Source organism: Streptomyces sp. NPDC059851 (assembly GCF_042732005.1).
Classification (GTDB): Bacteria; Actinomycetota; Actinomycetes; order Streptomycetales; family Streptomycetaceae; genus Streptomyces.
On record NZ_JBHWJJ010000060.1, the window covers coordinates 1 to 42,741 of the forward strand.

A 42,741-nucleotide genomic window follows, 5' to 3' on the forward strand; every position below is an offset into this window, starting at 1 on the left:
TGTGGGAGAGTAGGACGCCGCCGAACAATCATTGCGGGAAGCCCCGCACCAGCCCCTTCTGGGGGTTCGGTGCGGGGCTTTTCTGCGTTCACGGGACGTACGTGTAGACGCCGCTGTAGACGCGGGCCGTGTCCGATGCCGTGATCCGCGTGCCGGCTGAGGGGCGCGATCGCCTTGCGGTCATTGCCGAGTCCCGCGGTACGTCCATTCGAGCCCTGGTTCAGGAGTTCGCCGAAAGCATGCTGACCGACGAGGAGAGGCGGGAACGGGCGGAGCAGACCCGCGCCTACCTTGCGAAGCACTTTGGGTTCGAGGTGACCGACGAGGAGAGCGCTGCCATGGGGCGCAAGCTGCGGGAGGCATTTGCACAGCTGCGGGCCGATGCCGCGTGATCGACCACCATCTCGTCCTCGACACCGGGGCGCTGCTTGCCCTGGCTGGCAATCGCCAGGTGTCGGTACTGATCCACCGGGCCCGCTTTGAGCCGGCGGCCCGTTTATGGGTGCCTGTCCTGTCGCTCCTGGAGGCGGAGAAGGAGATGTCAGGGCTCACCGAGCACGCCGGCCAGCTCGACGTCCTCCACACCGTCGACTTTGACCATCCCGCTGCGCTGACCGTGGCGCGGCTCGGGCAGGAGGGGGTATCGGCAGGGATCGCCGCCGCGATCCACGCGGCACGGAAACTGCCGGAATGGGGTGCGGACTCACTCGTTGCCACCTTCGAGCCCAAGGCATACCAAGACCGCGGTGTGGTGGTGTTCGACCTCAACCGCTGATGCCGGCCGTCGGCAGTCAGAGGCGGCCTGCGGCCTTGAGGGACAGGTACGCGTCGGCCAAGGACGGGGCCAAGGCGTCCGGAGCGGCGTCGACCACGTGGACGCCGTGGCGGGCCAGCTGGTCAGCGGTGCGCCGGCGCTGGGCCTGGGTCTGGGCGGCGGCAGCCGCCCCGTAGACCGCGTCCAGCGTGCCGCGGGACCGGGTCATCTCCGCGATGTGCGGGTCGGCGACCGAGGCCAGCAGGACCGTGTGGCGCTGCGTGAGCCGGGGCAGGAGCGGCAGCAGGCCCTCTTCGACCGGGGCGGCGTCCAAGCTCGTCAGGAGGACCACCAGGGAGCGGCGGGGGGCGTTGCGCAGGACGGTCGAGACGAGGGTGCGGGCGTCGGTCTCGACGAGCTCCGGTTCCAGGGTGGCCATGGCGTTGACGAAGGCCGGGAGGACGTCTCCGGCCGACCGGCCCTGGACCTGGGCGCGGGGACGGCGGTCGTGGGCCAGCAGGTCCACGCGGTCCCCGGCCCGGGAGGCCAGGGCCGCGAGCAGCAGGGCCGCGTCCAGGGCCGCGTCCAGGCGGGGGGCGTCCCCGACACGGCCCGCGGAGGTCCGGCCGGTGTCCAGGCAAATCAGGATGTGCCGGTCGCGTTCCGGGCGCCAGGTCCGGACGGCGACCTTGTCCTGGCGGGCGGTGGCCCGCCAGTCGATGGAGCGGGTGTCGTCGCCGGGGACGTAGTCGCGGAGGCTGTCGAACTCGGTGCCCTCACCGCGGGTCAGCAGGCTCGTGCGGCCGTCCATCTCCCGCAGGCGGGCCAGCCGCGAGGGGAGGTGCTTGCGGCTGGTGAACGGCGGCAGGACGCGGACCGTCCACGGGACCGTGTGGGTGCCCTGGCGGGCGAGCAGACCGAGCGGGCCGTAGGAGCGGATCGTGACGCGGTCGGCCCGGCGGTCGCCGCGGCGGGTCGGCAGCAGGCGGGTGGTCAGGCGGCGGCGTTCCCCGGGAGGGATGCGCACGGTGTGCCGGGACGCCTGCTGTTCCGTGCCCGGGAGCCAACTGCTGGGGGGCCAGGCGTCGCGGATGCGGGCGCGCAGGAGGCGCGAGCCGGGGTTGGTGACGGTCAGGTGGACCTCCGCCGGATCGCCGAGGCGCACCGTGGTGTCGCCGGAGCGGGCGAGGGCCAGGCGGCGGACCGGGGCCGCGAGGGCGTAGTCGACCGCGCAGGCGACGGCGAGGGGGGCGTTGACCGCGAGGATTCCCGTCCAGCTCGGTTCGAGGATGCCGACGGGGATGCTGCCGAGGGCCGCCAGCAGGGCGGCGCGTCCGGTGGGGGCGGCCATCAGCGGGGAACGGGGACGTGGGACAGGATCGCGGTGAGGACGGCGTCGGCGGTGACGCCCTCCATCTCGGCCTCGGGGCGCAACTGGACGCGGTGACGCAACGTCGGCAGGGCCAGGGCCTTGACGTCGTCGGGGGTGACGTAGTCGCGGCCGGTCAGCCAGGCCCAGGCGCGGGAGGCGGCCAGCAGGGCGGTCGCGCCGCGCGGGGATACGCCGAGGGTGAGGGAGGGCGACTCGCGGGTGGCGCGGCAGACGTCGACGACGTACCCGGCGATCTCGGGGGAGACGGCGACGGCGGCGACCGCGTCCCGGGCGGCCTCCAGCTCGGCCGCTCCGGCGACCGGACGGATGCCGGCGGCACGCAGGTCGCGCGGGTTGAAGCCGGCGGCGTGGCGGGTCAGGACGCCGATCTCGTCCTCGCGGGAGGGGAGCGGGACGTTCAGTTTGAGGAGGAAGCGGTCCAACTGGGCTTCCGGCAGGGGGTAGGTGCCCTCGTACTCGACCGGGTTCATGGTGGCGGCGACGAGGAAGGGGTCGGGCAGGCGGCGGGGGGTGCCGTCGACGGTGACCTGGCGCTCCTCCATGGCCTCCAGGAGGGCCGCCTGGGTCTTGGGCGGGGTGCGGTTGATCTCGTCGGCGAGGAGGAGGTTGGTGAAGACCGGGCCGTTCTGGAACGAGAACTCGGAAGTGCGGGCGTCGTAGACGAGCGAGCCGGTGACGTCGCTGGGCATCAGGTCCGGGGTGAACTGGACGCGCTTCGTGTCCAGGTCGAGGGAGGCGGCCAGAGCCCGTACCAGGAGGGTCTTGGCGACGCCGGGGACGCCTTCGAGGAGGACGTGGCCGCGGCACAGCAGGGCCACCACGAGACCGGTGACGGCCGGGTCCTGGCCGACGACGGCCTTCCCGATCTCGGTGCGGATCGCCTCCAGCGAGGAGCGGGCGCTGTCCGTGGTGGCCGTCATGAGGTGCGGACCTCTCTTTCGAGATCGTCGAGGTGGTCGGCGAGCGCGACGAGTGCGGCGTCGCCGGCTGGGGTGGTGCCGAAGAGGAGGGCGGTCAGGTCCCGGCCGGCGGGGTCCGCGAGGCGGGCGGCGACGGCGGGGACGAGGGTCGCGGGGTCGTGGGTGTGGGCGGACGGCACGCCGACCAGCGCGGCGAGGCGTTCGCGGGAGGCGGCGCGCAGCACGGTGGCGGCGCGGTCGCGGGCGCCGGTCCTGCGGTAGAGGCGGGCGCGGCCCTCGGTGGCCTCGGATGCGCGGACGGCGACGGGCAGCCGCTCGGTGACGAGGGGGCCGAGGCGGCGGGCGCGCCAGAGGGCGGCGAGGGCGGCGGCGACGAACAGCTGGAGGAGGGCCCAGTGCCAGCCGGCCGGGATCAGTTCGAGGAAGGACTTCTCCTCGGCTTCGCCGTCCTGGAGCTCTGCGAGGGAGGGCAGGTACCAGACCAGGTCGGGGCGGCTGCCCAGGAGCTGGAGGGCGAGGGAGGCGTTGCCCTCGCGGGCGAGGTCCTCGTTGAGCAGGACGTGCTCGGAGCCGAGGAGGACGGTGTCGCCGCCGGTGGTGGAGGGCAGGACGAGGACCGTCGGGTGGCCGCCGCTGGGGTAGCAGGCGGTGGCCCCGGCCGTGGTGGTGCCGTAGCGGAGGCCGTCGCCGGTGTCGGCCGGGCCGGCGGTGGTCGCGGCGCTCAGGGAGCAGCTGGGAGCGAGGGTGCGCTCGTGGGCCCTTCCGGCGGTGCGGACCGCGGGGGCCAGGTCGTCCAGGGCGGCGGTGCCGGGGGCGAGGAGGACGGTGCGGCCGCCGGAGAGGTCGATGGCGGAGCGGATGCTGCGCAGCTGCCGGTCGCCGAGCAGGTTCGGGTCGGTGACCAGGAGGGTGGTGCGGGGGCCGGCGGCTGCCGCGGCGTCCTCGGCGGTGGTGACGACGCGGGTGGCCACGCCGCGGGCGCGCAGCAGCTCGGCCACGGCGCGGCTGCCCTCGGGGCCGGGAGAGCGGGGATCGAGGCGGCCCTGGTGGGTGCCCGAGGAGAGGGCGGCGAGGATGATCCCGGCGGTGAGGAGGACGGCCAGGGCGAGGAGGAAGCCGCGGGCGCGGCGCCACACGGCCGCGGGAGTGGCTCCGGTGGCTCCGGTGGGCATGCCGGGCCGGGCCGTGGGGGTGTCGGGGGTGTCCGTGGCGCCGCTGCCGGCCGGCGCCGCTGCCGGGTTCGGGGTGGGGGCGGTCATGCCGGGGGTCCCGTCAGGAGCGGCTTCGTACGGGCCAGGGTGAGGTCGAGGGTGCGCAGGCGGGCGTAGGTGTCGGCGTCGGCGGTGCGGCCGCCGTAGGTGACGTCGTCGAAGGTGCGGGCCGCGGCGTGCAGGTCCGCGGCGTGGCCGGGCAGGGCGCGGGCCGCCTCGGCGGCGGCCTCGTCGGCGGTGCGGCCGGGGCGGGGGTCGAGGAGGGTGCGTTCTTCGAGGGAGCGGACGATGGCGCGCATGCGCTCCTGGACGGCGTCCTTCCAGCGGCCTGCGGCGGCGTGGGCGTCGGCGGTGGTGCGGTGGTCATCGGCGCTCGCCGGGCCGTCGTCGAAGAGGGCGGCCCGGTCGGTGGCGGTCCGGCGGGGGGTGCCGAGCCGCCACCACAGGGCGGCGAGGGCGAGCGCGGCCAGGACGGCGACGGCGACCAGGCCGAAGGTTCCGCCCGGGGAGGTGCTCCCGGCCCGGTCGAAGAGGTCGCCGAGCCACTCCCAGAAGCGGTCCAGGGCGCGCTGGAGCAGTCCGGGGTCGTCCTGGTGGTAGATCTGCTTCGACAGCTCGCGTTCGGCCGCCTCGCGGGCGGGCTCGCGCGGTGTCGTCACCGGCGGTGTCGGCTCTCCCCGGAGGAGCGCCGCGGTGCGTGTGATGAGGTCCCCCCTCCCCGTCATCGCCGGGTCAGCCGCCCGTGGGCGGTGCCGTCGGGTCCGTGCCGTAGTCCTCCAGGCCGGCGGCGCGGGCGAGCTCCAGGTCGAGGGCCTCGCGGCGGATGCGCTGGTCGACGTAGAGCAGGACGGTGACGCCGGACTGCATGGGCAGGGTGATGGTCTGGGCGAGGACCGAGGCGACGGCGAGGACGACCAGGAAGGTCCAGTCGTCCATGATCGAGCCGTCCTCGAAGCCGCTGAGCCCGGTGCCGGAGAGGACGATGCCGAGGGCGCCCAGCGGGTAGATGATCACCATGGAGACGACGGTGGTGATGATCGTGGTGAGGGCGGTGATGCCGAAGATGCGCCACCAGGAGCCGTGGACGAGCTTGGAGGAGCGCCGCAGGGCGGTGGTGATGCTGCTCTTTTCCAGCATCAGGGCGGGCGAGGCCAGGCTGAACTTGATCGCCAGCCAGATCAGCAGCGGGAAGACGACCAGGGCGCTGAGCAGGGCGAGGCCGGTGCTGCGGGCGAGGAAGGCGGGCAGCAGCAGCACGACGACCAGGACGGCCGCGCCGAGGCCGAGCAGCAGGGTCAGGCCGACCAGGTGCAGCAGCCGGGGGCGGGCGTCGCGCCAGGCTTCGGCGATGGTGGAGCCGCGGCCCAACACCGCCCGACTGAAGATCATCGTGAGGAGGGCGGTGGCCAGGATGCCGCCGACGAACTGCACGAACAGGGTGGCGCTGCTGCTCAGCAGGCTGGTGCCCATGGCGTCGAGGAACCCGGCGGCGCCCGGTTCGGCGGCGGGGTCCGGGGCGGGCAGGTCGGCCAGCGCGTACTTCTTCAGCAGCAGGTCGACGACCTGCACGAGCGTGGCGACGACGAGGGAGATCGACAGGACCGAGCGCCACTGGCGGCGCATGGTGGCGACGGCGCCGTCGAGGATCTCGCCCATGTCGAGGGGCCGCAGCGGGATGACGCCCGGCTTGGCGGCCGGGGGCTTGCCCCAGTAGCCGGGACCGCCGGGGGAGCCGTACTGGCTGCCGTACGGGGGCTGCCCGGTGGCGGGGCCCGCCGACGAGGCCCAGCTGCGCGGGGCGGGCTGCTGCGGGGCCGGGGCGGGCCGGGGCGGCTCGGATGCGCCGGGGCTCTGCCAGGCGCCGGGCGGAGGCTGCTCGGCGGCCCACTTCTGACCCCCGGCGGGAGGCCGCGCGGTGTCGCCCTGCTGCGGGTCCTGGCCCGGCTGCCGGCCCTCGCCCTGCTGCTGACCGTCGGGGGCGCCAGGCCGCTCACCGTCGGACGGGGAGGGTCCGGGCACGGCCCGGCCCGGAGAGTCGTTCATCGTCGCTCCTTCACGTGCACCTGGTGGGGCGGGGGCGCTGGTCGGCTGCCATCGTGCCACGTGGGAACGGTGTGCGGGCCGGCCGTCCCCCCGATCTGCGCCGGTCCGCCTTCAATTGTCGCCCGAGTTCGGGGCAGACTGGTCGGTGTGCTCCCCACGCAGGTTCGAGGGTCGATTTCCAGCCTTTTTGGCTGTGGGACAGCTCACCGCCGGGTAACGATTGGCTAATGGGATGATGTCAAGCATGAAGGGACGCGTCCTTGTCGTCGACGACGACACCGCACTGGCCGAGATGCTCGGCATCGTGCTGCGTGGAGAAGGTTTTGAGCCGTCGTTCGTAGCGGACGGTGACAAGGCACTGGCTGCCTTCCGGGAGGCGAAGCCGGACCTGGTGCTGCTGGACCTCATGCTGCCCGGCCGGGACGGCATAGAGGTGTGCCGGCTGATCCGGGCCGAGTCCGGCGTGCCGATCGTGATGCTCACCGCCAAGAGCGACACCGTGGACGTCGTCGTGGGCCTGGAGTCCGGGGCCGACGACTACATCGTCAAGCCGTTCAAGCCGAAGGAGCTGGTGGCCCGCATCCGGGCCCGCCTGCGCCGGTCGGAGGAGCCCGCGCCCGAGCAGCTCACCATCGGTGACCTGGTCATCGACGTGGCCGGGCACTCGGTCAAGCGGGACGGCACTTCCATCGCGCTGACCCCGCTGGAGTTCGACCTGCTGGTCGCGCTCGCGCGCAAGCCCTGGCAGGTCTTCACCCGTGAGGTGCTGCTGGAACAGGTGTGGGGCTACCGGCACGCCGCCGACACCCGCCTGGTCAACGTGCACGTGCAGCGGCTGCGCTCCAAGGTCGAGAAGGACCCGGAGCGCCCCGAGATCGTCGTGACGGTGCGTGGTGTCGGCTACAAGGCAGGACCGAGCTGACGTGAAGCCCGGCAGGTCGCGCGGCGGCTCCCGGTGGGGGGCCCTGCGGGCCGGCCGGCTGCTCCAGGACGGAGCGCCCGGCGGGCCCGTGCTGCGGCTGTTCGTACGACTGGTGCGCCGGCCGTTGCTTCCGGCTGTCCGGCTGTGGCGGCGCAACATCCAGCTGAGGGTGGTCGCCGCGACGATGCTGATGTCGCTGGCCGTGGTGCTGGCGCTCGGCTTCGTCGTCATCGCGCAGGTCAGCAAGGGCCTCCTCGACGCCAAGGAGGAGGCCGCGCAGAGCCAGGCCGCGGGCGGTTTCGCGGTCGCGCAGGAGAAGGCCAACACGCCCGCGACCGTGGACGGGCCCGACGTCACCGACAACAAGGTGGGCCGGGACGCCAGCACCTGGATGAACTCGCTGGTCAAGCAGCTCGCCAGTGGCGGTCAGACCGCGTTCGAGGTGGTCGCCCTCGGAGTCGGCAACGGCTCCGGTGCCGCGACGACGGGTGCGGCCCCGGGCACCGGCACGCAGCCGGGCGGGGCCGGCGCGTCCGGCGTCAAGGGGGCCCGCGCCTCCGGCAACGTCGACCCGACCGCGAGCATCCCGCCGCAGCTGCGCAAGGCCGTCAACCACGCCACCGGCACGTTCAAGACGTTCTCGCAGATCAAGTACACGGACGGGGCCGGCGACAAGTCGCCCGAGCCCGCGCTGGTCGTGGGCAAGCGGCTCACCGACATCAACGGTGACCCGTACGACCTGTACTACCTCTTCCCGCTGACGCAGGAGGAGGAGTCACTCAACCTGGTCAAGTCGACGATCGCCACCGCCGGGTTGTTCGTCGTGGTGCTGCTCAGCGCCATCGCCTGGCTCGTCGTGCGGCAGATCGTGACCCCGGTGCGGATGGCCGCGGGCATCGCCGAGCGGCTGTCGGCCGGGCGGCTCCAGGAGCGGATGAAGGTCACCGGCGAGGACGACATCGCGCGCCTGGGCGAGGCCTTCAACAAGATGGCGCAGAACCTCCAGGTCAAGATCCAGCAGCTGGAGGACCTGTCGCGGATGCAGCGCCGCTTCGTCTCCGACGTGTCGCACGAGCTGCGCACGCCGCTGACGACCGTCCGCATGGCCGCCGACGTCATCCACGACGCCCGGGTCGACTTCGACCCGGTGACCGCCCGCTCCGCCGAGCTGCTCGCCGGTCAGCTGGACCGCTTCGAGTCGCTGCTGGCCGACCTGCTGGAGATCAGCCGGTTCGACGCGGGCGCCGCTGCGCTGGAGGCCGAACCCATCGACCTGCGCGACGTGGTCCACCGGGTCGTCGAGGGCGCCGAACCGCTCGCCGAGCACAAGGGCACCCGGATCCGGGTCCTCGGCGACACCCAGCCGGTGATCGCCGAGGCCGACGCCCGGCGCGTGGAGCGGGTGCTGCGCAACCTCGTCGTCAATGCCGTGGAGCACGGCGAGGGCCGTGACGTGGTGGTCCGGCTCGCGTCCGCGGGCGGGGCCGTCGCCATCGCCGTGCGCGACTACGGCGTCGGCCTCAAGCCCGGCGAGGCCACCCGGGTCTTCAACCGCTTCTGGCGGGCGGACCCGGCGCGGGCCCGCACCACCGGCGGCACCGGCCTCGGCCTGTCCATCGCCGTCGAGGACGCCCGGCTGCACGGCGGCTGGCTCCAGGCCTGGGGCGAGCCGGGCGGCGGCTCCCAGTTCCGCCTGACCCTGCCGCGTACCGCCGACGAGCCGCTGCGGGGCTCCCCGATCCCGCTGGAGCCCGAGGACTCGCGGGCCAACCGGGCCAGGGCCGCGGCCGACGCGGCCGCCTCCGGTTCCGGCTCCGCCGCGGGCGGGCCGCGGGACGGCTCCGGTACGGGTCCGGCCGGCTCCGGGCCGCAGGGCGCCGGGGCCAACCGGGCCCAGGCCCCGGCCCGGCCCGACATCGCGGCGATACCGCCGCGGTCCGCCGTCGCCGGCGCGGTACCGGTGCCCGCCGACCCGACCGCCCTGCCGGGGAACGGGGCCCGTGTCGTGGCCCGGCCGGCCGACCAGGCAGCACAGGAGGATGGAGCAGGTGGACGCTGAGTCCGTACGCGCAGCCAGGGACGGCCGCGGGGCGGCGGCACGGGTGGGTGCCCGGGCGCGGGCCCGGGCGGCCGCGGGCTGTGCAGCCGGCGCGGGCGCGCTGCTGCTCGCCGGCTGCGCGTCGATGCCCGACAGCGGGGAGATCCGGGAGGTCCGGGCCTCGCAGGGCGTCGACTCGCAGGTGCGGGTGTTCGGCGTGCCGCCGGCCGACAAGGCGAGCCCGACGGACATCGTCGACGGCTTCCTGGAGGCCATGACCAGCGATGATCCGCAGCTGCAGACCGCCCGGAAGTACCTCACCGAGGACGCGGCGAAGAACTGGAAGCCCGGCGCGGCCGTCACCGTCCTCTCGGCGGGCATCGACCGGTTCTCCGTGCAGGGCGAGAAGGACCCGGCAGGTCCCCGCTTCAAGATGACCGGCAAGATGCTCGCGACGGTGGACGAGCGCAGCGCGTACCAGCCGGACACGACCGGCGGCCGCTACGAGGAGTTCCTGCAACTGGTGCAGGAGAACAAGCAGTGGCGGATCGCGACGCCGCCGAAGAGCCTGGTCCTCAGCGAGTCCGACTTCCAGCGCATCTACATGCCCGTCAACAAGTACTACTTCGCGGGCGGCACGCTCGTGGCGGACCCGGTGTACGTGCGCCAGCGCAGCGACCCCGACTCGCGGATGGACCCCACGACGCAGACGGTGCAGTCGCTGCTGGCCGGCCCGTCCAAGTGGCTGGGGCCGGTGGTCAGTTCGAGCTTCCCGGCCGGTACGGAGCTGCGGGAGGGCACCAAGTCCCTCGCGTACGACGGGCAGAACACGTTGCGGGTGCCGCTGAACAAGGCGGCCGACGACGTGGCGCAGCCGCAGTGCCAGAAGATGGCCACTCAACTGATGTTCACCGTCAAGGACCTGACGGCGTCCCGGCTGGACCGGGTCGAGGTGCTGCGCGAGGACCGCTCCTCGCTGTGCTCGGTGACCGAGGCGGGCGCCGCGGGCATCGCGCACCGGGTCCCGAGCCCCGACCACCAGTACTACGTCGACGCCGACCACCGGCTCGTGCGGATGAAGCTCGACGTGAACAGCGAGGACCAGCAGTACCGGCCGGAGCCGGTGCCGGGGCCGCTGAACCCGCCCGGCGCCGCCGGAGCCCCCGCCTTCAAGGTCGGTTCCGCGGCTGTGAGCTACGACGAGAAGCGCGCGGCGGTGGTGTCGGAGGACGGGCACGCGCTGCACCTGGTGAGTCTGACGACGGCGGGGCCGATGCCGCAGCCGGTGCTGACCGGCAAGGGCGCCAAGCCGAACGGGCTGACGACGCCGAGCTGGGACGCGGCGGGCGACCTGTGGGTCGCGGACCAGGACCCGCAGAACGCGGCGCTGTACCGGGTGCCCGCGGGTGCCGCGGCCGCGCAGAAGATCGACGTGGCCGGGCTGGACGGCGGGCGGATCACCGCGCTCAAGGCCTCCCCGGACGGGGTGCGGATCGCGCTGCTGGTGCAGAAGGACAACCGCAAGCGCCTGTACATCGGGCGGATCGAGCGGCCCGGGGGCGGCAAGACCGACCAGCCGGGTGCGGTGTCGGTGCGCGAGCTGCGCCCGGCCGCGCCGCAGATGGCGGACGTGACGGCGCTGAGCTGGGCGCCGCGGGGCCGGCTGCTGGTCGTGGGCCGGGAGAGCGGCGGGGTCGTGCAGGCCCGCTACATGCTGGCGGACGGGTCGATGGTCGCGGCGAGCCTGCCCGGGGCGGCCGGGCTGGTCGCGGTCGCGGCGACGGAGGACGAGCGGAAGCCGGTCGTGGCCGCTTCGCAGGACGACGGGATCGTGTGGCTGCCGCCGGGGGCGCAGTGGCGCACGGTGGCGGCGGGCGGCAAGGCCCCCGTGTACCCGGGCTGACCCGTGTCCCCGGGTGGCGGACCCCGGCTGGGCCCCGGCCCGGTCGGGGTTCTTCCGTTGTCCACAGGTGTGGCGGGACCTCGGGGCGGCCGGGCACATTGAGGGGATGTGGGGGTGGTGGCAGGAGCTCGCCGGGCTGGTGCTGCCGGCGGCCTGTGCCGGCTGCGGGGCGGCCCGCGCGGTGCTGTGCGCTGCCTGCGGGCGGGCGCTGGACGGCGGTGCGGCGGCCCCGGTACGGCCCTCCGGGCGGCCGCGGGGGCTGCCCCCGGTGTACGGGGCCGCGGTGTACGAGGGCGCCGTACGGGCCGTCGTCCTCGCGCACAAGGAGCGCGGGGCGCTGGCGCTGGCGGGGCCGCTCGGGTCGGCTCTGGCGGCGGCCGTCGCCGCGGGCGACGCGGCCGCGGGCGCGGCCGGTGGCGGTGCGGTCGGCGGCGGTGCGGTCCGGTCCTGGGCGGAGGGGCCCGCGGGGGTGGTGTTGGTGCCGGTCCCCTCGGCGCGCCGGCAGGTACGGGCGCGGGGGCACGACCCGGTGCGCAGGATCGCGCTGGCGGCCGCGGGGCGGCTGCGGCGGGCCGGTGCCCCCGCACGGGTGGCGTCCGTGTTGCACCAGGTGCGGCCGGTGGCCGACCAGGCGGGGCTCGGGGCGCGGGAGCGGTGGGAGAACCTGGCCGGGGCGCTGGGGGTGCGCAGGGGCGGTGCGCTGTCCGTGGCCGGGGCCCGGATCGTTCTGGTGGACGACGTGATCACGACGGGGGCCACGCTCGCTGAGGCGTCGCGGGCGCTGCGGGCGGCCGGGCTCGGGCCGGTGGCCGGGGCGGCCGTGGTGGCCGCACCGCCCCGGTCTTTTCGTACGAATCCGGTCGTCTACCCGGACAGAGCAACACTCTTGTGAATAGATTTGGAACTGATGGGGAAGGCGCATCGTTGCAGGTAACGAGAGGGACTGAACACCTGAACGGAGGTACGTTCCGGTAGCGGGTGCCGACAACCGGCATGGAGAGATATGTTCGGTTGTGAGGAACTGGCGACCCTGGGAACTCGCATCGGATCGCACGTTTCACAGTTGCTTGAAACTTCGTGTCAGAGACTGTCTCTCGACTCCGAAGTCGGTGGGGTGTAGATCTTGCCGATGGGGGAGGAGGAGGTGAAAGTCGCCAAGTCCGAGGCTCCGGCGAACACCGGAGCCTGGTGCGAAAGGGAGACGCTTCGCCTTTCGGAGGCGGGGCTATCCGGGAACGGAGTTCTGCGTGGACATCGTCGTCAAGGGCCGCAAGACCGAGGTGCCCGAGCGGTTCCGCAAGCACGTTGCGGAGAAGCTCAACGTGGACAAGATCCAGAAGTATGACGGCAAGGTCATCAGCATGGATGTCGAGGTGTCCAAGGAGCACAACCCGCGACAGGCCGACCGTTCCGACCGTGTCGAGATCACGCTGCGTTCGCGCGGGCCGGTGATCCGTGCCGAGGCCGCAGCGGCCGACCCGTACGCGGCGCTGGATCTGGCGCACGAGAAGCTCGAGGCCCGGCTGCGCAGGCAGCACGACAAGCGCGCCACCCGCCGCGGTAGCGGCAGGCTTTCGGCGGCCGAGGTCGCCGACGCGGTACCGGACGCCGCGACCCTCAACGGGCACGGCATGCCGGTGTCCGACGAGGAGGCGGACGCGATTCCCACGACCCGGATCGGGTCGCTGGAGGTACAGGGCGAAGGACCGCTCATCGTCCGCGAGAAGACGCACTCGGCGTCCCCCATGTCGCTCGACCAGGCTCTGTACGAGATGGAGCTGGTCGGCCACGACTTCTATCTGTTCGTCGATTCCGAGACGAAGATGCCGAGCGTCGTCTACCGGCGTCACGGCTACGACTACGGCGTGATCCACCTCAACTCCGACCAGGCCTCCAGCACGGATGAGCCCGGTCCGGGAGGTGCGGGCGGAGCGCTGGGCGGCTGACGCCCGTCGGGTTTCCGTGCGGTGCCCCTGCCGGACGCGCGTGTCCGGCAGGGGCATCCCTGTGACCGGATATGCGCCAGGCGTCCGCCCGGAGACACCCGGAGACCACCGGCGGGCGGCGCGGGCATGGAATCATGGCGGGCAGTCAACCGGCGGGTGCGTCCGCAGGGTTGGCCGGCAGCTCGGCACATGCAGGGGGAGGAACGATGGCGGACGGTTTCGAGCCGGTGCGCGAGGACGAGGGCGGCGGCGAGCCGATCCGGGTGCTCGTCGTCGACGACCACGCCCTGTTCCGGCGCGGGCTGGAGATCGTCCTCGCCCAGGAGGAGGACATCCAGGTCGTCGGGGAGGCCGGGGACGGCGCGGAGGCCGTGGACAAGGCGGCGGACCTGCTGCCGGACATCGTGTTGATGGACGTGCGGATGCCCCGGCGGGGCGGGATCGAGGCGTGCACGTCGATCAAGGAGGTCGCCCCCTCCGCGAAGATCATCATGCTGACGATCAGCGACGAAGAGGCGGACCTCTACGACGCGATCAAGGCGGGTGCCACCGGCTACCTGCTGAAGGAGATCTCCACGGACGAGGTGGCCACGGCGATCCGCGCGGTGGCCGACGGCCAGTCGCAGATCAGCCCGTCGATGGCGTCGAAACTCCTCACCGAGTTCAAGTCCATGATCCAGCGGACGGACGAGCGCCGGCTGCTGCCCGCGCCCCGGCTCACCGACCGCGAGGTGGAGGTGCTCAAGCTCGTCGCGACCGGGATGAACAACCGGGACATCGCCAAGGAGCTGTTCATCTCCGAGAACACGGTGAAGAACCACGTCCGCAACATCCTGGAGAAGCTGCAGCTGCACTCCAGGATGGAGGCCGTCGTGTACGCGATGCGCGAGAAGATCCTCGAAATCCGCTAGCCGGCCGCACCCGCGCCGAGCGCGGCCAGCTCCGCGGTCACGGCGGCGGCCTCCGCCGCGCTGCTCGCGCGCTCGACGCGGACCGTGTCGCAGCCGACCCAGGAGGCCGCCTCGCGCAGGGCCTCGGCCATGGGACGGGCGGCCTTCGGGGTGGTCAGGGAGAGCTGCCGGGCCACCAGCGTGCTGCCCTCGCGGGCCGGGTCGACCCGGCCCTGGAGCCGGCCGCCGGTGAGCAGCGGCATCGCGAAGTAGCCGTGTATCCGCTGCGGCTTGGGGACGTACGCCTCCAGCTTGTGGCTGAAGCCGAAGATCCGCTCGGTGCGCGGGCGGTCCCAGACCAGGGAGTCGAAGGGGGAGAGCAGGGTCGTCCGGTGCCGGCCGCGCGGGACCGCGGCCAGGGCCTCCGGGTCGGCCCAGGCCGGCTTGCCCCAGCCCTCGACCTCCACCGGTACCAGCCCGGAGTCGGCGACCACAGCGTCGAACTGCTCGCCCTTGATCCGGTGGTAGTCCGCGATGTCCGCGCGGGTGCCCACGCCGAGCGACCTGCCGGCCAGCGAGACCAGGCGTCGCAGGCACTCGCCGTCGTCCAGGTCGTCGTGGAGCAGCTCGTCCGGCACCGCCCGCTCGGCCAGGTCGTAGACCCGCTTCCAGCTCCTGCGCTCGGTGCACACGACGTCGCCCGTGTCCAGCAGCCACTCCACCGCGATCTTGGTCTCGGACCAGTCCCACCACGGGCCGCCGTTCTTCGCGCCGCCGAGTTCGGTGGAGGTGAGCGGACCCTCGGCCTTCAGCCGGTCCAGGACCAGCCGGCAGGAGGCCTCCCGGTCCTTCATCTCGTGCCAGCGGTAGCCGTGCTCGCGCCGGGCCCGCCGCCGGAAGGCGAAATGCGGCCATTCTTCGATCGGCAGGATGCAGGCCGCGTGCGACCAGTACTCGAAGGCGTGCTGCTCCGTCCAGTACGCCCGCTCGACCGCCCCGCGGCCCACTGCGCCCAGGCGCGCGTACGGGATCAGCTCGTGCGAGCGGGCCAGGACGGAGATGGTGTCCAACTGGACGGCGCCCAGGTGGCGCAGCACCCCGCGCACCCCGCCGCGCCGGTCGGGCGCCCCGAGGAACCCCTGTGCGCGCAGGGCGATTCGGCGTGCTTCGTCGGCGGAGAGCCGGACCGTGGTCGTCATGTCCGCACCCTAGAGGACGCCACTGACAACGGAACCGGCGATCGGGGGTGCGTACGCGGCGGCCACGGGGCGCGCCCCGGGCGCAGGCCCGCCCGCCTGCCCGCCCGTGTCGGCCTGCCCGCCCGTGTCCGCCTCAGGCTCCCGCGGCCGGCGCGGGCAGGTACGGCAACTGCGACTCCAAACCGAGGTCGGCGGGGAGCAGCCCGCCCACCCAGCAGTCACGCCAGGTGCCCCGGACCGGCAGGGCGGCCCGCAGGACGCCCTCCACCCGGAACCCGGTCTTCTCCGCGACCGCCCGGGAGCCGTCGTTGCCGACCTCGGCCCGCCACTCCACCCGCCCGGCGCCGAGCCTGGTGAAGGCCCAGCGGGAGACCGCCGTCACCGCCTCCGTGGCATAGCCGCGGCCGCGGTGCTCCTTCGCCGTCCAGTAGCCCACCTCGTACGCGGCGGGCCCGCGCACGTGCAGCCCGACCGCCCCGAGGAGGCTCCCGGAGCCGGCGGGGCGGACCGCGAAGGAATATTCGGTGTCCTGCCGCCAGCCGGCCGGGGAGATCTCGGAGGTCCAGCCGCGCGCGTGCTCCGGCTCGTACGGCACGGGGACGGCGGTCCAGCGCTGGATGTCGGGGTCCTGGCAGGCCAGGTGGACGGCGTCGGCGTCCGCGGGGGCCCAGGGGCGCAGTACCAGCCGTTCGGTGGCCAGCGAGGTGGGTTCCATGACCGCATTCTGGTGGTGGGGCCCTGGTCGGGCGAGCAGTTTTCGCGCAGGGCGGCACTTTCACCGCCCCCCGTACGTTCTCATTCCGGGCGCATGCCGCCCCGCGGCCATGGCGGACCTCCCGACGCGACCGTGTCCTCGCTTACGATGGCCGGTGCGGTGGGGCCCACCCTCCGTGCCCGCGTACGAACCAGTGCCAGGCCCGACCGGCAAGGAGACAAACCTCGGTGTCCGTCTTCAACAAGCTCATGCGTGCAGGCGAAGGCAAGATCCTGCGCAAACTGCACCGCATTGCGGACCAGGTCAACTCCATCGAAGAGGACTTCGTCAACCTCTCCGACGCCGAGTTGCGGGCGCTCACGGACGAGTACAAGCAGCGCTACCAGGACGGCGAGAGCCTCGACGACCTCCTGCCGGAGGCCTTCGCGACCGTCCGCGAGGCCGCCAAGCGCGTCCTGGGCCAGCGACACTACGACGTCCAGCTGATGGGCGGCGCCGCGCTGCACCTGGGCTACGTCGCGGAGATGAAGACCGGTGAGGGCAAGACCCTCGTCGGCACGCTCCCGGCGTACCTGAACGCGCTGTCCGGCAAGGGCGTGCACCTGATCACGGTGAACGACTACCTGGCCGAGCGCGACTCCGAGATGATGGGCCGCGTCCACAAGTTCCTGGGCCTGTCCGTGGGCTGCATCCTGGCCAACATGACGCCGGCGCAGCGCCGCGAGCAGTACGGCTGCGACATCACCTACGGCACGAACAACGAGTTCGGCTTCGACTACCTGCGCGACAACATGGCGTGGTCGCAGGAGGAGCTGGTGCAGCGCGGGCACAACTTCGCCGTGGTCGACGAGGTCGACTCCATCCTGATCGACGAGGCGCGTACCCCGCTGATCATCTCCGGTCCCGCCGACCAGGCCACGAAGTGGTACGGCGACTTCGCCAAGCTGGTCACCCGCCTCACCAAGGGCGAGCCGGGCAACCCGCTGAAGGGCATCGAGGAGACCGGCGACTACGAGGTCGACGAGAAGAAGCGCACCGTCGGCATCCACGAAGCCGGTGTCTCCAAGGTCGAGGACTGGCTCGGCATCGACAACCTCTACGAGTCGGTCAACACGCCGCTCGTCGGCTACCTGAACAACGCCATCAAGGCGAAGGAACTGTTCAAGAAGGACAAGGACTACGTCGTCATCGACGGCGAGGTCATGATCGTCGACGAGCACACCGGCCGTATCCTCGCCGGCCGCCGCTACAACGAGGGCATGCACCAGGCGATCGAGGCGAAGGAAGGGGTGGACATCAAGGACGAGAACCAGACCCTCGCCACGATCACCCTGCAGAACTTCTTCCGCCTCTACACCAAGCTCTCCGGCATGACCGGTACGGCCATGACCGAGGCCGCGGAGTTCCACCAGATCTACAAGCTGGGCGTCGTGCCGATCCCGACGAACCGGCCCATGCAGCGCAAGGACCAGGCGGACCTGATCTACCGCACCGAGGTCGCCAAGTTCGCGGCCGTGGTCGACGACATCGCGGAGAAGCACGAGAAGGGCCAGCCGATCCTCGTCGGCACCACCTCGGTCGAGAAGTCGGAGTACCTCTCGCGGCAGCTGTCCAAGCGCGGCATCCCGCACGAGGTCCTCAACGCCAAGCACCACGAGCGCGAGGCCGTGATCGTCGCCCAGGCGGGCCGTCGCGGCGCCGTGACGGTCGCCACGAACATGGCCGGCCGCGGTACCGACATCAAGCTCGGCGGCAACCCGGACGACCTCGCCGAGGCCGAGCTGCGCCAGCAGGGCCTGGACCCCGAGGAGCACATCGAGGAGTGGGCGCACGCCCTGCCCGCCGCGCTCCAGCGCGCCGAGGCGGCCGTGAAGGCCGAGTTCGAGGAGGTCAAGGCGCTCGGCGGGCTGTACGTGCTGGGCACCGAGCGGCACGAGTCGCGCCGCATCGACAACCAGCTGCGCGGCCGCTCCGGCCGTCAGGGCGACCCGGGCGAGTCCCGCTTCTACCTGTCGCTGGGCGACGACCTGATGCGCCTGTTCAAGGCGCAGATGGTCGAGCGCGTGATGTCGATGGCGAACGTGCCGGACGACGTGCCGATCGAGAACAAGATGGTGACGCGCGCGATCGCGTCGGCCCAGTCGCAGGTCGAGACCCAGAACTTCGAGACCCGCAAGAACGTCCTGAAGTACGACGAGGTCCTCAACAGCCAGCGCGAGGTCATCTACGGCGAGCGCCGCCGGGTCCTGGAGGGCGAGGACCTGCACGAGCAGGTGCGGTACTTCATGGACGACACGATCGACGCGTACATCGCGGCGGAGACGGTCGAGGGCTTCGCCGAGGAGTGGGACCTGGACCGGCTGTGGGGCGCGTTCAAGCAGCTCTACCCCCTCAAGGTCACCATCGAGGAGCTGGAGGACGCCGCGGGCGACCGCGCCGGCATCACCGCCGAGTTCATCGCGGAGTCCGTCAAGGACGACATCCACGAGCAGTACCAGGCCCGCGAGAAGGCGCTCGGTTCGGACATCATGCGCGAGCTGGAGCGGCGCGTGGTGCTGTCCGTCCTGGACCGCAAGTGGCGCGAGCACCTCTACGAGATGGACTACCTCCAGGAGGGCATCGGTCTGCGCGCGATGGCCCAGAAGGACCCGCTGGTCGAGTACCAGCGCGAGGGCTTCGACATGTTCAACGCCATGATGGAGGGCATCAAGGAGGAGTCGGTCGGCTACCTGTTCAACCTGGAGGTCCAGGTCGAGCAGCAGGTCGAGGAGGTCCCGGTGCAGGAGGCCGCCCCGGCGGTGGCCCCCGGCCCGCGCCCGGAGATCCGCGCCAAGGGCCTGGACACCCCGCAGCGCCCGGACCGGCTGCACTTCTCCGCCCCGACGGTGGACGGCGAGGGCGGCGTGGTCGAGGGCGACTTCGAGGCCGAGGAGGGCGACGGCATGACCCGGGCCGAGCGCCGCAAGGCGCAGAAGGCCGCCGGCGGTCGCCGCCGCAAGAAGTAGCCGCTGCTTCAGCAGGGGCATCCCGTCGGGGGCCGGACACCGAGTGCGTGTCCGGCCCCCGGCGGCGTTTCCGGCGCCGGAGTGCTCGACTTTCTTCATGGGCAGGCGAGTTGAGCGACGCCGGGGGCGGCCCCGGTTCGCGCTGCGCTGCGGCGGGCTGCACCTCGTGGTCGAGCGCGTTCCCGTCCGGCTGGTCGCGCTGGGGGCCACGGCCACCGGTACCCGGAGAGGGGTCAGGGCAGCGGGCCGCGGATTTCCACGGCTGCGCAGCGCCAGCGCAGGTCGGGACCCTGCTCCAGGCGGAAGGCCATCGCCGAGATCCGGTCGCCGGTGGCGATGCGGGCGAAGGCCTCGATCACGCCCGGCCCCGGGTGGAAGCGCCCGCAGCGGCGCAGCACCGGGCGCAGGCGGCTGCGCAGGGGGCCCGCCGGGGCCAGGCCCACCAGCTGGTCGTAGGCGGGGCCGACGGTCAGGCCGAGCAGCGAGTGGACGGGGCGCTGGCCGCTGATCACCGCCAGCAGGCGTTCGGCGAACCAGTCGTGGGGCCCGCCCGGGGCCGGTGGGCGGGCCTCCCGCGGGCCGGGCCGGCGCTGGTCGCGGCGCCCCGGGGGCCGGGAGCCGGTCGCGGCCCCCGGCCCGGTCGCCCGCCCCGGCCCGGTCGGCCCGGCCGGCCCCGTGGTCCTGGTCTTCTTGGTCGTCATCGTCGTCCTGGTGCTCATGGCGGTCGTCCCCCATGCGTACGGGCCCTGGCGGTACCGGTCGGTAACTTCGCTGGGGATCTTCTACGGCCGGCCGACACCCTCCGCAACGGACGTGCAGCCGCCCGGCCGGTGCCGTGCCGCTTCACCTATCCGGGTGGCCCCGGGCCGTGGGGGCGGGCGCGCGGGAGCCGGCGGCGAACGTCCCGTGGACGGGATCCGGCGCACCCCGGGCAGCCCGAAGGGGGACCGGGCCGGTCACCGCACGCAGTCTTCCGCCGCCGCTGTGCCACCGTCGTATCCTGAGGGCGTTCCCGACTACCGAAAGCAGCCGGCCATGCGCGTGTACGTCCCCCTGACCCTCCCCGGGCTCGCCGAGGTGCACCAGGCGGGTGAGCTGGGCGGTGCCGCCCTGCGCGCGTACGCCGTCACCCCGGGCCTGCGCGAGTGGTACGTGTCGGACGACATCGAGGAGTTGGAGTACGCCGCCCTCGGCCGGGCCGCCACGGCCTCCTTGCGGATGCTGGCCGAGGACCCCGCCGCCCCGCGCAAGCGCGTCGTCGTCGCCTTCGACGTGGCCGACGGGGCCGTCACCGCCGTCCCGGGGATCGACGAGGCCACCCTCGGGCAGGTCGCCGTCGCCGGCCCGGTCCGCCTGGCCGTGGCCGCCGCGGTGCACGTCGACGCCGACGACGCGGTCAAGGACGTCGAGGCGGCCGCCGCGGCCGTCGCGGCTGCCGACACCGGGGACGACGACGCCCGGTTCACCGTCGACGGCGCCGAGGACCACGAACTGCTGTGGTTCGGCGTCCAGGAGATCCCGGGGCTGCTGGCATGAGCGCCACCTGGCACATCGTCTGGGACTGGAACGGCACGCTGCTCCACGACATCGACGCCGTCATCAGTGCGACGAACGCCTCCTTCGCCGAGTTCGGCTTCCCGCCGATCACGCTGGAGCGCTACCGTGAGCTGTACGTCGTACCGGTGCCGAAGTTCTACGAGCGGCTCATGGGCCGGCTGCCCACCGATGCCGAGTGGGCCGTCATGGACGAGGCGTTCCACCGCCACTACTGGGTCGCCGCCGAGGCCGCCGGGCTCACCGACGGGGCCCCGGCGCTGCTGCGGGACTGGCAGGCGGACGGGTCCACGCAGTCCCTGCTGTCGCTGGCGCCCCACGACAGGCTCGTCCCGCTCGTGCGGGAGTACGGCATCGAGCAGCACTTCCTGCGCGTCGACGGCCGTACCGGCCCCTCGCACAGCTCCAAGGCGGCGCACCTGGTCCGGCACATGGCGGCCCTGGAGGCCGGCGGTGTGACGCCCACGCGCACGGTCCTCATCGGGGACGCGGTCGACGACGCCGTGGCCGCGGCCCACGTCGGCGCGCGCGCCGTCCTCTACACGGGTGGTTCGCACAGCCGCAGCAGTCTGGAATCGGCCGGTGTGCCGGTCGTGGACAGCCTGGCAGAGGCCGTCGCCACTGCTCGCGAGCTGGCCGAATAGGGACTGGCACGCGCGGTGGTCCACGTCACTGCGCACATCGTCAAACTTCCGGACTTGCTTTTGTACAGATCCGGACCGTGACGCGGTGGGGGGAGGGCGAGATAGCCTGGTACCCGTGATCAGCGCGATAGTCCGCGGGGGCACCGATGCCCCCGGCCTGCGCCCGGCGCACGACCGTGCCCGGGCCTTCGCTGATCCCTGCTGCCGGGACGCCTGGCCGATTCTGGCCGTATCCCTCCCGGTCGGCTCTCACGACGACATAGCGTCGGTCCCGGACGGACTACCCGCTTCGCGGCGCTATGTCATTCCTTCCTTCACCTACGTCACGCAATGGCGCGCGACAGGAGCCAGAGGACATGCAGACCAAGCTGGACGAAGCAAAGGCCGAGCTGCTCGCGCGGGCGGCCCGGGTAGCTGAGCACAGCCCGGCCGGGGGACTCCTTCCGACCGGTGCCGAGCAGAAAGAGCGCCCCGACCGGGACACGACGCTCGCCTATCTCCAGCGCTACTACCTGCACACCGCCCCCGAGGACCTCGTCGACCGCGACCCCGTCGACGTGTTCGGGGCGGCGCTGTCGCACTACCGGCTCGCCGAGAACCGGCCGCAGGGCACCGCGAACGTCCGCGTGCACACGCCGACCGTCGAGGAGAACGGTTGGACCTCCAGCCACTCCGTCGTCGAGGTCGTCACCGACGACATGCCCTTCCTCGTGGACTCCGTGACGAACGAGCTGTCCCGCCAGGGCCGCGGCATCCACGTCGTGATCCACCCCCAGGTCGTCGTCCGCCGTGACGTCACCGGCAAGCTGATCGAGATCCTCGGCCCCGATTGCGACGCGCACGGCCCGAAGACCGCGCGCCCCCACGACTCCCTCGTCGAGTCCTGGATCCACGTCGAGATCGACCGCGAGACCGACCGCGCCGACCTCAAGCAGATCACCGTCGACCTGCTGCGCGTCCTGTCCGACGTTCGCGAGGCCGTCGAGGACTGGGAGAAGATGCGCGAGGCCGCCCTGCGCATCGCCGACGGCCTCGTGGACGAGCCGACCGCGGGCGACCTGCACGAGTACGAGCTCGAAGAGGCCCGCGAACTGCTGCGCTGGCTCGCCGACGACCACTTCACCTTCCTCGGCTACCGTGAGTACAACCTCGTCGACGGCGACGCCCTGGCCGCCGTGCCCGGCACCGGCCTGGGCATCCTGCGCTCCGACCCGCACCACAGCGGCAAGGACGACGCCCACGCGGTCTCCCCGTCCTTCAATCGGCTGCCGGCCGACGCCCGCGCCAAGGCCCGCGAGCACCGCCTGCTGGTGCTGACCAAGGCCAACAGCCGCGCCACCGTCCACCGCCCCTCGTACCTCGACTACATCGGCGTGAAGAAGTTCGACGCCGACGGCAACGTCGTCGGCGAGCGCCGCTTCCTCGGCCTGTTCTCCTCCGCCGCGTACACCGAGTCCGTGCGCCGCGTCCCGGTCATCCGCCGCAAGGTCGCCGAGGTGCTGGAGGGCGCCGGCTTCTCGCCGAGCAGCCACGACGGCCGCGACCTGCTCCAGATCCTGGAGACCTACCCCCGCGACGAGCTGTTCCAGACCCCGGTCGACAAGCTCCGCGAGATCGTCACCTCCGTCCTGTACCTGCAGGAGCGCCGCCGGCTGCGGCTGTACCTGCGCCAGGACGAGTACGGCCGCTACTACTCGGCCCTCGTCTACCTGCCCCGCGACCGGTTCACCACCGGCGTCCGGCTGCGGCTGATGGACATCCTGAAGGAGGAGCTCGGCGGCACCAGCGTCGACTTCACCGCTTGGAACACCGAATCGATCCTCTCCCGCATCCACTTCGTCGTCCGCGTCCCGCAGGGCACCGAGCTGCCCGCGCTGACCGACGCCGACGTCGAGCGCGTCGAGGGCCGCCTCGTGGAGGCCGCCCGCTCCTGGGCCGACGGCTTCGGCGAGGCCGCGGTCGCCGAGCTCGGTGAGGAGCGCGCCGCCGAGCTGCTGCGCAAGTACGGCGGCTCCTTCCCCGAGGGCTACAAGGCCGACCACACGCCGCGCATGGCCGTCTCCGACCTGTGCCACCTGGAGCGGCTCTCCGCCAGCGACAGCGAGTTCGCGCTGTCCCTGTACGAGCCGGTCGGCGCAGGCCCCGGCGAACGCCGCTTCAAGATCTACCGCACCGGTGAGCAGGTCTCGCTGTCCGCGGTCCTGCCGGTGCTGCAGCGCCTCGGCGTCGAGGTCACCGACGAGCGCCCGTACGAGCTGCGCCGCGCCGACCGCACCAGCGCCTGGATCTACGACTTCGGCCTGCGCATGCCCGTCGCCGGCAACGGCGACAACTACCTCGGCGACGGCGCCCGCGAGCGCTTCCAGGAGGCCTTCGCCGCCGTGTGGCGGGGCGAGGCCGAGAACGACAACTTCAACACCCTGGTCCTGAGCGCCAAGCTCACCTGGCGGCAGGCCGTCGTCCTGCGCGCGTACGCCAAGTACCTGCGCCAGGCCGGCTCCACCTTCAGCCAGGACTACATGGAGGACACCCTCCGCAACAACGTCCACATCACCCGGCTGCTGATCTCGCTGTTCGAGGCGCGGATGTCGCCCGGCCGCCAGGCCGCCGGCACCGAGCTGGTCGACGCGATGCTGGAGGAACTGGACGGGGCCCTGGACCAGGTCGCCTCGCTGGACGAAGACCGGATCCTGCGGTCCTTCCTCACGCTGATCAAGGCGACCCTGCGGACGAACTTCTTCCAGCTCAACGCCCAGGGCGAGCAGCACTCCTACGTGTCGATGAAGTTCGACCCGCAGGCCATCCCGGAGCTGCCGGCGCCCCGCCCGGCCTTCGAGATCTGGGTGTACTCGCCGCGCGTCGAGGGCGTCCACCTGCGCTTCGGCAAGGTCGCCCGGGGCGGCCTGCGCTGGTCCGACCGCCGCGAGGACTTCCGTACGGAGATCCTCGGCCTGGTCAAGGCGCAGATGGTCAAGAACACCGTCATCGTGCCGGTCGGCGCCAAGGGCGGCTTCGTCGCCAAGAACCTGCCGGACCCGTCGGTGGACCGCGACGCCTGGCTCGCCGAGGGCGTCGCCGCCTACAAGATCTTCATCTCGGCGCTGCTCGACATCACCGACAACATGGTCGGCGGCGAGGTCGTGCCGCCCAAGGGCGTGGTCCGCCACGACGAGGACGACACCTACCTCGTCGTCGCCGCCGACAAGGGCACCGCGACCTTCTCCGACATCGCCAACGGCGTCGCGGAGTCGTACGGCTTCTGGCTGGGCGACGCCTTCGCCTCGGGCGGCTCGGCCGGCTACGACCACAAGGGCATGGGCATCACCGCCCGCGGTGCCTGGGAGTCCGTCAAGCGGCACTTCCGCGAGCTCGGCCACGACACCCAGACGCAGGACTTCACCGTCGTCGGCGTCGGCGACATGTCCGGTGACGTCTTCGGCAACGGCATGCTGCTCTCCGAGCACATCCGCCTGGTCGCCGCCTTCGACCACCGGCACATCTTCATCGACCCGACCCCGGACGCGGCCGTCTCCTACGCCGAGCGCCGGCGCCTGTTCGAGCTGCCGCGCTCCTCGTGGGCGGACTACGACCCCGAGCTGCTGTCCGCGGGCGGCGGCGTCCACCCGCGCAGCGCGAAGTCCATCCCCGTCAACGCGCACATGCGGGAGGCCCTCGGCATCGAGGCGGGCGTCACCAAGATGACCCCGGCCGAGCTGATGCAGGCCGTCCTGCACGCCCCCGTGGACCTGCTGTGGAACGGCGGCATCGGCACGTACGTCAAGGCCACGTCCGAGACGCACGCCGAGGTCGGCGACAAGGCCAACGACGCCATCCGCGTCAACGGCGCCGACGTGCGGGCCAAGGTCATCGGCGAGGGCGGCAACCTGGGCCTGACCCAGCTCGGCCGCATCGAGTTCGCCCGGACCGGCGCGGGCGGCGAGGGCGGCAAGGTCAACACCGACGCCATCGACAACAGCGCGGGCGTGGACACCTCCGACCACGAGGTGAACATCAAGATCCTGCTGAACGCGGTCGTCGCCGACGGCGACATGACCGTCAAGCAGCGCAACGCCCTGCTGGCGGAGATGACCGACGAGGTCGGCCGCCTGGTGCTGCGCAACAACTACGCGCAGAACACCGCCCTGGCCAACGGCGCCGCCCAGGCCCACAGCCTGCTCCACGCCCAGCAGCGCTTCGTGCGCCGCCTTGAGCAGGCCGGACAGCTGAACCGCGACCTGGAGTTCCTGCCCAGCGACCGGCAGATCCGCGAGCTGCTGGGCGGCGGCACGGGCCTGACCCAGCCGGAGCTGGCCGTCCTGCTGGCCTACACCAAGATCACGGTCGCGGACGAGCTCATCGCCACCGAGCTGCCGGACGACCCGTACCTGCGCCGCCTGCTGGACGCGTACTTCCCGGCCGCGCTGCGCGCGAAGTTCCCGGAGCAGATCGCCTCCCACGCGCTGCGCCGCGAGATCATCACGACGCTGCTGGTCAACGACACCGTCAACACCGGCGGTTCGACCTTCCTGCACCGGCTGCGGGAGGAGACCGGCGCCTCCACCGAGGAGATCGTGCGGGCGCAGCTCTCGGCCCGCGAGATCTTCGGCCTGGGTGAGGTGTGGGACGCGGTCGAGGCCCTCGACAACAAGGTCCCGGCCGACGTCCAGACCCGGGTGCGCCTGCACTCCCGGCGCCTGGTCGAGCGCGGCACGCGCTGGCTGCTGAACAACCGGCCGCAGCCGCTCCAGATCACCGAGACCATCGAGCTGTTCGCCGAGCGGGTGGCCCAGGTCTGGGCCGAGCTGCCGAAGCTGGTGCGCGGCGCGGACCTGGAGTGGTACCAGCTGGTCCTGGACGAGCTGACCGGCGAGGGCGTGCCGGAGGAGCTGGCGGCGAAGGTCGCCGGGTTCTCCTCGGCCTTCCCCACGCTCGACATCGTCGCGATCTCGGACCGGACCGGCGTGGACCCGCTGGGTGTCGCCGAGGTGTACTACGACCTGGCCGACCGCCTGGACATCACCCAGCTGATGGACCGGATCATCGAGCTGCCGCGGGCCGACCGCTGGCAGTCCATGGCCCGCGCTTCCATCCGCGAGGACCTGTTCGCGGCGCACGCGGCGCTGACCGCCGACGTGCTGGCGGCCGGCGAGTCCGGCGCGACGCCCGAGGAGCGCTTCAAGGCCTGGGAGGACAAGAACGCGGCGATCATCGCCCGCGCCCGGACCACCCTGGACGAGATCCGCGGCTCGGACGACTTCGACCTCGCGAACCTGTCGGTCGCGATGCGGACGATGCGGTCGCTGCTGCGCGCGCACGGCTGAGAGCGGAAACTGACGCCCCTTCGGGGGCGTGAGTGAACGAGCGGCCCGGAACCATGAGTTCCGGGCCGCTCGTCGTGTAAGGCGTGGCCCGCCACAGGGCTTGGCCGCATCACGACACCACGGGGAGCAGGACAGCAGTGCGCATAGAACGACACCAGGTGGGCGGGGCCGCGATCTCCGCGGCCCGCGAGGACTTCGTGAACCGGATCGGCTCGATGGTCCGCTCCATGTCCCGCGCGGACCGCATGGCCACGTACGAATGGCAGACCATCTCCGAGGAACTCCTGGACTACCTCGGCGCGCTCTCCGTGGAAACGCCCCGCCTCGACACCCCCGAGGCCGAGGCCGTCCTGAAGGACGCCGCGGAGGCCGCCGCCGGCGCGGTGTCGTTCGCCGCGTACTACGCGTACGACTCCTTCCACGTCTTCCTCGACTACGTCAACTTCGGCATGAGCTACGACCGGGACGGCGACCCGGCCGACCGGGAGTCCGTCAGCCCGTACGAATGGCTCGACGCCTTCTGCCTGGCCGTCATCGGCGGCGACACCGCGCGGCACGGCGAGGCCTTCCACTTCGCCCGCCAGGAGGACCAGGCGCAGTACGCGGGCCGGCCCGGGGTCGAACTGGTCGGCGGTTTCATGGCGTACGTCTGCGGCGACCTGAACGACGACGACCAGGACTTCCCGCCCTCGCAGGAGGCGAAGCTCGCCGCGATCGACGCAGGGCTCGCCCGGATCGCCGCCCTCGCCCTGGAGACCGGCGACGCGCTCCCGGACCAGCCGGACACCACCGCCCTGCGCGTCCTGCGCGCCCTGACCGCCGGCGACCGGGAGGCGTACGGGACCGAACTCGTCCGGCTGCTGCGCCACCACGCCGAGCGGCCCGGGACCTGGATGCGGAGCCAACCGCGCACATTGCTGCCGCTGGTCCCGATCGCGCTGGCCGCGCTCGGCCACCGCGACCACGGCTGGTGGCCGCCGGTCGACACCGACTACCTGCCTTACGCGCTGCTCACCGGCTTCGCGAAGCCCGGGCCGCGGGTCGGCGCCTTCGGCCGCGACCGGCGTCCCGACGCCGTCGCAGAGCTGGCCGGCGGGCGGACCGTGGAGTTCGAGCGTCCCCTCGTCCCCCAGCCGCTGGGCCCGGACGCCGAGGCCGACTTCGAGCGGTACACGCGGGAGGCCTTCACGCCGGAGGACGGCAAGGAGCTCTCCGCCGGGAGACTGTCCAGCGCCCTGGGCTACCAGGACATGCTCTTCAAGACCCGTGCCTCGCACGGCCCGGACGCCACCGACACCCAGCTGCAGGGACTGCACCTGGCTTCCGCACTGGGTGCCGCACTGTTCCGTACCACGCTGGCGGAGCCGGGCACCGGGGCCGTGGTCACCCTGGGGGGCCGTACCCTCGCCTACCCCGCTTACCGCGGTGACCGGGCCGGGCTCACCCAGTGGCTCACGGCGACGCACTTCGCCCTGATCACGGGGGTGCGCGAGGACCTCGCCCCGCTCGTGCTGGCCGGGCCGTCCCGGCTTTCGGAGGGCGCTCCCGCCTACACGGCGTACTGCCGGGCCCTGCACGCCTACCTGCGCGGGGAGGGTGCCGAGGAGGCCGTCGAGCGCGCCGTGCGGGCCTGGGAGGGCACCGCGGCGGGCGGTTTCCTGCCGCCCCCGGCCGTCCTGCTGTCGCAGCTGGTCGAGGGCGACGAGGAGAGCTTCAACCTCGCCCTCCTCGACGCCCTGGAGGCCCACCGCGACCACTACCTGGTGGCCGACCGCGCCGAGGACTGCGACGCGGCCCTCGACCCGGGCGTGCTGGCCCTGGCCTGCCATGCCCGGCGGCGCGGCTGGAACATCCGGGTCGCCTCCCCGTACCTGCCGCCGCGCCTGCTGCAGGCGGCCGAGCCGCTGTAGGCAGTACCGCCCGAACGCGCCGACCCGCCCGATCCGCCCGGCCCGCTGCCGGGCGGATCGGCGTCAGCCGCCGCTGTGGGCCTCGTACGCGGCGCAGACCTCCTCGGCGGGGCCGTCCATCCGCAGGACGCCCGCCTCCAGCCAGATCGCGCGGTCGCAGGTCTCGCGGACCGTGCCGATGCCGTGGCTGACGAGGAAGACGGTGCCGGCCCGCGCGCGCAGCTCCTCGATGCGCTTCTGGCTGCGCCGCTGGAAGGCGGCGTCGCCGGTGGCCAGGGCCTCGTCGATCATCAGCACCTCGTGGTCCTTGGCCGCGGCGATGGAGAAGCGCAGCCGGGCGCCCATGCCGGAGGAGTACGTCCTCATGGGCAGGGAGATGAAGTCGTCCTTCTCGTTGATGCCGGAGAAGTCGACGATGTCCTGGTAGCGCTCGCGGATCTGCTGCCGGGACATGCCCATGGCAAGGCCGCCGAGGATCACGTTGCGCTCGCCGGTGAGGTCGTTCATCAGGGCGGCGTTGACGCCGAGCAGCGAGGGCTGGCCGTGGGAGTACACGGTGCCGCGGGCGACGGGCTGGAGTCCGGCGATGGCCTTGAGCAGGGTGGACTTGCCGGAGCCGTTGGAGCCGATGAGGCCGATGGCCTCGCCCCGGTAGGCGGTGAAGCTGACGCCCTTGACGGCGTGCACCTCGCGGACGCCCGGGGCGGGCCGGCGGGAGAGGAGCCGGCTGAGGGCGGCGGTGGCGCCTCCCCTGCGGGCGCCGCCGTTCACCCGGTACACGACGTGGACCTCGTCGGCGATGACGGTGGGGACGCGGTCAGCCACGGCCGTACTCCTCCTCCGCCTTCCAGAACCAGACGAACCCGCCGACGCCGGCGAGCAGGGCCCAGCCGACGGCGACGGCCCACGCGTGGGGCGGGAGCGCCTCGAAGCTGTCGATGAGGGCGTAGCGCATCAGGTCGATGTAGACGGCCGCCGGGTTGAGCTTCAGGGCGAGGGCGGCCCAGTGCGGCAGGTTGCCCTGGTGGAGCATCTGCTCGATCGACCACATGACGCCCGAGGAGTACATCCAGGTGCGCAGCACGAACGGCATCAGCTGGCTGGCGTCCGGGGTCCTGGCGCCGATCCGGGCCATGGCCATCGCGCAGCCGGCGCAGAAGACGGCCGTCAGCGCCAGGACGGGCACGGCCAGCAGCCAGGCGGGGCGGGGCGTCTGGCCGAAGGCGAGCAGCAGGACGACGAGCGCGCCCATGGTGACCAGCAGCTGCTGGAAGAGCTGGAGGACGGAGGCCAGCGGCAGGCTGGCGCGGGGGAAGTGCAGGGCGCGGACCAGGCCCAGGTTGGCGTGCACGGCGCGGGTGCCGGCGTTGATCGAGCTGCCGATGAAGTCCCAGACGAAGACCCCGGTCAGCAGGAACGGCACGTAGTCGGGCACGCCGTGGCTGGCGTTCATGACGACGCCGAAGACGAACCAGTAGACGGCCGCGTTGAGCACCGGGGTGGCCAGGTGCCAGACCTGGCCCAGTTTCGCGGTGCTGTAGGTGGCCTGCATCCGGGCGGTGGCGTACGCGGTGACGAAGTGGCGGCGGCCCCACAGCCGGCGCACGTACTCCGGCAGCGGGGGGCGGGCGCCGCTGACCGTCAGGCCGTGGGCGGCGGCCAGCTCCGCGGGGCTCGCGGCGGCCGGGGCGGGAGGGGTCACGGTCACGGGGGTCGCTTTCGACGGGGCCAGGACGTGAGGGGCGACGGGACGGATCCGTTTCGTCGCTACGGCGAGGTTAGGTCGCGCTGCGACGGAACGCAACCGTATCGTCGTGACGGGGCGGTGCTGGTCTGCCCGGCTATGCTCTGTCCATGACCACGGACTCCGCCGCCGCCTCCTCCGCGCCCGCCGCCCCGGCCCCCGCCCGCCGCGCCCCCGCCGGGGCCGCCGTGCTGCGCGAGGACGTGACCGAGGCGATCCGCGCCGCGGTCCTGGAGGAGCTGGCCGCGGTCGGGTTCTCGCGGATGTCGATCGAGGGGATCGCGCGGCGCGCCGGAGTCGGCAAGACGGCCGTCTACCGGCGCTGGAAGTCCAAGCTCCACCTGGTCCTGGACCTGGTGCAGGCCTTCGCGGTGGACGGCCTGCCCGTGCCCGCCACGGGTTCCCTGTACGGCGACGTACGCGCCCTGCTGGAGGTCATGTCACACGTGCTGCGCCACCCGGTGGCCTCCGCGGTGATCCCCGACCTGCTCGTCGAGGCGGCCCGCAACCCGGAGATCGCCGACGCGGTGCGCGGCGCCCTGCTCGACGGGGAGCGGCGGATGGCCGAGGGCATCGTGTCCGAGGCGGTCGCGCGGGGCGAACTGGCGCCGGGCACGGATCCCGGCCGCGCGCTGGACCTCGCGATCGGGCCGCTGTACTGGCGGCAGGTGGTCATCGGTGACGAAGTCCCGGCCGGCTACCTCGACGAGCTGGCCGCCTCGGTGGTGGCGGGGCTGGGATCCACGGGCCCCGGGCGGCCCTGACCGCCGGCGGCGGCGGGGGTGGCCCCGTGCGCGGCCCCGTGCGCGGCCCGCTGTGCCGTTACGGCCACGGGCTCCGTGTGGTCAGAGGGGCCAAAGCGGGCTCCGGGGTGTGCGATGAGTGCGCCGGTGCGGGGTGCCGCTCCGAGAGCGGGACCACCGGCGGCACCGGCGACTGCTGCCCCAGGAAGACCCGGCGCACCACCCGCTCCGCCGCGTGCCCGTCGTCGAACTGGCAGAACCGGGCCCGGAACGCGGCCCGCAGCTGCGCCGAGCGCGAGCCCCGCCAGTGGCCCGTGGCGAAGATGTCCACCAGCTCGTCCGCGGTCCGGGCGATCGCCCCGGGCGGGCAGGTCCGCAGGTCGAAGTAGGTGCCGCGGGCCGCCTCGTAGGCTTCCCAGTCGTCCGCGTGGATGACGATCGGCCGGTCCAGCGCGGCGTAGTCGAACATCAGGGACGAGTAGTCCGTCACCAACGCGTCCGATGCCAGGCAGAGTTCCTCCACCGAGGGGTGCGCGGAGACGTCGATCAGGCGCGGGTGGTGCACCGACCCGCCCGTCGCTGCGGCGCCCGGGTCCGCGTAGGTCAGGTGCCGGCGGGCCAGGATGGTGAAGCGGGGGCCCAGGTCCCGCAAAACCCTTTCGAGGTCCAGGTGTTCGGGGCGGCTGCGCCGGTAGTCGCGGTGGGTCGGCGCGTACAGGACCGCGGTCGAGCCGGCCGGGACGCCCAGGCGCTCGCGCAGCTCCGCCACGTCCTGCCCGGTGGCCCGGTGGAAGGCGTCGTTGCGCGGGTAGCCGTACTCCAGGGTGGTGTACCCGGCGGGGACCGCCCGCTCCCACACCAGGGTGGAGTGCCGGTTCGAGGAGAGCAGGTAGTCCCACTGGTCCGCGCCGCGCAGCAACCCGTCGAAGTCGGGGGTGGGGGCGGCCGCCGGCCGGTCCTGGAGGTCCAGGCCGACCCGCTTGAGCGGGGTGCCGTGCTGGGTCTGCAGCAGGACCTGCCCCCGGCGCCTGACCAGACCGCGGTCGAAGTTGACGTTGGTGGTCAGGTACGCGGCCCGCGCGAGCGCGCTCCAGTACGCGGCCGAGCCCGGGCGCAGCAGAGCGGTCTGCGGCGGGAGGGTCGCCGCATGCTGGGGGGCGCAGATCCAGGCGGTCCGCATCCGCGGGGCGAGTTCGCGCAGCTTGGCCTCGATCGCCGCCGGGTTGCAGGCGTAGCCGCCGTGCCAGTACGCGGAGAACACCGCCAGCTCCCGGCGCAGCGGAAGCAGCCGCTGGAGGCGGTAGTGCAGGCGCAGCACGGTCTCGCGCAGCCCCCGCCCCAGGGCGGTCCCGGCCCGGGCGGCGGCCGTCCCGGCCGGGCCAAGCGCGGCCAGGGCGCCGTACGTGCGGCGCAGGCCGAGCCGCATCAGGGCGTGCCGGATCCGGTCGGCGCGCGGGAGCGACAGCGGCAGCGGGGCCGGGCCGACGGGCCGGTGGCGCCGCAGGAGCGCGCAGGCCCGGCCGAAGAACTCGGCCCGGGCGGCGCGCGGGAGGCGGGCCCGGTCCGCGTACAGGGCGCACAGGTGCCCGGCGGCCCGCCGGTGCACGGCCGGCCGCCAGCGCTCCAGCCCGGGGCGGGTGGCGATCAGGCCGAAGACCCGCTCGTACTGGTCGAGGACGTCGAGGTGGCGGCGGGTGGCGGTGGTCCGGACCGAGCCGGTGCGCCGCTGCCGGTCGTGGACGCAGACCCGGTCCAGGACGGCGACGGACTCGGCCGCCAGCAGCGCGTGGCAGCTGAACGGGACGTCCTCGTAGAGGCCCGTCGGGAAGGACAGCCCTTCCCGCTGGACGTACTCGCGGCGGTAGGCCTTGTTCCAGGCCGCCGCCGGTAGGCGGAGCAGGGCCGGGCGGTCGGTGAGGCGGAAGCTGGCCGGGCCGTCCTCGCGGAGCAGGTGGGCGAGCGGGTTGCGGACGGGGTTCCCGGCCCAGGGGGCGCGCGCGTGGTCGTAGACGAGGACGTCGGGGGAGCCGGTGTCCCCCAGCCGGTCGGCGATGGCCCGGAGGGCGTCCGGGACGAGGGCGTCGTCGCCGTCGAGGAAGACCAGGTAGTCGCCGCAGGCCCGGGCGAGCCCCGCGTTGCGGGCGGAGCCCGCGCCCAGGTTGTGCGCCAGGTGTACGGCCGTCACCCGAGGGTCGCGGGCCGCGTACTCGTCGATCAGTGCACCGCAGGCGTCCGGGGAGGCGTCGTCGACGGCGATCAGTTCCAGGTCCGGGTACGACTGGGACAGGACCGAGTCCAAGCCCTCCTGGAGGTACGCCTGAACCTTGTACGCGGGCACGATGACGCTGAACCGGGGCACGGCACATCCAGGGGTCGGCGCGGGCTTACCTGCCCCAGGAACCCCCGTTGCGGCGACCGGGTTACGGGGGGTGCGGCAAACGGATTACCCCGGCGTCAACGCGGCAGGTCGGGTCCGCTTCCCGGGTTCCCCCCGTCCCGGCCCCGATCGCCCGCGGGCTACTTGACCGCGCCCGCCGTCACCCCCGTCGTGAACTGCCGCTGGAAGGCGAAGAACACCACCAGCGGCACCACCATCGACAGGAACGCGCCCGGCGCGAGGATGTCGATGTTGTTGCCGAACTGCCGTACCTGCTGCTGGAGGGCGACCGTGACGGGCGGGTTCGAGGAGTCCGCGAAGACCAGCGCGACCAGCATGTCGTTCCACACCCACAGGAACTGGAAGATGCCCAGCGAGGCGATCGCCGGCCCGCCCAGCGGCAGCACCACCTGGGCGAACAGCCGTAGCTCGCCGGCCCCGTCCAGTCGGCCCGCTTCCAGCAGTTCCCGCGGGATCTGCGCGAAGAAGTTGCGCAACAGGAACACCGCGAACGGCAGCCCGAACGCGGTGTGGAACAGCACCACCCCCGCGGTCGTCTCGAACAGGCCGATGGTGCCGAAGAGTTCGGAGACGGGGATGAGCGCCACCTGCACCGGGACGACGAGCAGCGCGACGACCACCAGGAACAGCCAGTCCCGGCCGGGAAACTCCAACCAGGCGAAGGCGTATCCGGCGAACGAGCCCAGCACCAACACCAGAAGGGTCGCCGGGACGGCGATGGCCACCGTGCTCAGCAGCGAGCCGGTGATCGCGTCGTCGGCGAGCAGCCGCTCGTAGTTCCCGGTCGTCAGCCGCGCCGGCGCGGTCAGCGCCCGCCACCAGCCGCCGTCGTCCAGGTCGCCCGGTGAGAGGAAGGAGGAGACCAGCAGCCCCAGCGTGGGCAGCAACCAGAACAGGGCCGCACAGACCAGGAAGACGCGGACCGCCCCGCCGGCCAACCGGGAGGCTGCGGTGTGCGCGAAGCTCATCGACGGGCCTCCCGGCGCATGCGGCGGACGTTGTAGAGCATGACCGGCACCACCAGCACCAGCAGCAGCACCGCGATGGCGCTGCCCAGCCCCGCGTCGGCGTCCGTGCCGAAGGAGGTCCGGTACAGCTGGAGGGCCAGGACGTTGGCGTCGTCCTGGACCGAGCCCGGAGCGATCACGAACACCAGGTCGAAGATCTTCATCACGTTGATCACGAGGGTGACGAGGACCACCGCCAGCACCGGAGCCAGCAGCGGGACGGTGATCCGGCGGAACACCTGCCACTCGTCCGCCCCGTCCACCCGCGCCGCCTCCAGCAGCTCCCGCGGCACGGACGCCAGCCCCGCCGCGATCAGCACCATCGCGAACCCGGCCCACATCCACACGTACGCCCCGATGACCGCCGGGGTGACCAGCGAGGGGCCCAGCCAGTCCACCCCGGCGTACGCTTCCCGGAAGTTCGACGCGGGCAGCCGCAGCAGCGCCCCCTCGGCCTTCGCGGACATGCTGAACGTGCCGTCCGCGCGGGTCGTCGCCGACTCCACCACCCGGCCGTCCTTGACCGCCTCGATCCGCATCCCGGCGAAGCCGGATTCGGTCGGGTCGACCGTGTTGGTCCGGCCGCCGCCGCCCCGGGTGAAGTCCTGCCAGGCCGTCCCGGTGACCCGGCCCGGCTCCGCCCCGGCGGGCTGCGCCGGACGGGTGCCCCCGGGCAGCGCCTCGGGGGCGACGCCGACCAGCGGGAGCAGCACCGGTTCGCCGGCCCGGACCGGCTCGCGGGTGACGTAGCCGCCCGCGGCCGCGCCCTGGGCGGGGACGAGGGGCGAGTCACGGCCCGGGCGGGCCCGGGGGAACTCCGAAGCGGGCGCGAAGGTGTCGTGCACCGCGACCAGCACCGCGTTGGCGACGCCCCGGTCGGGATCGTGGTCGTACACCAGCCGGAAGATGATCCCGGCCGCCAGCATCGAGATCGCCATCGGCATGAAGACCAGCAGCTTGAACGCGGTGCCCCAGCGGACCCGTTCGGTGAGCACCGCGAAGACCAGGCCGAGGGCCGTGGCGGCGGCCGGCGCGACCACGACCCACACCGCCGTGTTCTCCACGGCCGTGCGGATGGCGTCGTCGCGCAGGATCTCCGCGTAGTTGTCCCCGCCGACGAAGCGCTCGCCGGAGCGGTCGAAGAGGCTGCGGTAGACGGAGTAGCCGATCGGGTGCACGACGAGCGCCCCGAGCAGCACCAGCGCCGGGAGGAGGAACGCCGCCGCGACGAGGCGGCGGCGCCGGGCCTGCCCGGAGCGCGAGGACGGGGCGGCGCCGCGCGCGGGGTTGCGCGCGGCCGCCCCCGTACCGGCCGAGGAACTCACGGGGATCAGTTCCCGTACGCCTTGGCCGCCTCCGCCTCCAGTCTGTTCTGGGTGCCCGACACGTCCGACGGGTTGGCGAGGAAGTCCTGCAGGGCCTTCCACTCACCAGCGCCCGGTGTCCCGCCGAAGGCCGCCGGGGCCTGGTCCGACATGTCGAAGCGGAAGTCGTCGCCCGCCGCGATCAGGGCCCCGGCGATGCCCCGCTGGATGTCGTTCGGGTACGCGGACGGGCTGACCGCCTTGTTCGGGGACAGGAAGCCGCCCTCGCGGGCCTGGATCTCCGCCGCGTCCGGGGAGGCCAGGAACGTCAGCAGCGCCTGAGCCCCCTTCGACGGCTTCAGCGCGACCGCCACGTCACCGCCCGAGACCACCGGCGGCTTGGCGCCGACCGCCGGGAAGGGGAACACCAGGGCGTCCTTGCCGATCTGCGCGTCGGTCTGGGCGATGTTCACCGCCACGAAGTCGCCCTCGAAGACCATCGCGGCCGCCGACCGGTCCCCGGAGAACACCTGCGTCACCGACTTCGGGAACTCGGTGGCCAGCGCCCCGCTCGCCCCGCCCGCCAGGAGGTCCTTGCGGCCCCACAGCTCGGCGAGGGTGGTCAGCGCCTGCCCGACGCTCGGGTCCGTCCACTTGATCTGGTGCTTGGCGAGCTGGTCGTACTTCTCCGGGCCCGCTTGCGACAGGTACACGTTCTCGAACCAGTCCGTCAGGGTCCAACCGTCCGCGCCGGCCACCGACAGCGCAGGGGTGCCGGACGCCGACAGCGTGTCCGCGACGGTCAGGAGCTCCTTCCAGCTCTTCGGGGGCTGCACCCCGGCCGCCTCGAAGGCCTTCGCGTCGTACCAGATCAGCGACTTGTTGGCGGCCTTGTAATACACCCCGTACTGGGTGCCGTCGACCGCGCCCAGCTTCTTCCAGCCGTCGGAGTAGTTCGCGTCGAGCTGGGCCTTCGCCTCCGGGCCGACCGGCTGCACCCACTTGTTCTTCACCGCCGCGGCCAGCGCCCCGACCTGCGGCAGCAACGCCACGTCCGGCGGCTGCCCGCCCGCGATCTTCGTGCCGAGGAAGGTGACGATCGGGTCCTGGGCCGGCACGAAGGTGACCTTGGCGCCCGTCCGCTTCTCGAACTCCTTCAGCACCTTCGTGAAGTTCGCCTGTTCGGGGCCCGTCCACACCGCCGCGACCTGGAGTTCCTCCCCGTCCAGTCGCGGTAACTGCACCCGCGGCACGGCCGGGGCCGTCGTCCCCGGAGGCGGATCGGCCTTCGGGCCCCCGCCGCCCCCGCACGCGCTCAGGGCGAGGGCGCCGGCGGCGGCCAGGACCGCCCAGGCGCGGCTGCTGCTCCTACGGTTCGTCGTGCGGCCCGTTCCCTGCCTGAGCATGGTTCTGCCCCCGATTCCCGTGGTGTGACCCGTTCCACAGGTCTACGCTCCGCCGGGCACCCCCGCAATACCGCGTCCCCGCCCCGCGGCGGCCCGGCGGGGCGTCGCGGGCCGGGTCACGGGCGGGCGCTCGGCCGCGGTCACGGGGCGGCCGGGAACAGGACGGGTATCGCCGAGACCAGGTGGGAGGCCCGGTCCAGGGCACTGGCCAACAGGGCCAGGTCGGTCGGGCCGTTGCCGAGCTCGCGCACCGGACGGCGGGCCGGAGGATCACCCATGCGCTCCCACTCCACCGGGACCACCGTCGGCCGTTGGGTCGCCGTCCGCGGTATCCGGCCGGTCACCCGGCCGCCCTGGAACGGGACCGTCCGCCCGTCGGCGAAGCAGAGCCGGCCGCGGCCCGGGCCCGGCCGGTCCGGCGCGTCGAGCACCACCCGCAGCGGATTGCTCCGGGCGAGTTCCGTGTCGGCCGTACGGTCCGGGCGGGCGGTGGCGGCCACCAGGTGCACGCCGAGCCGCTCCCCGTCGCGGGCCACCGCCTCCAGGACGCGGACCACCGACCCGGCGGCGGGCCGGCCCGCACTCCCGAGGCCCGGCGCGACCAGCGCGTCGAGATCGTCCACCAGCACCACCAGGCGGGGCAGCGGGCTCGGTCCGGCCGGCAGGTCGGTGCGTACGGCGGCGGCGCGCAGCCGCAGCGTCCCCGTACGCGGCGGGTCCGCGTCGCCGCCGCCCGCCTGCTCGGCGCCGACCTGCTCGGACGCGGCGGGCCGGCGCGGCGAGACCATCCGGTCGGACAGCTCCCGGTGGGCGTGCCACTCCGCGAACGGGACCCCGTCCAGCAGTTCCGCCCGCCGCTTCAGCTCCGCTCCCAACGCCTGTGCGAACTCCCGCATCCGCACCGGGTCGGCGGCGACCAGGTGCGCGGAGACGTGCGGCAGGTCGGCGGCGGGCAGCAACCCGTCACCGGCCTCCCCGCCCGCCCCGTCGAGCAGGACCACGGCCAACCGGTCGGGCCGCGCCCCGGCGGACAGCGACGCGGCGACCGAGCGGAGCAGTTCGGTACGGCCGCTCCCGGCCGGCCCCTCGACGAGCAGGTGCGGCCCGTCCTGCACCAGCTCGGCTCCGACCGGGCCCCCGCGCCCGCGCCCGAGCACGAACTCGGCGAGGCCGCCGACGCCCTGGCCCTGCTCGGTCGCCGCGGCCCAGCGGGCCATCAGCGAGGCCGGGGTGGCCCGGGCCAGACCCAGCTCGTCGAGGAGCCGTGCGGTCGGCGGGAGCGCGGCCGCGGCCGAGTGCTGCGGCTGAGCGCCGGCGGCCGCGGCGCGCAGCGGGGCCAGCGCCCGCGCGAACCGCTCCGCCCAGGCCGCGGAGACGGCGTCGGCGGTGGCGGTGGTGCCGGGCGGGCAGGGCGTGCCGCCGGCGACGGCGAAGGTCCGCACGGTGGTGGCCACGTCGCCGCTGAGCACGGCGGCGGCACCGCAGTCGCGGAAGGCGGGGACGGCCCCGCAGGCGGCCTCGTAGGTGTCGGAGAGCGGGGAGGCGGGGGTCGCGGCGGGCGTCTCGGCCAGCACCAGGACGTGGAGCCCGGCGGCCGCCCCGTGCGAGGCGAGCCGGCCGGTCAGATCGCGCAGCGCGGAGGTGCCCGGGTCCCCGTCCACGACGAGGAGGGCGTACGGCCCCCGGTACGCGGCCGCCGCCTCGCGGACGGCACGGTGGTCGGCGGCCGCCCAGTCCACCCCGAGGGGGCCCTCGTCGAGGCGGCGGGTCAGCTCGGCGGTGCGGGCCGCGGCCTGGTCGCGGTCGTACGCGAGGAGCAGCCTGCAGTCCTGGCCGTGCGCGGGCCGCACGTGGGGCAGCCAGCCCAGCCAGCCCCACTCCTCGCGGCGCTGCGCCACGGGACGGGCCCGGTCGCTGCTGATGAGCACGATCTCCAGTTGTGCGGGTGCGTGCAGCGCGGCGAGCTGTGCGACCACCGACCGGGCGACCCCGGCCAGGCGGGCCCGCGGCCCGGCGATGCCGAGCGCGCCGACCTCCTGGAGGGCGACCCGGCTGCCGGCCCCGAGGCCGATGTCGAGGCGGCCGGGCGGCCGGGACCACAGCCGGCGGGTGGGCGCGAGCGCGGCCAGCAGGAGGGCGGCGGGATCGTCGACGTCCGGCACGGCGGCCGCGGCCGCAGACGCCGGCGCGGACCCCTCGGGTTCGCCCCCGCCCCGCATCCACCGCCGGGCCCAGGCCCCGAGCCCGCCACGCCACCCCGCGGCGGGGGCCGGCGGGGCGGGGGCTTGGGCGCCCGCCCCGGGCCGGGCCGCGGCGGGAGCGGCGCCCTGGAGGCCGTCCGCCCCCGTTGCGCCCCGACCGCCCGCGTCCGCCGCGGACCCGCCGGCTCCCCCGTACGGCCCCGCCCCACCGGCCCCGGACCGAGCGGGCCGCGCCGGGCCGGAGCCCGTCGGAGCGGGCCCTGCGGGGCCGGCGGGGCCGGCGGGGCCGGTGGGGACCGGGCCGTGGCCGGCGGGGCGCGCCGGGGTGGCGCCCGACGGAGCGGGGGCGCCGGACTCCGCCGGGGCGGTGCTGTCGGCCGGTGCCGTGCCTGCGGGAGCGGAACGGGAGCCGGCGGCCCCGGGCCCGGCGGGTCCCGACGGGCCGGGGGCTTCGGCGGTGCCGAGGGGGTCGGCGGGGCGGCCGGTGCTTCCCGCGGCCGTAGAAGGGCTGGCTGCCGACGGTGACGGTGGCGGGAGGCAGAGGTGGCCCTCGCGGTCCGGGACGACCGGCAGGGAGGCCGGGGACGAGACGGCCAGACGGAGGGCCGACTCGCCGATCCGCAGCAGCGCCCCCGGCGCCAGCGGCACGGGCTGCGCGCCCACTTCCGTGCCGTCCACCGTGGTGCCGTTGGTCGAGTCCAGGTCGGCGACGGCCACCCGCCCGTCCGCCGTCACGGTCACCGCGCAGTGCAGCCGGGACACGTCCGGGTCGTCCAGCGGGACGTCCGCGTCGGCCGAGCGGCCGATGCGGATCGCCCCGGGGTGCAGCAGGTGCACCCCGCCCGCGTCGGGGCCCGCCACCACGTGCAGCTGTGCGCCCTCGGCCGCGTCCGGCACGGCGTCCGGCACGGGGGCGTGCAGGCCCAGCACCGCCCCGTCGACGAGCGGCGGTTCCCCGAGCACCTGTCGCTGCGGGTCGAGGCGCTCCGTGCCGGCGTACAGCACGACCGTGCCCCTGGGGGTGCCCCCGGTGGTGGCCGGTGGGGTTTCGGGCCCGCCGACGGTCGCCGCCAGCCCGGAGGCCACCGCGGCCAGCGCGGTCCCGGCGGGCGCGGTGACGAGCACGTCACACCCGGCGGGCGCGGTCTGGTGGCCGCTGCGCGACCCGAGGACGGTCAGCCGGATCTGCATCGCCGTCAGCGATCCCTTCTGCGCGGTGCGCGGTTCGTGCGCCCGGCAGGGGACGACGGCAGCCGTACGGCTGCCCCGAAACCCCCACCCGGCGGGGGCTCCCGTCCCCGCCGTTCCGTTCGGGTGCATCCTCGCACCTGTCGCGGACAACACGCCCGGTTCTCCCCAAGAAATGATCTTGAATGATCGCACCCGCGGCGAACCCGTGGGGAAAGCAGAGGAAAATCGCCCCGGGCATACCCCTCGAACGTCACCCTTCGCACATATGTGCGGCAACCAACCTCCGGTAGCCCGCGTCTTCCGGGAGGACACCCCCTAGAGTGGGCCGGAAAACGTACCCGGAATCCGACCCCGGAAGACGAACCCCCGGCGGGACCCACCGCAGGACGACACAGGGAGCGCTGAGACGTGCGGCCAGTCGGCAGCAAGTACTTGCTCGAGGAGCCGCTCGGGCGCGGCGCCACGGGCACCGTCTGGCGTGCCCGCCAGCGAGAGACCGCCGGTGCGGAGGCGGCCGTCGCCGGCCAGCCCGGCGAGACCGTGGCCATCAAGGTCCTCAAGGAGGAGCTGGCCCAGGACCCGGACATCGTCATGCGCTTCCTGCGGGAGCGCTCGGTCCTGCTGCGCCTGACCCACCCCAACATCGTCCGTACCCGCGACCTCGTCGTCGAGGGTGACCTCCTCGCGCTCGTCATGGACCTGATCAACGGCCCGGACCTGCACAAGTACATCCGCGAGAACGGCCCCTTCACCCCGGTCGCCGCCGCCCTGCTGACCGCGCAGATCGCGGACGCGCTGGCCGCCAGCCACGCGGACGGCATCGTCCACCGCGACCTGAAGCCGGCCAACGTGCTCCTCGACGAGAGCGACGGCCGGATGAAGCCGATGCTCACCGACTTCGGCATCGCCCGCCTGGCCGACTCCCCCGGCCTGACGCGCACCCACGAGTTCGTCGGCACCCCCGCCTACGTGGCGCCCGAGTCCGCCGAGGGGCGCCCCCAGACCTCCGCCGTCGACATCTACGGCGCGGGCATCCTGCTCTACGAACTCGTCACCGGGCGCCCGCCGTTCGCCGGCTCCACCGCCCTCGAAGTGCTCCAGCGGCACCTCAACGAGGACCCGCAGCGGCCGTCGACCCTGCCCGAGCCGCTCTGGATCGTCATCGAGCGCTGCCTGCGCAAGGAGCCGACCGAGCGCCCCAGCGCCGAGAACCTGGCCCGCGGCCTGCGCGTGGTCGCCTCCGGAATCGGCGTGCACAGCGCCCCGAACGAGGTCGAGGCCGCGCTCGGCGTCGGCGCCCTGCTCGCGCCGGACCCCTCGCCGGCGCCGGTCCCCGGGACCGCGGGCGCCGCAGGCGCCGCGGACGCCACGCAGGTGCTGCCCGCCCGTCCGGCCGCCCCGCCGAACGCCGCCGCGGCCGGTGCGTACGACCCGAACGCCATGACCAGCGTGCTGCCGCCGGTCGGCGCCGACGACGCCACCTCCGTCCTGCCGAGCACCGGCGCCCCCGGCATCCCGGACGCGGCCGCCACCTCGGTCATGCCGCCCGTGGAGCGCCCGGACCAGCCGCACCCGTGGCAGACGCAGATGCGGGCCGCGCGCGAGCGCAACGAGCAGACGCAGATGCACTACCTCGACCCGAGCGAGGACCCGCTGCGCCGCCGCCCGCAGCGGCAGGCGCCCCCCTCGCCGCAGCAGCGCCCGCAGCAGCCTCCGCAGCCGCAGCGGCCCCCGCAGTACCGTCAGGGCCCGCCGCAGCAGCAGTACCCGCAGCAGCCGCAGCGCCCGCAGCAGCCCCAGTACCAGCAGGCCCCGCAGCAGCCGTACTACCCGCAGCCGCAGCAGGCGCCCCCGCCGCCCCAGCAGTACCGGCAGCCGCAGCAGCCCGCGTACCAGCCGCAGGCCCCGCAGCCCCCGGCCCGGCAGGCGCCCCCGCAGGCACCGCCGCAGCCGCGCGCCCCGCGCCCGCCGCGGGAGCCGCGCGAGCCGCGCCGCCGCAGCGCCAACCCGATCAAGATCCCGGGCCTCGGCTGCCTCAAGGGCTGCCTGGTCATGATCCTGGTGTTCTTCGTGGCGGGCTGGCTGATCTGGGAGCTCACCCCGCTCCAGGAGTGGATCGGCACCGGCAAGGGCTGGTGGGACCAGGTGTGGAGCTGGGGCACCGGGATCGTCGACTGGATCTCGTCCATCGGCGAGGCCACGGGTTCCGGCAGCGGCAGCGGCACCACACCCTGAACAGGGCCCGCACGGAGCCGACTTCGTAGATTTGTCGACATCCGGGACGTGATTTTGCCCGTAGAAGTGAAGGGGGGCGCCGGGCGCGGGGCGCCTGAACCCCAACCGCCCCGAGAGTTTGGGGGGGTGGCCCACCCCGGAGGG

Annotated in this window: 30 protein-coding genes; 15 read left to right on the plus strand and 15 right to left on the minus strand. The window is 73.6% G+C overall.

All coding sequences use genetic code 11. The annotated features are described in order from the left end of the window. Window positions 1-128: 128 nt before the first annotated feature. Together ACFV7Q_RS21005 and ACFV7Q_RS21010 are read left to right on the plus strand one after the other, a co-directional pair. Window positions 129-392 carry a hypothetical protein gene (locus ACFV7Q_RS21005; protein WP_385430444.1) on the plus strand — a complete coding sequence of 88 codons (264 nt, stop codon included), beginning with the start codon at window positions 129-131 and terminating at the stop codon, window positions 390-392. After that, the gene (locus ACFV7Q_RS21010; RefSeq protein WP_385430446.1) at window positions 389-775 is read left to right on the plus strand and encodes a hypothetical protein; all 387 of its coding nucleotides are present in this window, start codon (window positions 389-391) and stop codon (window positions 773-775) included. Before ACFV7Q_RS21005 ends, ACFV7Q_RS21010 begins: the two co-directional genes overlap by 4 nt. 16 nt (window positions 776-791) lie before the next feature. Here the strand turns inward: ACFV7Q_RS21010 and ACFV7Q_RS21015 are convergent, their stop codons facing one another. Genes ACFV7Q_RS21015 through ACFV7Q_RS21035 form a run of 5 tightly spaced genes read right to left on the minus strand, consistent with a single transcriptional unit; the run spans window position 792 to window position 6,321 of the window. After that, window positions 792-2,105, minus strand: coding sequence for a DUF58 domain-containing protein (locus tag ACFV7Q_RS21015; RefSeq protein WP_385430448.1), 1,314 nt, complete (start codon window positions 2,103-2,105; stop codon window positions 792-794). After that, a complete protein-coding gene (locus ACFV7Q_RS21020) occupies window positions 2,105-3,067 on the minus strand; it encodes an AAA family ATPase (protein ID WP_385430450.1) in 963 nt (320 codons plus the stop codon). The genes ACFV7Q_RS21015 and ACFV7Q_RS21020 overlap by 1 nt, the downstream gene beginning before the upstream one ends. Further along, window positions 3,064-4,326 carry a DUF4350 domain-containing protein gene (locus tag ACFV7Q_RS21025; RefSeq protein ID WP_385430451.1) on the minus strand — a complete coding sequence of 421 codons (1,263 nt, stop codon included), beginning with the start codon at window positions 4,324-4,326 and terminating at the stop codon, window positions 3,064-3,066. Before ACFV7Q_RS21025 ends, ACFV7Q_RS21020 begins: the two co-directional genes overlap by 4 nt. Further along, window positions 4,323-5,003 (minus strand): DUF4129 domain-containing protein, encoded by a 681-nt coding sequence (locus ACFV7Q_RS21030; protein WP_385430453.1) that lies wholly within the window; start codon window positions 5,001-5,003, stop codon window positions 4,323-4,325. The genes ACFV7Q_RS21025 and ACFV7Q_RS21030 overlap by 4 nt, the downstream gene beginning before the upstream one ends. A 7-nt stretch (window positions 5,004-5,010) precedes the next feature. Further along, window positions 5,011-6,321 carry a glycerophosphoryl diester phosphodiesterase membrane domain-containing protein gene (locus tag ACFV7Q_RS21035; RefSeq protein WP_385430455.1) on the minus strand — a complete coding sequence of 437 codons (1,311 nt, stop codon included), beginning with the start codon at window positions 6,319-6,321 and terminating at the stop codon, window positions 5,011-5,013. Window positions 6,322-6,553: 232 nt separating this feature from the next. Between ACFV7Q_RS21035 and mtrA the strand changes: the two genes are divergently transcribed. From mtrA to ACFV7Q_RS21065, 6 genes are all read left to right on the plus strand, one after another. Next, window positions 6,554-7,243 (plus strand): two-component system response regulator MtrA, encoded by a 690-nt coding sequence (gene mtrA / locus ACFV7Q_RS21040; RefSeq protein WP_385430457.1) that lies wholly within the window; start codon window positions 6,554-6,556, stop codon window positions 7,241-7,243. Next, complete coding sequence (gene mtrB, locus ACFV7Q_RS21045) at window positions 7,212-9,302, plus strand: MtrAB system histidine kinase MtrB (RefSeq protein WP_385430459.1); 2,091 nt, start codon at window positions 7,212-7,214, stop codon at window positions 9,300-9,302. Before mtrA ends, mtrB begins: the two co-directional genes overlap by 32 nt. A 124-nt stretch (window positions 9,303-9,426) precedes the next feature. Then, the gene (locus tag ACFV7Q_RS21050; protein ID WP_385430488.1) at window positions 9,427-11,184 is read left to right on the plus strand and encodes an LpqB family beta-propeller domain-containing protein; all 1,758 of its coding nucleotides are present in this window, start codon (window positions 9,427-9,429) and stop codon (window positions 11,182-11,184) included. 106 nt (window positions 11,185-11,290) lie between these two features. Then, window positions 11,291-12,076, plus strand: a complete 786-nt coding sequence (locus tag ACFV7Q_RS21055; RefSeq protein ID WP_385430460.1) for a ComF family protein — start codon at window positions 11,291-11,293, stop codon at window positions 12,074-12,076. Window positions 12,077-12,431: 355 nt separating this feature from the next. Then, window positions 12,432-13,130, plus strand: coding sequence for a ribosome hibernation-promoting factor, HPF/YfiA family (hpf, locus tag ACFV7Q_RS21060; RefSeq protein WP_360637596.1), 699 nt, complete (start codon window positions 12,432-12,434; stop codon window positions 13,128-13,130). A gap of 206 nt (window positions 13,131-13,336) precedes the next feature. After that, window positions 13,337-14,041, plus strand: a complete 705-nt coding sequence (locus tag ACFV7Q_RS21065) for a response regulator (RefSeq protein WP_385430462.1) — start codon at window positions 13,337-13,339, stop codon at window positions 14,039-14,041. On the opposite strand, the gene ACFV7Q_RS21070 is transcribed toward ACFV7Q_RS21065, so the two are convergent. After that, a complete protein-coding gene (locus ACFV7Q_RS21070) occupies window positions 14,038-15,219 on the minus strand; it encodes a winged helix-turn-helix domain-containing protein (protein WP_385430464.1) in 1,182 nt (393 codons plus the stop codon). The two genes, ACFV7Q_RS21065 and ACFV7Q_RS21070, sit on opposite strands and share 4 nt — an antisense overlap. Before the next feature lie 133 nt (window positions 15,220-15,352). Continuing rightward, complete coding sequence (locus ACFV7Q_RS21075; protein ID WP_385430465.1) at window positions 15,353-15,934, minus strand: GNAT family N-acetyltransferase; 582 nt, start codon at window positions 15,932-15,934, stop codon at window positions 15,353-15,355. A 227-nt stretch (window positions 15,935-16,161) separates the two neighbouring features. On the opposite strand from ACFV7Q_RS21075, the gene secA reads away from it, so the two are divergent. Beyond that, complete coding sequence (gene secA, locus ACFV7Q_RS21080; RefSeq protein ID WP_385430466.1) at window positions 16,162-18,939, plus strand: preprotein translocase subunit SecA; 2,778 nt, start codon at window positions 16,162-16,164, stop codon at window positions 18,937-18,939. Window positions 18,940-19,172: 233 nt separating this feature from the next. On the opposite strand, the gene ACFV7Q_RS21085 is transcribed toward secA, so the two are convergent. Then, window positions 19,173-19,658, minus strand: coding sequence for an Rv3235 family protein (locus tag ACFV7Q_RS21085; protein ID WP_385430468.1), 486 nt, complete (start codon window positions 19,656-19,658; stop codon window positions 19,173-19,175). Window positions 19,659-19,974: 316 nt separating this feature from the next. On the opposite strand from ACFV7Q_RS21085, the gene ACFV7Q_RS21090 reads away from it, so the two are divergent. From ACFV7Q_RS21090 to ACFV7Q_RS21105, 4 genes are all read left to right on the plus strand, one after another. Next, window positions 19,975-20,475: a DUF6912 family protein gene (locus ACFV7Q_RS21090; RefSeq protein WP_385430470.1), complete on the plus strand. Its 501-nt coding sequence runs from the start codon at window positions 19,975-19,977 to the stop codon at window positions 20,473-20,475. Further along, window positions 20,472-21,137 carry an HAD family hydrolase gene (locus ACFV7Q_RS21095; protein WP_385430472.1) on the plus strand — a complete coding sequence of 222 codons (666 nt, stop codon included), beginning with the start codon at window positions 20,472-20,474 and terminating at the stop codon, window positions 21,135-21,137. The genes ACFV7Q_RS21090 and ACFV7Q_RS21095 overlap by 4 nt, the downstream gene beginning before the upstream one ends. Before the next feature lie 356 nt (window positions 21,138-21,493). Further along, window positions 21,494-26,458, plus strand: a complete 4,965-nt coding sequence (locus ACFV7Q_RS21100) for an NAD-glutamate dehydrogenase (RefSeq protein ID WP_385430473.1) — start codon at window positions 21,494-21,496, stop codon at window positions 26,456-26,458. A 137-nt stretch (window positions 26,459-26,595) separates the two neighbouring features. Beyond that, window positions 26,596-28,368: an immunity 49 family protein gene (locus tag ACFV7Q_RS21105; protein ID WP_385430474.1), complete on the plus strand. Its 1,773-nt coding sequence runs from the start codon at window positions 26,596-26,598 to the stop codon at window positions 28,366-28,368. A 63-nt stretch (window positions 28,369-28,431) separates the two neighbouring features. Here the strand turns inward: ACFV7Q_RS21105 and ACFV7Q_RS21110 are convergent, their stop codons facing one another. Next, entirely contained in the window at window positions 28,432-29,193 is a 762-nt protein-coding gene (locus tag ACFV7Q_RS21110) for an ABC transporter ATP-binding protein (RefSeq protein WP_385430476.1), read from the minus strand. Continuing rightward, window positions 29,186-30,076, minus strand: coding sequence for an ABC transporter permease (locus ACFV7Q_RS21115; RefSeq protein ID WP_385430478.1), 891 nt, complete (start codon window positions 30,074-30,076; stop codon window positions 29,186-29,188). Before ACFV7Q_RS21115 ends, ACFV7Q_RS21110 begins: the two co-directional genes overlap by 8 nt. A gap of 146 nt (window positions 30,077-30,222) precedes the next feature. On the opposite strand from ACFV7Q_RS21115, the gene ACFV7Q_RS21120 reads away from it, so the two are divergent. Next, the gene (locus tag ACFV7Q_RS21120; RefSeq protein ID WP_385430480.1) at window positions 30,223-30,876 is read left to right on the plus strand and encodes a TetR/AcrR family transcriptional regulator; all 654 of its coding nucleotides are present in this window, start codon (window positions 30,223-30,225) and stop codon (window positions 30,874-30,876) included. A 58-nt stretch (window positions 30,877-30,934) separates the two neighbouring features. Here ACFV7Q_RS21120 and ACFV7Q_RS21125 read toward each other — a convergent pair whose 3' ends face one another. From ACFV7Q_RS21125 to ACFV7Q_RS21145, 5 genes are all read right to left on the minus strand, one after another. After that, on the minus strand, window positions 30,935-33,214 hold the full coding sequence (locus ACFV7Q_RS21125) for a CDP-glycerol glycerophosphotransferase family protein (protein ID WP_385430481.1): 2,280 nt from the start codon (window positions 33,212-33,214) through the stop codon (window positions 30,935-30,937). A 158-nt stretch (window positions 33,215-33,372) separates the two neighbouring features. Beyond that, on the minus strand, window positions 33,373-34,221 hold the full coding sequence (locus tag ACFV7Q_RS21130) for a carbohydrate ABC transporter permease (RefSeq protein ID WP_385430483.1): 849 nt from the start codon (window positions 34,219-34,221) through the stop codon (window positions 33,373-33,375). Further along, window positions 34,218-35,462 carry a carbohydrate ABC transporter permease gene (locus ACFV7Q_RS21135; RefSeq protein ID WP_385430490.1) on the minus strand — a complete coding sequence of 415 codons (1,245 nt, stop codon included), beginning with the start codon at window positions 35,460-35,462 and terminating at the stop codon, window positions 34,218-34,220. The genes ACFV7Q_RS21130 and ACFV7Q_RS21135 overlap by 4 nt, the downstream gene beginning before the upstream one ends. A gap of 128 nt (window positions 35,463-35,590) precedes the next feature. After that, window positions 35,591-36,970, minus strand: a complete 1,380-nt coding sequence (locus ACFV7Q_RS21140) for an ABC transporter substrate-binding protein (protein ID WP_385430484.1) — start codon at window positions 36,968-36,970, stop codon at window positions 35,591-35,593. Window positions 36,971-37,110: 140 nt separating this feature from the next. Beyond that, window positions 37,111-40,362 carry an FHA domain-containing protein gene (locus ACFV7Q_RS21145; RefSeq protein ID WP_385430492.1) on the minus strand — a complete coding sequence of 1,084 codons (3,252 nt, stop codon included), beginning with the start codon at window positions 40,360-40,362 and terminating at the stop codon, window positions 37,111-37,113. A 408-nt stretch (window positions 40,363-40,770) separates the two neighbouring features. Between ACFV7Q_RS21145 and ACFV7Q_RS21150 the strand changes: the two genes are divergently transcribed. Continuing rightward, entirely contained in the window at window positions 40,771-42,597 is a 1,827-nt protein-coding gene (locus tag ACFV7Q_RS21150; protein WP_385430486.1) for a serine/threonine-protein kinase, read from the plus strand. The last annotated feature ends 144 nt before the right edge of the window (window positions 42,598-42,741 follow it).

Excerpts from the sequence above, each read along its gene's own strand:
- ACFV7Q_RS21070 (WP_385430464.1), bottom strand. The coding sequence starts at position 15,219 with ATGACGACCACGGTCCGGCTCTCCGCCGACGAAGCACGCCGAATCGCC.
- ACFV7Q_RS21065 (WP_385430462.1), top strand. The coding sequence starts at position 13,337 with ATGGCGGACGGTTTCGAGCCGGTGCGCGAGGACGAGGGCGGCGGCGAG.
- ACFV7Q_RS21030 (WP_385430453.1), bottom strand. The coding sequence starts at position 5,003 with ATGACGGGGAGGGGGGACCTCATCACACGCACCGCGGCGCTCCTCCGG.
- mtrA (WP_385430457.1), top strand. The coding sequence starts at position 6,554 with ATGATGTCAAGCATGAAGGGACGCGTCCTTGTCGTCGACGACGACACC.
- ACFV7Q_RS21130 (WP_385430483.1), bottom strand. The coding sequence starts at position 34,221 with ATGAGCTTCGCGCACACCGCAGCCTCCCGGTTGGCCGGCGGGGCGGTC.
- ACFV7Q_RS21145 (WP_385430492.1), bottom strand. The coding sequence starts at position 40,362 with ATGCAGATCCGGCTGACCGTCCTCGGGTCGCGCAGCGGCCACCAGACC.
- ACFV7Q_RS21055 (WP_385430460.1), top strand. The coding sequence starts at position 11,291 with ATGTGGGGGTGGTGGCAGGAGCTCGCCGGGCTGGTGCTGCCGGCGGCC.
- ACFV7Q_RS21025 (WP_385430451.1), bottom strand. The coding sequence starts at position 4,326 with ATGACCGCCCCCACCCCGAACCCGGCAGCGGCGCCGGCCGGCAGCGGC.
- ACFV7Q_RS21015 (WP_385430448.1), bottom strand. The coding sequence starts at position 2,105 with ATGGCCGCCCCCACCGGACGCGCCGCCCTGCTGGCGGCCCTCGGCAGC.
- ACFV7Q_RS21075 (WP_385430465.1), bottom strand. The coding sequence starts at position 15,934 with ATGGAACCCACCTCGCTGGCCACCGAACGGCTGGTACTGCGCCCCTGG.
- ACFV7Q_RS21100 (WP_385430473.1), top strand. The coding sequence starts at position 21,494 with ATGCAGACCAAGCTGGACGAAGCAAAGGCCGAGCTGCTCGCGCGGGCG.
- ACFV7Q_RS21085 (WP_385430468.1), bottom strand. The coding sequence starts at position 19,658 with ATGAGCACCAGGACGACGATGACGACCAAGAAGACCAGGACCACGGGG.
- ACFV7Q_RS21035 (WP_385430455.1), bottom strand. The coding sequence starts at position 6,321 with ATGAACGACTCTCCGGGCCGGGCCGTGCCCGGACCCTCCCCGTCCGAC.
- ACFV7Q_RS21020 (WP_385430450.1), bottom strand. The coding sequence starts at position 3,067 with ATGACGGCCACCACGGACAGCGCCCGCTCCTCGCTGGAGGCGATCCGC.
- ACFV7Q_RS21140 (WP_385430484.1), bottom strand. The coding sequence starts at position 36,970 with ATGCTCAGGCAGGGAACGGGCCGCACGACGAACCGTAGGAGCAGCAGC.
- ACFV7Q_RS21050 (WP_385430488.1), top strand. The coding sequence starts at position 9,427 with ATGCCCGACAGCGGGGAGATCCGGGAGGTCCGGGCCTCGCAGGGCGTC.
- ACFV7Q_RS21095 (WP_385430472.1), top strand. The coding sequence starts at position 20,472 with ATGAGCGCCACCTGGCACATCGTCTGGGACTGGAACGGCACGCTGCTC.
- ACFV7Q_RS21120 (WP_385430480.1), top strand. The coding sequence starts at position 30,223 with ATGACCACGGACTCCGCCGCCGCCTCCTCCGCGCCCGCCGCCCCGGCC.
- ACFV7Q_RS21090 (WP_385430470.1), top strand. The coding sequence starts at position 19,975 with ATGCGCGTGTACGTCCCCCTGACCCTCCCCGGGCTCGCCGAGGTGCAC.